The sequence below is a fragment of the Cohnella cholangitidis genome, assembly GCF_014107495.1.
GTDB lineage: Bacteria > Bacillota > Bacilli > Paenibacillales > Paenibacillaceae > Cohnella > Cohnella cholangitidis.
Window position 1 is genome coordinate 1323659 of sequence record NZ_CP041969.1, and the last position, 56227, is coordinate 1379885.

Below are 56227 nucleotides of genomic sequence, written 5' to 3' on the forward strand. Positions count from 1 at the left end.
ATACTAAGACAAACAGACGCAAAAGGAGCCTATTGTATGAGTAAGATCGTAGTATTAGGCGGCGGCTATGGAGGACTTACCGTCGTTCAGGAGCTGCTGGAGCATTTGCCAAGCGATGCCCGAATTTATCTAGTGGATCGCATGCCTTATCAAGGGCTAAAAACGGAATACTACGCGTTAGCCGCGGGAACGGTATCCGATTTGGAAATCCGCGTTAACTTCCCCGTGCATCCCCAATTGCAGATGGTTTACGGCGACGTAACCGACGTCGATCTGGACAATAAGATCGTTCATATTACCGAGCAAGAGCCTCTCTCTTACGATTCGTTGGTCATCGCGCTTGGGTGCACGGACAATTACCACGGAATCGTAGGCGCTCCCGAATTTTCCTGCAGCATTCAATCGCTTTCGTCGACTCGACGCACCTTCCAACAAATTAACGACATCCGCCCGTACGGCCAATTAACGATTGTCGGCGGAGGCCTTAGCGGAGTGGAAGTCGCGGCGGAATTGCGAGAAAGCCGCGCCGACATTAACATTCGCATCCTCGATCGCGGCAACAGCGTCATGTCGGCGTTTCCGGGTAAATTGCAAACCTACGTCGCGGATTGGTTCCGTCAGCATGACGTGGAGATGCGCTCGCACATTAGCATAACGTCCTTAGAGCAAGGAGTCCTTCACAACGGGGACGAACCCATTCTTACCGATGTTACCGTATGGACGGCGGGAATTCAGCCCGTAGAGCTCGTTCAGCGCATGTCGCTTCCCAAAGATCCGCAAGGTCGCCTAATCGTCAATGAATGGCATGAGCTTCCCGATGCTCCGCACGTATACGTCATCGGCGATTGTTCCAGCCAACCTTTCTCCCCAAGCGCGCAGCTTGCCGGAGCGCAAGGCAAACAAGTCGCGGAAATCATTCGCGCCCGATTGGACAACAAAGAACCGAAGCTATCCTCCATCAAGCTTAAGGGAGTGCTTGGTTCTCTAGGAAAAAAAGCCGGCTTCGGTTTAATGGGGGCTACCCCTCTTCTCGGCCGTATTCCGCGCATGCTCAAGAGCGGAGTGCTCTGGAAAAGCAAACGCCATTTCGGTTAGAGGGAGTTCGATAGCCTCATCCGCTTAAAGATCGTCCAGCAGCTTATCCATTGCCGCCCGTTCCGTCTCTTGCTTCTCAATGGCGTCCAATATGAGATCGTAAAGCTGCTCGGCCGTTTCGGCAACGACGCTTTCGCCGTTAACGAGCGCATACGGAGACAAATAACATTCCCCGCAATTGCCGAGGCAGCCGTATTCGATCACTTCGATATCCGGAAGGCTTTCTAATTTTTTCAATACGCGGTCGGTTCCGTGGTGCATGTTACTTACGCAGAACTCCACGATATGCATAGGTTCCTTTTCCTTTCCTTACGCGAAATGCTAACAAGCGTCTGTTTGAAAACCCGGCTTTTTGTACTATAATAGAATTTGAAAGGAGTGGATGATCATGAGTACAAATGCTCCAAGCACGCAGTACGATGAAGTCATCGACGTTCTCGATAAATTACGTCCGTTCTTGCAACGCGACGGTGGGGATGTTGAGCTCGTCGACATCGAGGACGGCGTCGTCAAATTGCGTCTTATGGGCGCTTGCGGAAGCTGTCCGAGCTCCACAATCACGCTCAAAGCAGGTATCGAGCGCGCATTGCTGGAAGAAGTCGAAGGCATTCAGGAAGTCGTTCAAGTGTTCTGATTTTCCTTCTTAAGCGGAAGTGGTGAAGGTCCTGTCCTTGCGGCAGGGCCTTTTGTCATCTCTTCAGGTGCGTGCGAATCGGATCAAGCCCGCCGGACACGTCAATCGTATTGCCCGTAATGAAATCCGACTCCGGCAAACAGAGAAAAGAGATCATTCTGGCTACGTCCTCGCCCGTTCCCGGACGGCCTCGCGGCGACTCGTCGTCGAGGATGCCCGCAACGTCGACGATGCTTTTTTCTTTGTTCCCGCCTCGGATATCCCCGGGACAAATCATGTTTACGGTAATTCCGCTCGCCGCTTCTTCGACCGCTAACGTCTTCGTGAACGATACGAGGCCGACTTTCGCCGCCGCGTACACGGCGCGATGGGGCCAAGATCGGGCCTCCGACGCATGCCCGAAGCCGAAATGAATGATTCTCCCCCATTGCCTGCTCCTCATGCCCGGCAATACCCGATGATCCATCAACATCGTGCCGACGAGATTGCCGTTCATCAAATAATGGATGTCTTCCGTTTTATAGTCGGCGAATAGACGTCGTTCGCGAATGAACGGCCCTGCATTGTTGATCAGGATATCGACTCCGCCAAGCTTGCTCTCGACTTCGGAGACGAGTCTTTCGGCATCGTCGGCTTTGGCGATGTCCGCTTGAATCGCGCATGCCTTTCGCCCCATCGCCTCGATTTCGGTCACAAGCACCTCCGCTTCGTCGCGGCTCGTCACGTAATTAATCGCGACGTCGCAACCTTGCGCGGCCAACTCAAGAGCCGTCCGTCTGCCCAATCCTTTGGCGCTGCCCGTAATTAACGCCGTTTTTCCCCCTAACTTCACGCCGCATCCCCCATTTCCGTCACTGGCTTAATCCATTTTCCGCAACCATTTGCACGCATACCGAAAGAAATGATTAAGAGATCCGTGAACCATATCCCAGCCTTGATCCAAATCTTCCATATTGGAACCCAGATTCTCGATCGTCCTTCGTCCCCCGTGCTGGGCAAGGCTTTGATTAAGATCGTCCTTCAGCTCCGCGTTCATCTGATGAATCTCCAAATTCCTTCGGCCGCGCAACCGGCTCATCGCGCCCTGATGGCGTTCCTTCAGTTCGTTAAGAGGTTTCATGAGTTCAACGTGCAAATGGTTCTCTCTCATATTCCTGAGCACCGTAAAATAAGAAAAATGCGCTTTCATTCGCTCGGTGCGGAGAGTAAGCAATTGATTAAGCAACGTCCCAAGCTTATCAAGCAAGGCGAACACCCTGATATAGGCGTTTTTATCGAAATAAACGTGTTGATAATAATGGAATCGTTCTTCCGGCGACAGCTCGTTCACGAAATTGGAATGAACAAGTCTTGAATATCGCTTGGCCGCATAACAACTCTGTTCAAGCTCATCCATTGAACGAAGCAGCCCTTGCGCCCTATTTCGTACGTACGGAATTTCGAGGATTGCTCAGGCAATCGTTCCGCGAGCTTAGAGGACAGCGCAGCGAACTGTTCGATCGCCCGTACCGTCTCGAGCGACGTTCCTTCCCACTCTCTGGGTTGTTCCCCGAACAACACTCTCAGCAACGGCCGTTCCTCCTACCTGCATCTATACGAGCGTATAAATTGATTATTCCATTGTATCGCAAAAGAGACGGGTGGCTCAACCAATTACGGTTGCGCGTCGCCGTCTCCAATCGTTTTATCCGTTTTCCAGCCGGTCGAACGCTAACCGCGAGAGGATTGCCGCGTTCGAATAGCCAACAATACGAGCATGCTGAACAGCGCCGAAATGATGATCGTATGCAGGAGTCCCGTGAAAATATATACATCTTCGTTACTTAAGGTAAAGGAGAGCAGACCTCCGCTCAGCACTTGCAAGCATACAAGCACGAGAGCTTTATTGCCGATGGACGTCAGCTCGGAATCTTTGCCTGCGACTCTGCGGACATAGATCGCCAGAATCGCTACCAGAATAAGCAGTACCAGCGCCGCTATCCTATGGGCGAAAGCGACTCCAACCGAGCCGGACAACTCGGGCACGATTGCTCCGTTGCATAATGGCCAGCCTTCGCATGCTCCTCCGGAGCTCGTATGCCTGATGTACGCCCCCAAGTAGACGACGACATAGCAGTAGACGAGAATCGCGACCATGCTGCGGAACAACGCCTTCGGCAAGTTAGCCGGGGCTGTTACCTTCGTAGAAGCACGGGCAGCGGTTTGTCCCGAATCAAGCGTTGTCTCCCGTTTCACCCGCGAGTATAACAACCATGTACACGTGAAGGCGAACAAGGAAATCCCGAAATGGAGCGCCAGAACGAGAGAAGACTGCTCCCAGACGACCGCCATCGCTCCCAAAATCGCTTGCATGACGGTGAACAATAACGAGCCGCCCGCATACAGAAGATTTTCCTTGTTCCGAGCCGGCTTCCAGAAGTGGGTAACCAAGTAAGTGGCGCCGACGAGCAGGCCGACCAATCCGCTGATCATCCTGTGGCTGTATTCTACCATGGATTCGACCGTATACGCAGGTACGAACCGACCGTTGCATAATGGCCAATCCGTGCCGCAGCCCCGACCGGAATCCGTATTCGTGACAAGAACGCCTGCGATCAACACCAAAAACATTCCTATGCATGTAAGTAAGGTTAATAAACGATATCTCTGTGAAGTCATGCCCATCCCCGATTTCTTGTGAAAGTTGGCGCAAGGGGCCAGTTCCCATTATACCCAACCCCAACTTTCAAAGCCATGTTCATTATGTGAACATTGGATAGCGCCAGGGATTAGCCATATTATTGCCTAATTTTCCGCGACGGCTTCATTGAAAAACCTCTTCGCCCGAACTCGGGTGAAGAGGTCTGGAAACCATCTTTTCGTTTATGTCACTTGCCCGCGAGAGCACCCGATACTTCGACGGCCCGATCCAAGAACTGCTCGATTTCCTCGCGCGTTTTGCGCAGCTTGCTTACGAAACGCACGAGCTCTTGGCCTTTGCGAAACGCGATGAAGCTCGGTATGCCAAGAATATTCAACTCGCTGCACAGATCGGCCAGATCGTCCCGATCGAGCTCGATCATCGTTAAACGATCTGCGTATGCGGCTTCCACGTCGGCGATAAAAGGCTCGATAAAATGGCAATCCTTACACCAAGTGGTCTTGAAAATGGCAACCGTCAGCCGGTCCTGCGCGATCGTCTCGCGAAATACGGCTTCGTCCGTAATCTTTTTCATTCGTTGCTCCCACCCCTCGTCGTCTCTTGGATGTTATTATAACCTCTTGGAGGATGGAGTTCAAAACGCCGCAACCCTGACGACGATGCTCAATCAAGATTACAAATCCCTCGTAACCTCCAAAATGCTTTCTCCGTTATCCAATTCCGTCACTTTATATTCGGCGCGAAGGAGACCGAACAAATCTTCCGCGGACGCGTACGCGATCGGTCCGTCCGTTACGATCTTATGCTTCAGCGTGATCGCTTCGCCGTTCACGGCTGCTTTAGCCGAGCCTCTCCGGAGTAAAAAGCTTTGCTCCGTCGCTTGATCGTAGAAGCGGATTTCTCCTTTGGCGGACGGTACGTTCAACCGAACCCCGAACTCATCCATCGTTGCCCTGATCGGAACGTAAGCGACTCCTTCCGAATCGACGAAGAAAGGAATGCCCCACTCGTCGCTTAATTCGAAAGATTGATCGTCGATTTTGAAATCGTTCTTGAGAATGCCGTAGAGTACCGAATCCTCTTCGAACACCCGTACGAACTGGAACGCCTGCATATCGTTCAATCCGTCCAGCTTCAGCGCGTTAATCGGAACTTGAACCGCCGGTACGTCGACGTCTCCGTTTACGTTCCACATTTCGCCGGAGCTGAGGATCTTAATATTCTTAATCGGGATTTCTTCATCCGCGAAAATCTCGGGCGCGATATTGAGCTCCGCCTGGAATTTGCGCAGATGCAAGGAATCGTCCACGAACAGATCCGCCTTTGCGTTAATTCCTTTATTGAACGCTTTTTTCCAATCCTCTTCGTTGCGGATATCCGCCAGTTCCTTTTGGGCTTCCTCCAAAATAGGGAATAACTCGTTCACGCCTTCTTCGACGATGGCGTCGATATCGACATCCTCTTCGAACAACTCGGATCCGCCGAACAGACGCTTCATCTCGGGAGGCAATTCCATAACCCATTGCACCATGCCGCGCAGTGCGCCTCGGAAACCTTCCTTGTCCTTGACCAAGTTATCCAAATAGACCGGAATCAATTCTCCAAGCTGTTCGCCATCGATTTCGGCATGAACCTTCGTCAATTTCGTCGAAACGCCGTTAACGGGCGAAGACACTTGATCGACTGTGATGACCGGAGGATTCGGCAGCCCGTTCACGAAATAAGAAGCGACGTTCTTGATCAACTGGCGTACCGATTCCATGATCTGTTGCTGCGGATCGCCTTCCGATCCCATCGAACCGAACAACATCGAGCCCATGTCGGGAAGCTCCACGACAAACGGCCTTTTGGCGCCTTCGACGTCGAATCGGATCGCTTTGCCGTCCGAGTGCAACGTGAAAGGGATATCCCCTTTACTCAACTTAAGGACCCCTGTCACCCATTGATTGCCCTTATCGTCGACTTTGGAATGGGTAATGTTCAACGAGAGCTTCTGTATCGCTTTCAACAGCGAAGTGATCTCCGGGTCTTCCTTGGCCAATAGCTCGTCGTTGAATTCAAGCTCCAACTCGAACGATTGGGACTGCTCCTGCTCATTCACGTCCAATTGCTTAATGAGCATATCGTTCAGATTAAGCCCGCCGATCGATTGGCATCCGACAACAACGGCCAACAACAATACGAATAATAATACCCCTGCTTTTCTAAAAGAACGGCCTCTCACGTTATCTCTCTCCTTTATCCTTAGACAACTTATTAATTAAAGCTTCTAGACTGGTTGAATTTCGACGTCCATATTGAAAATCCTTCCAAAGGGGAAAGATTAACAATAAAAAACAGCGGCATATCCGCATTCACGGATATTGCCGCCGTCGTTCCGAACTATGAAGATGACGCGCTTCGCGATCTGAGCTTCATAAAAGGCGCTAGCAATCGTTTGACCGGGCGAGGGTAATTCGAGATCTCTTCCGCCGTAACGACCCGCAAATAAACGAGCAACGCCGGATAGAGTACCGCGAGCACTCCTCCCATTACCGCGCAGGATAAGAAATACGCCACCTTGTCCGGAAGTCCTTCGCCGATCTCTAACACTGCCCACTCTACTAAGGCAAGCGCGGCCGCGACGATTCCGGAAGCGAGGAGAAAACCGATCCAGCGGCTTCCGAGCAGCTTGAACTTGGAACGCTTGCGCAAGCTGAGGATGTTGAAGGACAAGGACCAAATAAAACAGACGGTCGTTGCCGCGATGATTCCGTATACCCCGAACGCCGGGGCAAGCGCGAAGCTGAGAATCACCTTGATCAATACGCCGGTAATCGCGTGCATCGTCGCTTTTTTCGGTTCTCCGATCCCGAGCAGGATCGAATTCGTTACCATCATGCCGATCTGGAACAGCGTCCCCAAGGTCAGCATCGCGACGATCGCGCTGCCGGTCGCGTTCTCGAACAATAGTCCGTTTACGCTGTATGCGCCTATACCGAGCAACAGAACGACGGGCATGCCGCTGTATAACGCGATCCTGACCGCTAGGGAAGCTTGGCTCCCTACTCGCTCGTTATCCCGTATCGCGTGCGCGGACGAAATATGCGGGATAATCGACTGGGAAAGCGCCACCGCCAGAATGATCGGGATCCCCGCGATCGATTGGGCGTTCATCCCGTATACCGCTGCCCAGTGGTTAATCGTCTCCGCTTCGAAATGGCCGACGGTTAACGACTTGATCATGAAGTTGTCCAACGTATATAACAACTGCACGGTAATCGCGGTCATGACGATCGGAATGGATAAGCTGAACAGTTCGCGGTAAATCCCGCTCAGGCGAAGTCGCTGCGAAGAATCTTTCTGAAGCTGAGGCTCGTTGCGGTCGCTCGCTTTCAGCTTGCGGGAGTAATACAGCATAACCGCGAAGGCGCCGATACTGCCGAATACGCTGCCTAACGAAGCGCCGGAAGCGATGCCTTGCTGATCCGTTTTATCTATCGCATACAAGGCATAAGCGATAGCTACCGCGGCGAATACCCTAAGGATTTGCTCGATGATTTGCGAAATTCCGCCCGCGGTCATGAACTGGCGCCCCTGGAAATACCCTCTCATCATCGCGATCATAGGGAACAAGAGCAGGGAGGGCGCGATCGCCCGAATCGCCGAAGCGGCCTCAGGCTCGTTCAGAATCGACTTAGCGATAAAAGGGGCGACTAACCATAATCCGATAGTAATGATGACGCCCGCAGCCGCGCCGAACAACATTGCTGCGCGATAAACCTGTTGCGCTTCCATGACGCGTCCGATGGCATAACGTCCGGACACCATCTTGCTGACGGCGCTTGGAATGCCCGCAGTAGCCACGATAAGCAATAACAAATAAATGTTGTTCGCGACGTTGTAATAGATATTCCCTAGATCGTTCAGAAGATAATCGAGCGGTACCCGCTGGAAAATGCCGAGCGCCCGGGCGACAAGGGCGCGGCCGCGAGGATTAGCGTGCTTTTGAGTAAAGTGTCTTTTTTCAAAATAAACCTCTTTGGGTAAGATTAGTTGATGGGTTCAAGCGGCTCATGGTTGCCCCGCACGGGACGCGCGGCGCCCGAAGGAGCGGCCCATTTCGCGCCGTTGGCGATAACGCGCCGAACCAATGGATGATAGTACGTCGGATACGTTTCGTGCCCCGGGCGAAAATAAAAGATTTTTCCTTGGCCGCGACGGAACGTGCATCCGCTTCGGAACACTTCTCCGCCTTCGAACCAGCTTACGAAAATAAGCTCGTCCGGCGCGGGAATATCGAAATGCTCTCCGTACATTTCTTCCGGTTTCAGTTCGAAATATTCCGGAATGCCTTCCGCGATGGGGTGCGAGGGGTCAACGGTCCAGATGCGTTCCTTCTCGTTCGCTTCTCGCCATTTCAGGTCGCAGCCGGTCCCCATTAGCTTCTTGAATATTTTCGAGAAATGTCCGGAATGCAGCACGATTAATCCCATGCCGTTCATCACGCGTTCGTGAACCCTGCTTACGATCCCGTCGTCCACTTCGTCGTGCGCCATATGGCCCCACCAGATCAGCACGTCCGTATGATCCAGCACATCTTGCGTCAATCCGTGTTCCGGCTCGGGCTGGGTTGCGGTACGGACGACGAAGCCCTGATTGGCAGCTTCCAAACCTTCCGCGATAACCGCATGGATTCCGTTCGGATAAACGGTTCGAACCTTGTCATGAATTTGTTCATGTTTGTACTCGTTCCATACGGTTACACGAACCATTCCCATCGCTCCTTCTAATGGACGATAAGCCAGATCACGAACAATACGATCATGGCGCCCTGCAATAAAATTTTAACGATCGTGCTAGTAAATAAGCCTACCAAGGATCCCCATCCGACCTTGATCGACCGGTTCATATCGGAGCCGTGGATCAATTCCCCTATTACGGCACCGGCAAAAGGTCCAATAATTAGACCGAATGCCGGAATGACGAACGGCCCGATGAGGATTCCGATCGTACTGCCGACGACGGAAGCCCGAGAACCTCCGAACTTCTTGACTCCCCAAGCGTTGACCATATAATCGGCTACGAAGAGGATAATGACGATGATCGTTTGAATGCTCCAGAACCAGAAGCCGAACGGCTCAAACGAGAAAAACCAACCGTACACGAAGAAAGCCGCGTAGATGGCCAAAGCGCCGGGCAAAATCGGATAAACCGCACCGGCCATTCCCACTACGAATAAGGCCGAAATCAATACCCAGCCCAAAATATCCACTCAAGCTCACGTCCTCAGCACATAGTTTTGTATGACCTGAGCAACGCCGTTCTCTTGATTGCTTCCCGTCACGGCATTAGCCGCGAGCTTTACTTCATCCTGAGCGTTGCCCATCGCGACGCCGAGACCCGACGCCCGAATAGCCGCGATATCGTTCAAGCTGTCTCCGACGGACACGACTTCCGACATGTCGTAACCCTTCATCTTGCACACTTCCATGAGCGCCGTCGCTTTGGAGATGCCCAGCGGATTGATTTCTATATTAAATGGCGACGAATTGCTAATCTCGAGGCCTTCCCAAGATTGGACTTCCTTCAAAATTTCTCCCAGGATCGTCACGTCCTCGTAATAATACCCGAATTTCAGCCAATGGCTCGCTTCCGTATCTCCCGCCCAGCGTTCCTTGTTATAAATATCCTCCGTCGTATAGGCCCAATACCATACGTCCGGGTACTTCTCCGCCAAAGCATGAAGCTTCATGACCTTGCTCGTATCAAGCAATGTACGTCGATGGATAGAATGCGGCTTCGTCCATATCTCACCGCCGTTAACCGTTATCATCGGGGTATCCAAGCCCAATTGCTCGACGATCGGAAGCGCGCTCTTGAACCCGCGTCCCGTCGATACGCATACCGTTACGCCCGCTTCGACGGCATGTCTCACCCACTCCGCGTTCGTATCGCTGATTTCGCTGCGATCGTTAAGTAAAGTACCGTCTAGATCCAAAGCCAACAGTTTATATTTTCCTCTTTCGTAAGCCAACTGTTCCTTCCACTCCCCTGCTGCCGTATCCAAGTGCAATTCAACGTCATTCTATCACATTTGGACACGTAATTCGAAATTTAAAAAACGGCCGGACAGATGACCTCTCTGTCCAGCCGTTAAGTTGCTAATAGACTTCTCGTGCCATGGATGCCCTTTGTCTCAGCTTGCGGGTTACGAGCCCCTGTGTAGGCGAGAATAAGAATGCCAGCAGGAACAGTACGCCCGCGACGCATACCATGCAGCCGGCGATCGAAGCGTCAAGCACCGCTGCGATATAATACCCTGCCACCGAGCTGATTACGCCGATAACGAGGCTTAACCCGATCATCGTCCCCAACCGGTCCGTCAGCAGATAAGCCGTCGACGGGGGAACGATGAGCAGCCCTACCACGAGAATAGCGCCTACGCTCTCGAAAGAGCTCACCGTTGCCATCGAGACTAAACCCATAAGCACGTAATGGAATATGGCAACCGGTATTCCGATGGCGGCCGCCAAGGCCGGATCGAACGCGCATAGCTTGAATTGTTTGTAAAATAGCGAGATGACTGCCACGATGAGGAACAAGGTAATCCCGAGCAGCCATACGGCTTTCGGTCCGATCTCGATGCCCCCGACCATCAACTGATTCCATTGGACATAGGCGATCTCGCCGTACAGCACGCAGTCCAAGTCCAGATCGACCTGTTGAGCGTTGAGGCTGACCAAGAGAACCCCTACGGCGAACAGGGAAGTAAATACGACTCCGATGGAAGCATCGCTCTGCACGCCGCTCTGTTGAAACATCTGAATGAGGAACACCGTAATGAAACCGATCATCGCAGCTCCGAACAGCATGAAAAAAGAATCGCGCGATCCGCTGATCAAGAAGGCGATGACGATGCCCGGAAGAACGGAATGGCTGATCGCGTCTCCCACTAGCGCCATTCGGCGCAAAATCAGAAAACAACCGAGTATGCCGCAGCAAGCGGCGACGAGCGCTCCCGTCAGCATGATCCAAAATCCGCTCATAACGACACCCCCCGTCCGTTCGAGGAAGAGCCTGCGGCAGACTGCTTCTCCTTCTCCTCCGCCCATTCCCGTTTGGCGGCATATCGCCGGACGAGCTTGGCGACGACTCCCCTGCGCGGGCCGAACATGACGGAGAACGTAAACAATGCGGTTGCGGTCAGCACGCTTAACGGCCCCGTAGGCAACTGCTCCGTCCCCGAGCTGATCCAAGTTCCGATCGCGCCGCTTACAGCGCCGAACACGCCCGACAGTATCGTCATGACGCCCAGACGATCCGTCCAATAACGCGCCGATACGGCGGGCGTAATGAGCAAGGCCGCGACGAGTACGACGCCGACCGCTTGTATACCTACGACTACGGCAATCGTGACGAGCCATAACAGCAATTGTTCCAATGTCGCCACGGAGAAACCAAGCCCCCGGGCATAACCGGAATCGAAGCTGATCAGCTTGAACTCTTTGAATAGCGCCGCGCAGGCTAGGATCAGGACGACGGCGACCCCCGTCATCGTATAGACGTCGCCGGCCGTCATAGACGCGGCCTGACCGAACAGAAATTTATCCAGCCCGCTTTGATTGCCGTAAGAGCTATGCTGAATTTGCGTAAGGAGCACGATACCTACCCCGAAAAATACGGACAGCACGATCCCCATCGCCGCATCGGGCTTAATTCGCGAATAGCGGGTAATCCAGCTGATCCCTACCGTCGCGATCATCCCGGCAACGATCGCCCCTATCATGAAGAAGGCCACCGATTTGACGCCCGTCAGCATAAAAGCAATGCAAATACCCGGCAAAGCCGCGTGCGCCAAGGTGTCCCCGATCAAGCTTTGCTTCCGCAAGTAAGCGAACGTGCCGATGACTCCCGTACTTAACCCAAGCAGCATGCTGCCGAGCAATATCCATTGAAGATTCGGATCGGTGAACAGATTCAACATCGCGATCACCGTCCCGTTCCGGCTAGAATGGCCGGTTCTTCGGAAGCGCTGCTCTTAAGAAAAGTCAATCTGCCGCCATATGCTTCCTGCAGCCGTTGCTCGGTGAAAGTCGTAGCCGTCGGACCGAATGCCACGAGCTCTCCGTTCAGAAGCATGACCGAATCGAAATATTGCTCCACGGTGGCCAGGTCGTGGTGTACGACAAGAACCGTTTTCCCCTGCCGTTTCAATTCGCCCAGCAACGTAATAATCGCTTTTTCCGTTGCGGCATCGACGCCCGCGAACGGTTCATCCATGAAGTATAGCGTGGCGTCTTGGGCCAACGCCCGTGCTAGAAATACTCTCTGTTGCTGCCCTCCGGAGAGCTGGCTGATCTGTCTTCCGGCAAAATCCGCCATCCCTACCTTGGCTAAGCATTCCATTCCGATCGCTTTCTCTTTGGCTCCCGGACGCCTTAGCAAGCCGAGATGCCCATACCTTCCCATCATAACGACATCCAAAGCGTTCGTAGGAAAATCCCAATCGACCGATTCCCGCTGGGGCACGTATCCGACAAGTTTCCTTTGCGCGGGATAAGGTTTGCCGTACACTAACGTTTGGCCGCTAAGAGTCGGTTGAAGACCGAGAATCGCTTTGATAAGCGTCGATTTCCCCGCGCCGTTCGGTCCGATAATGCCGATAAGCTCTCCCTCGGCAACTTCGAACGAAACGTTCCGAATAACCGGTTTTTTCTGATAAGCGACCGTTAAATCCGTTACGGACAACGGGGAGGTCAACCTTTGGCGTGAAAACATATTTATCCGCTCCTTCCTATTTCAAAGCTCCAACGATCGTATCCACGTTGTGCTTAACCATACCGATATAGGTACCTTCTTCCGTTCCCTCTTTCCCCATCGCGTCGGAGAACAATTCGCCTCCGATTTTCACTTCATGACCTTTCTTCTTGGCTCCTTCGATGACGGCTTCGATGGATTTTTTCGGTACGCTCGACTCGACGAATACGGCTTTGATGCTCCGCTCGACCAACATATCCCGCAATCCGGTCACGTCCTTGGAGCCGTACTCGGCCGCGGTGCTGATTCCTTGCAAACCTACGACTTCGATGTCGTAAGCATCCCCGAAGTAACCGAACGCATCGTGCGCCGTGACCATAACCCTTCCTTGCTTCGGTATCGTCGCGATTTGCTCCTTCGCATAACGGTCAAGCTCTTCAAGCTTAGCGAGATACGCTTCCGCTCTGGACTGATAGCCGGCTTTATGATCCGGGTCCCGTTCGATCAGCGTATCCCGTATCGTCTCGGTCGCGCTCATCCACAGCCTGACGTTAAACCATACGTGCGGGTCGTGCGTCCCTTCCGCAACCGACCGCAATTGCTGTTCGGGGATGTTCTTCGTAACGGCGACTACCGTTTTTTTCTTGCTCATTTTCTCGAATATTTCCGTCATTTTTCCTTCCAAATGCAATCCACCGTAGAAAATGACTTCCGCGTCCTCCAACTTGCCGATGTCTCCTTGCGAAGCCTTGTACAAGTGGGGATCCACGCCCGGACCCATTAATCCGATGACTTCCACGCGATCGCCGCCGACCTCCCTGACGACATCGGAGATCATCCCGATCGTTGCGGTCACATGCAGCTTCCCCTCATCCTTGAACGTCTTTTGCCCGCTTCCGCAGCCTGAGAGGACGAACATCGCCGCGGTTAAAAAGGCGATAACCCAAAATAAGCGTTTAATCGATGATGGCAAAGCTCTAGCCGTACTGGTTCTTGTCATGCTGAAATTCTCCTCTCTCCAACTCTCTCTATTAATTGCCTATTAACAAATATTTTGCGATAGGGACTAATACTTTCCTCAAGCCTTCTTTTTTTATAATATACAAAAAAGTTTACTCGATGCAACATATTTTTAAAAGAAAAATGCCGTCTTTCTCAAGACGACATCTTAGGCTTGCTATTCTTATTGTTCTTCCGCATTCGTTTGCTGCCCGTTCGCCGCCGCTCCGACCGCAGCGTCGGCTCCGTCCGGCGTCCCGTTGACCGAAGTAGCGGGAACGGTTGGTTTGCGGGGAGTTCCGTACAATCCGATCTCCGCATCGTAAGCGTCGAAAATTTTGCGCGCGATCGGCGCGGCTCCCCAACCGCCATACCCTCCGTCCGGGACGACGACTGCGACTGCCAGCTTCGGCTTATCCGCGGGAGCATAGGCGATAAACACGGCGTTCTCTACGCGTTGGCGATTGCCGACGTCCTGCTGGGAAGTACCGGTTTTACGAAGAAACGTGTAGTTGACCCCTTCGAATCCCGATACTTTAACCTCCGCCATTCCGTCTTCGATCGCCTTCCAGTAAGCCTTCGGAAAATCGACCGTATTTAACACTTCGGCTTGGAACGGTTGAGTTACGTTGCCGTTAACGTCTTGAATCTCCTTGACGAACTGCGGCTTCATTCTTTTGCCGTGATTGGCCAGCATTGCGGCGTATTGCGCCAGCTGAAGCGTCGTATACCGGCCCTGCTGTCCCCATGAAGCCCGGATAAGAGCCGATTGAACGCTCGCCTTCTCGGCTTCGTGGTAATAGTCGATTACGCCGGCCGACTCGCTCGGCAAGCCGCTTCCCGTCGTCACGCCGAGGCCGAACTTCTTCATGTAATCATCCCAAATATCAAGGCCTTCGGCACCCTTGTACTGCATGTAAAGCTTATTGCCGACCATTCCCGACATAAAGGCATTGGACGACTTAGCTATCGCCTTAGTCGCCGTTAAAGGCCCGTTGACCGCATTGCTGGCATTCCGGACTTTGACCTCGTGCCCTTCTCTGCCGAATTCGAAGTAACCGATATCGTTAAAAACCGTCGACGTCGTAAACAGCTTCTCGTTCAAGCCGACAAGCACGGACAACGGCTTTTGCGTAGAACCTAGATATACGAGCGAGGAAGGATGATTTTTACGTTCCTCATACTTCTCGTAGGGCGGTTGGACGTCCTTGATCGTGCCGTTATATTGGAAAAATTGGATCGCGTCCAAGTCCTTCTTGCTGATCCCGCCTTGCCATACGCTCGGATCGTAATCCGGCATGCTCGCCATCGCCACGATCTGGCCGGTGTCCACTTCCATCGCTACCGCGTACCCCGTCGTCGGGTGAGCATTCTCGTACTGCTTGCCGCTGGCCGTTTGAACGAACTTGATTTGGTCCATGATCGCCTGCTGGGTCTGCAATTGTATGCTGCGGTTGATCGTCAGGAACAGGTTCTCGCCTTTGACGGGCTTCGTGAGCTTCATCGGCCCGATAATCTCGCCCTGATTGTTGACCGGATATTCCTTGACGCCGTTGCGTCCTCTCAGTTCGTCTTGATACATCAATTCGAGACCGTCGTATCCGACTTCTTCGGAAGAAATATACTTAAGCGTTTCGTCCGTTTGATCCTTGTTGATATCCTTGTATCTGTCTAGATTCAACGCTCCGCTTAATTTTTTCATATAGCCGACTAACTGCACCGAAACCTGATCCTGGCTATATTGCCGGATGCTTTCCTCGACGACGTCGATTCCTTTGTATTCCTGGCGATGCTCGGAGAAGTACGCGATCTCCTCTTTCGTAAGTCCCGTCTTAATGCGGCGCGGTTGATAAGAGTAATGGACGCTGCCCTTCAAGTCCATGTCTTCAAATACATCTTGAACGGTAAGAGGCTTAGCCTTCTTATCTCCCAGCTTGTTGAAAACTTCCACCAGGCTTGCGGCAAGCGCCATGCCTTCATCGCTTTTCATTTTCAAGTCCAAAGTATAATACAACGATTGCGTGGAAACCGAGTAAGCGATCGGATTGCCCGCGGAGTCGTAAATATTGCCCCGAATCGGCGGCACGGGGACCTTCTTGGAGCCGATCTCGTGCTCCCTGGCGCGAAGATTGTCACCCTCCACGAATTGTAAATAAGCCAGCCTCACGATCAAGATCGAAAAGACGAAAAACGTAATGAAGAAAAAGACGTTAAGCCGGAAGCTGAAATGCCTTCGGTTTCTGATCTCCCGTTTCTGCGCTTCTTCCGTCAGATTGTTGCTCACGCGGTTAAGCCTCCTTTCCGGATATGCGTATCGGTAAAGCCGGGAGAATCGAACCAATTCCCCGTCTTAGCCCAAGTAGAATCCAATGATACCCAACGGTCCTGCTCCGATAAATAAACTTCGTTCCATGCATGCGCTCCGTAACCTCCGCGGCCGTCGTATCCGAGTCCGGTTACGACGCGCGCGTCTAAACCAACGGCTCTTGCCATCGCGGCATACAGCCGGGAATAGTCAATGCAAACGCCTTTACGGGTAAGGAAGGTTTGTTCGGGTCCTTGTTCCCGCCAATCTCCTTCTTCCACGTACGCTTTCACTTTGTCATCGTCATAAGCGATTCTGCTGCCGACCCAGTCGTACAAGGCGCGGGCTTTCGCCTCGTCTCCGGTTTTCCCTTCCGTTACGGAGACGGCGGTTTGCCCGATCTCATCCGGCAACTCGGCATCGATGATATCGTATCGCTTTAGCCATAACTGATCGAGTTCGCCCGACATCTCCTGCGCGAACACCGGAAGCCTTTCGTCGATGAGATTTCCCGTCGCCGGACGAATCACTTGCGCGGCAATTTCCCGGTACATGCCCGATTGTTGGATGTAATCCGTCATCGGACCTTGTGGAAATAAAGCGCAGTACGCGAATAGAACGGCCGTAAATAACAAAGCCCTGCCCGTTCCCAGAGCCGCGCCCACCATTCCGCCGACCGACCGGTTCACGGCTCCGCCGCTCGGCACGATGGCGAACGGGAACGAGATAATCGTCCCTAACAATCGAGTCGCTACGCCGGTTAGAAGCCTAATGACGGTATGAAAAACAAGAAACAATGCCGCAAAGCGGAATAACGGCAAATCGCGTAATCCCGACAGCGCCGTATAGCCGAATTGAGCGAGATAGGAAGCATCCGGTTGGGGACGGTCCATTTGCCGCTCCGACAACCAAATCTGGAGATGCGGAGAAACGGCGGAAGCCGCCAGCGCCGAAGCGACAATCGCCGCGACGGCGATAATCGCGCCAATAAGAAAGTACAGGAGCTGCTTAACGGAACCCGAAGCTCCCCGCCGGATGCCCTGATAGAAGGAAAACGCCACGACCGCCAATATCGTCCAAGTAACGAGATTGGCATCAAAGACGGTCCATTCGCCGTTCATCCGGTTTACTTAGCCGAAGCTCGCGCCTGCACGACAAAATCGCGTACCGCGTCTTCCATTTTCAACGTGCCCAGAGATTGTCCGTGAAACTTCACCGTGACTTCGCCCGAATTCGGAATGCCCGTCAACTCTATGCTCGTAGACTTGATCGAGTACGAACCGTCTTCATTATCCACGTAAGTCGCCTCGCTGGCTTCTCCGGCCATCGCCTTGAACGCCTGCTCCTTAAGCTCCTCCGTTACCTTGCTTCCGATTGCGCCCAGCTCATCCGACACTTTGGAGCCGACTTCTTTAATCTCGTCGACGCTTATTCCCCCGTAGGTTACGATGCCGATAACGATCGCCGCGGCCAAAATCCATTTCAGCACGGTTTTTACCAACTTCATAACGATAAAAATCGCAACGATGGCTACCGCCACGATCACCCAGTTGTCTTGTATAAATTGCAGCCAAGCATCCGTATCGAAACTCATGAACTCTCCCCCATCAACAATAGAACTCGATTATCGCAATGACCCTATTATACCGTAATGCAAATCCCCCCGTAAACGACCGTCATATCCCAGACAATTGGCACGTACAAGTAGGATAAGCCGCGGATGCGGACGAGGGGTACCGACTACCCCAATACGAGGAGGTAGCGGACTATGAAAACCGCCGTCTGGCTTTATTTGTTTTTGTTCGTCGCATTTTTCGATTTGCATGCCCAATACCCTATGCTGACCCCGTTCGCCGTATCCCTCGGCGCCGCCCCTTCCTTCATCGGGCTCGTCATGGGGATGTATTCCTTGACCCATCTTCCCGGCAACCTGATCGCCGGCGTCGCGGTCGACCGGTTCGGCAGCCGCTTGTTCATCTCCGCAAGCTTGATCGGCGCCGGTATCCTCTTGCTCTTCCAGGCTCGGGTTACGGATCCTTGGCAGCTTCTATACATTCGCTCCATTAGCGGATTCGTTCTCGCCTTCCTCTCTCCGGCTTGCATGTCGCTTCTCGCGAGGTTGGCCAAAGATCACATTCACCAAGGCAAGCTCATGGCCGGCAATGGACTTGTCCATACGATCGCGTCCGTCGTTTCTCCGGCGGCCGGTGCTTATTTAGCCGCGACGATCGGTTTCAGCCAATCGTTCGCCATGCTAGGCTTAATCCTCTTCTTAACCGGAGTATTCTCTCTCTGGTTCGTGAAGGATGCCGCCCGGACGCCTCGGGAAATCGAAGCGGACAAGAAAACGCAGATCGGCCCTCAGACTACTCATAACGAACAAACAAGCTCTCAAGAAGGGACTCCCGCGCGTCTTCCATGGACAATCTTCTCGTTGCCTGTCGGCCTCGCCTGCGCTCAGGGGATATTGGCCTTCGAGTTGCCTCTTCGCGGAACGGACAGCGCGACCATAATGAGTACGGGCATTTTGTTCTCGATTGTAAGCCTCGGCGCTCTTGTCACGCTAGGCTTGTTGTTCCTGAACCGCTATTTGCCCTACTTGAGAACGTTGTTCGGCGTCCTTATGCTTGCCATCTGCTACTATGGCTTAGCTTCCGGTTGGTCCGTTCCGTTGTTGGTGCTGTTATTCGCTATCGGGATGGCAAAAGGAGTAATTTTTCCGGCGATGACATCCTTCCTCCTGCAGCTAAGCGGACCGACCCGATATGGAAGAACGTTCTCGTTGTTGTCGATATCCTTATCGATAGGTTCGTTCATCGGTCCAGTCGCCGCCGGAGCGGTAAGAGAGCATTTTTCCCCCTACTTTCTTTCCTTTCTCGCCCTGATGCTCTCGCTGGCGTTGTTGTTCCCTCGCCCTACGTTCCGGGACAATTGGAATCCTAGGGCTCCGCTTCCTTTGCATCACGAGAATTAACGCCAATGAACGTCTACCGCCTCATCTGGGTATTCGCACACGTCAATCCCTCGTTATAGGCATATGATGCATGGTAGTAGCCTACGCCCTCAACCCGGTGCGGATCCGAAAAAGGGCTCAATCTCGAGGCTGCTAAAGCGGGGTGGCGAATATGTCCCAAAGCGGAGCTGGCGGATATAATATAACAACGACTATCATGCTCGTTTTGTTCATTTTGCTCGTAATCGCATGGCGTGCCTGTTAAGTCGGCTCCCTTGCATGCGGCTCGGAAGGGCCGCTTTGTTGTTTATTTGAGCTTGCTTCCGATTGTTGCTCGCTGAGACTAGAGACAAGCCCACTGCCGATACGGATGTTCATTCCGCTAAAAAACGACATGATCGTGGTACAATAAGGAGCAGAGGTGTAGAAAATTCAATCGGGGTGATTCTCTATGGACATAGCCATCATCGTTGAAGGCAAAAACGACAAAAGCCGTCTCTCTCGCGTTCTCTCTCCCGAAATCCCCATCCACTGCACTTTCGGGACGCTGAACACGAACCGGATCGAAGCGCTCCGCAAAGCTGTCGGCGATCGGCACGTCTACCTGTTCACCGATCCCGACTCATCGGGACGCCGGATTAGAGGAATGTTGCGGGAGGTATTCCCCGACGCCGAACATATCTATACGCGAAGAGGCTATAGCGGGGTGGAAGGCACTCCCGAAGAGTATCTCATCCAACAATTGGAGAAGGTAGGCCTTGAACAGTATATTTTATATCCCGACCAGACTATCGGATGGCCTTAATGTCCACAAGGTGGAAATAGCACAAGATCAGGGTTGTCCGCATGACGGCCCTGATCTTGTGCGTATTAAGGGTATCCGCTAAGCCGCCGTCCCCTCATGCGAGGCTTGCGCACCTCGACGAAGGCACTTTTTTGGCCTTCGCAAGAATTCTCATTCTCGTTACAATCCAATCCCGTCCCGCGCGTCAAAAAAACCGCTTCATCCCTCCGCGGGCGGGAGAATGAGCGGCTTTTGCTTAATAATCGAATAATTACAGCAAGCTCTTGATCTTCTTAGCCATATCGCTAGGGCTTAGATTGTCTCCGCCCTCTTCGATATAGTCGTTGGCGGAAATCCAGTCGCGAATTTGCCCGTCCTTGTCGAGCAGCACGATCAGGTTCATGTGACCGAAATTGCCTTGAGCGTCTTTCGTAACCAGAATCTGATACTTACGCGCCAATTCTGCCGTTTCTTTCTCGTCTCCCCGCAGGAACTTCCAGCCCTTAGGATCCGCATCGAAGCGTTCCGCATAGTCCTTCAGCGCTTCCGTCGTATCGTTATTCGGGTCGATCGTCACCGAGAGAAACTGAACCTCGTCTCCGAAAACTCCGTCTTCCTTCAGTTCATCTTGTACTTGGGACATCAAGAACGTGGTCGGCGGACATACGTCAGGACAATTCGCGAAGAAGAAGTACAACAGCCTAGCTTTGCCGTTCGTGTTGGCCAGCGTCACGTTCTCGCCGTTCGTATCCGTATAAGAAAACTCAGCCCCTTGGCCCTGCAGAGGCAACTCGCCCTCTTTGTTCTGCTGCGCGAGTATAAAATATCCTAAAACCAAACATAGCGCGAGCACAATCAAAGAAAAACCATACCGTTGTATCCACGGCTTCTGCGGTCTTGCCGCCGCGCTCGCGAGCTCCGCACTCTGATTGACGGATACGTTGACTTCAACTTGCGATTGTTCATCCTTTTGCTGATCCATCCGACTTTACACCCCTTGCGTATTCAAAATCATCGTTAAAAACATAACCATCAAGTAGTTAATCGAAATCATGAAGTCCGCTTTCGCCCACTTCTCGTCATCTTTGGCACGTAAGCCCGAAACCGCATGAATAAACCATACTACCGCAATCCCGACGGACAAGATAAGAAAATAAATCCCCACATAATCGTAGTAATACATCAAAACGGATGCCGGTATTAGCAGCAAAATATACGGAAGCATCTGCCATTTCGTGCGAGTGACTCCCTTGACGACCGGAAGTAAAGGAAACCCGGCTGCCCTGTACTCTTCCTTGCGTCTGATGGCCAGCGACCAGAAATGGGCCGGCTGCCACAAGAACAAAAGGCAAACAAAATCCAAGCTCCTTCGTCGACCGTGTTCGTTACCGCGCAATACCCGATGACCGGCGGCATGGCGCCGGATACTCCTCCGATCGAAGTACTCCAAGTGGAGCTGCGCTTAAGCCACATCGTGTAGATCACGACGTAGACGAACATGCCGAGCAAGCCCAGCCATCCCGAAAGCACGTTGACCAAAGCGAATAACACGATTAATCCTATTGCGCCCAGCACGATCCCGTACATAAGCACGAACCGAGGCGTCATCCTGTTCTGGGGAAGGGCGCGATCGCGCGTTCTTTCCATTTTCATATCGAGTTCGCGATCTAAATAATTATTGAAAACGCACGCGGAAGCCATCGTTAACGCGGATCCGACGAGCATCCACAGCAGGGTCCAACTAAAAATCGTATCCCATTCCCACTTGGACGCGACCCAGAAACCGCCGAAAGCCGCGATTAAATTCAACCGGATAATACGTGGCTTCGTTAAAGCCACAAGATCTTTAAGCACGGAGTTCCTCCTTTATGCAAACACAGCGGCATAACCTGACGTATGATCCATGATACCGCAAATCTTCAAGCATTGACAATGTTCGCCTCCCCGAGTTCATCAAATCGCCACCACCTGTGAACAAGGTGCGAACTCCCCCTAAATTCCCCATCATTACCCAGTCACACAATTCGGGCTGCCTAAATACACTGTATTGCGACAATCGCCTAATGCCAAAACGAACGACATGGGCGACTTGTTAATGGAAGGTGGCATGGGATTTGGCCGTTATTAAGGCAACTAGCGGGCAAGTCAAAATGTTGGCCCCTTATGCGGTGCAAAAAACCTTATTCCAAAGCGCCCGAGACCAAGATATCCGGTTTTGCCCCGTCCGCCGCAGATTGTCCATCCGTTTATTAATTTAAGGGAGGATTTACAAAATGTTAAACAACAACAAAATGGCTTGGCCTTCTTATCCGCAAAATCAAGTCCAAAGCTCGATGATGCCGATGTCCATGCCAATGCCAATGCCAATGCCAATGCCGATGGGCGCACCTGCCGCAAACGCAATGCCCAATATGACGATGATGCAAGGGACGGTTCCGCCGCCCGTCACGGGCGGCATTCCGGTCGCGCCCGGGGCAACGACGCTGCCGGCGCCGGTCGTCGAAGAATCGTATGTAGAAAACATTCTTCGCATGAATTTAGGAAAAGTCGCGACCTTATATATGACTTATGAGAACAATTCCGAGTGGAACGCCAAAATATTCAAGGGCGTGCTGGAAGCGGCCGGCCGCGACCACATCATCATAAGCGATCCGGTAACCGGCAAACGTTACTTACTGCTCACGTTGAATTTGGATTACATCACGTTCGACGAGCCGATCAATTATAATCTTCCGTTCGGTTCGATGCCTACCCGTTAATCCTTATCGGACGGAAGGTCCAAATTCTAAGCCCTTCCTTCCCTCCTTTTACCCATTGCTCCATCTCTATCCAGGAACGTCCTTCGCGACGTTCCTTTTCGCATTTTACGGCTTCTTCCTCGGTGCCGACGCGTTGAATTTCCACGAATACTCCGGGCTGCGCCGTATTTTCGGCGATTTGGACTTCCAGCCATCGCTCTGGTTCGGCGTGAACCCATGACATGTAGGCTTCCCGATGCCGTTCCGGTATGACGTATTCACAAAAGACGATCATGGCTTAATGCCTCTTTCCTTCATATTTTGTCGGCAAGACGTCCATACTGAAACAAAAAGGGGGCTGAGCAAATGGACACCGGCACGCATTTCGTGTTCGGCCTTGGATTGGGCGGACTTGCGATGGTCGATCCCGTCATCACTTCGCACGCGTATGGCCCCGTCGCCATCCTTATCGGCACGATCGCAGGATCGAACGCACCGGATCTCGATGGCTTGTTAAGGTTCAAGAGCAATGCCGATTATATCAAAAATCACCGCGGATTGTCCCATTCTTTCCCGGCCATTATCGGTTGGGCCGCATTGATAACGGCTGCCGTTTCGCTTTTGTTCCGGAATATCCCTTGGTGGCACATCGGATTCTGGGTACTGCTCGCCGTTGTCGTTCACGTTTTTTCCGATTTGTTCAATTCTTACGGAACGCAGGCTTACAGGCCGGTCAGCAAACAGTGGTCGCCTGGAATATTATTCATATATTCGACCCTTTTATTTTCTCAACCCATTTGCTTGCTATCCTGCTGTGGATATCGGGAATCGTTCCGCCGCAGGTCGTCTTTCCGGTACTCTACGTTCTGCTCGGCGTCTACTACGGTTGGAGAACGCTCGTTCATCGGAGATTATCGCGCAAAATCGCAAAGCTGGATCCCGAAGGTCAAGCAGGCGATCGTTATACGTTGCTTCCGACCGTATCGTTGTACCGATGGAATTTGGTAAGAACATCCCCGGACTGCACGTATAGCGTCGGAGAATGGGATCACGGCCGGCTCAAATGGGTCGACGCCATGATGAAGTGCGACGAACACCCCGCCATCGAAGCGTCCAAGCAACACCAGGACGTGCAAGCTTTCCTAAGCGTCACACCGTTTCCCTGCGGGCACGTAAAGCCGCAAACTTGGGGGTACGAGGTGAGATGGGTGGACGTTCGTTACCGTTACCGCAGACAATACCCGTTCGTAGCCGTCGTGCTAATGGATTTGAACTACGCTCCGTTACAATCTTACGTAGGATGGCTAAGCGATGAACGGTTGGAAAAAAGGCTTCGCATGAATACTTACTAAGTTCAAGCGGGATCGCCTCATGCGGCTTCCCGCTTGACGCTTGACGTTTGGCCTCCGCAAGCGCACAATATGAAAAGCCCGAGGGCAAGCCCCGGGCTTTCGGTGCTGGACGCAATGTCCTTAGCGACCGGATAGTTGTTGCTCGGCGATTTGGACGAGTTTCTTGGTGATATAACCACCGAGGGAACCAGCATCGCGGGACGTTACGTTACCGTAATATCCGTCCGCTGGAATCTGTACGCCTAGAGATTGAGCGGCTTCCATCTTCATGCTTTGCAGTGCTGCTCTTGCTTGAGGTACGACTAGCTGGTTACGGCTACCACTTGAGTTCGACGCCATGAGTAAATTCTCCCTTCGTCTAGATGATTGGTTTGCAAGCTTGCCAACTTAGTATGCTAGATACGAAGGAAAATATGCGAGGTGAAATCATGAGTAAAACTTTGTCGCTTTTTTTTGCGCTTTGTTCGGTTGCTTTAATGCTCGCGACCGCTTTTTCTCTCAGCCACAACGGCTGGCTCGCGCTATTGTTCGGTATACTTACGCTTGTCGTGACGGGCATAGGGTTCGTCGTCAAAGCAAAGATAAGAAAAAAAGCTTCGAGCTCTTAGCGCTTACCGGAACCGCGGCAAGAAGCCCATGGCGTCCTTCGCCGCTTTCAGCGTAGCCTCCGCCACTGCGGATGCGCGTTCCGATCCTTCGCGCAGGATTTGATGGATTTCGCCGGAAGAACGAATGTCCGCGTATTTCGTTTGCAGAGGCTCGAGCGCCTGAACGACGACCTCCGCCAAATCTTTCTTGAACGCGCCGTAGCCCTGACCGTCGTAAGCGGCTTGAACCTGCTCGAGCGTCTGGCCGGAGCATTGCGCGAAGATGGTCATCAAATTGCTGACTTCCGGTTTATTCTGCACGTCGTAAACGATTTCCCGGCCCAGATCCGTCTTGGCGCGGGATATTTTTTTGCGAATATCGTCCGGTGTGTCCAAAAGTGAAATATAGCTTCCTACGTTCGGATTGCTCTTGCTCATTTTTTTCGAAGCATCGTCCAAAGACATAATTCTTGCCCCGACTTTCGGAATGAACGGCTCGGGAATGACGAACGTCTCTCCGTATCTATGATTGAAGCGCCCCCCCAAATCGCGGGTAAGCTCCAAATGCTGCTTTTGGTCTTCTCCGACGGGTACCAGGTTCGCGTTGTACACCAGAATGTCCGCGGCCATCAGCGACGGATAGACGAATAAACCGGCGCCGACCGCCTCCTTGCCTTCCGATTTATCCTTGAATTGAGTCATGCGTTCCAATTCGCCCATATAAGTCATCGTCGTCAACAACCAGCTGAGCTCGGCATGCGCCGTAACGTGGGATTGCATGAATATAGCCGCTTTGGCCGGATCCAACCCGGCCGCGATGAACAGGGCGGATACGGCTTCGCTTTGCTCGCGAAGGGCCGCGGGCTCCTGCTGCACCGTTATCGCATGCAGGTCGGCGATCATGTAGAAACATTCATGCTCGTGCTGGAGCGCTACGTAATTTTTCATCGCGCCAATGTAATTTCCGAGAGTCAGTTTACCGCTTGGCTGAATGCCCGATAGAACGCGTTGTTGCTTGGACATGGTCTCGAACCCCTTTTTATCGTAGTTTTAGAAAACAAAAAAAGCCTTCTCCGCAAGGGACGAGAAAGCCGTGGTACCACCCTTATTCGTACCGCGACAAAGCCGTCTCGCGATACCTTAAGCTCCTGTAACGGGGAACAGTCGGAGAGCATAGGACGTGCTGGGACTGAGGGGAAAATCCTCACCTGGGGCGCGTCGTTTCGCTCCCGGCTCCAAGATCCATTCCGCAAGGCAAGCGTACCGGCTTCCAGCAATCACCGGCTCTCTGGGAGCGCTCCATCCAAGCGTACTTGTTCTCTTCAACGCCGAATATACTTGATTTGTTAACCATTATACCCCTCGCGTTAGCTTTGTCAACCATTCGAAATGCGAAAAATCAGCATCATTTGGTAGTTCTGATAGACCGTTGGTCAAGCATACGATATTATAATCGTAACAATTACTATTGGGAGCAAGGAAGTGAAAACGTGCCTAATGTACTCATGCGATTAGCGACGGGAGCGGCTACTGTCGGCTGCGCTGCTCTTTTGGCCCTCATTTTTTTCGGCAGGGATATTTCGCAATGGAACTTCGATTCGGCGAAGCTGCAAAATTTTAAAATCATATTTTTAAGCATTCTTCTCGAAGCGCTGCCTTTTCTTCTGATCGGGGTGTTTATCTCCGCGCTTCTGCAATCGTTCGTATCGGACAAACTCATTCAGAAGCTGACTCCGCGCAACCCCGTTGCCGGCGTGCTGTTCGGAAGCTTGCTCGGCATCCTGCTCCCCCTGTGCGAATGCGGGATGATTCCTATCGTGCGCCGGCTCATCCGTAAAGGACTTCCGGCATACATAGGCATTATTTATATTATTGCCGGCCCCATCATTAACCCCGTCGTATTCGGCGCGACATTCGCGGCATTCCGGACGAATAAGGATCTCGCTTACTCGCGTTTTTATTTGGCGTTCGCGGTATCGGTCGCGATAGGCATGATTCTGTATTATTTTTTGAAAAAGGACCCTTTGAAGCCCGATCGGCACACTACTCATGAACATCATCACCATCATCATCATGACCATCATCATCTCGGACATGAACAGCAAAGAAGCGCGGTCAAGAAGCTTGCCGATATTCCTGCGCACGCGGCGGAGGAATTTTTCGATATGGGCAAATATTTGATTCTCGGATCGCTGATCACGGCGCTGCTGCAAACGCTCATTACACGAGCTTCCTTCGCCTCCGTCGCGGATCACGAGCTGTTATCCCATCTTTTCATGATGGGCTTTGCCTATGCGTTATCGCTGTGCTCGACTTCGGACGCTTTCGTGGCAGCATCGTTCAACGGCATGTTTCCGCCCGCCGCGCTGCTCTCTTTCCTCGTTTTCGGACCGATGATCGATTTGAAAAACACGTTGATGATGCTGGCGGTGTTTCGCAAAAAGTTCGTGTTGAAATTCAGCTTGCTGATCGCGTCGCTCGTGCTGCTCGGTTCTATCCTATTCGAGCGGCTGGGAATCGTATAGAAGGAGGTCTCCCTTATGAACAACCATAACCATGACCATAACAATCATCATAACCACAGTCACGACCACAACTCCGTCTCAACGTCCGTCCACTATTTGGCGAGAGCGCTGCTTCTTGCCGGATTTGCTTTTTTTATCGTCTATCTTGTCCGCACCGGGCATTTGGATCTCTACATCGCCAAGCGCATGCAATTCATCGTGAAACTATCCGCTTTGGGATTATATGCGGTCGCCGCCCAACAATTGTACGCGGCAATCCGAGGCTGGTTCGAGAAAAAAGCCGACATGCCGAGCTGCGATTGCAACCATGAGATGCCTTCGACTTGGGGCAAAAGCTTGCTGTTATACGGATGGTTCGCGTTCCCGCTGCTTATCGGATTCACCTTGCCCGACGGCATGCTCGGCAGCAGCATGGCCGCCGTCAAAGGCGTTCAGTTCGCGCCGCAATCGATCGCTAGTTCTTCGTATAAACCCGCCCCCGCCAGCCCAGCGGTGCCTACTAACGAACCTGTTGCAACCGATGAGGCACTTTCGAAGGTTCCCGAAAAGATACCGGCTCTGGATGAGCCGCGTCCGATGCTACGGAGGAGACTATGGAGGAACCCGCGATCGAAGCTACGGATGAATTCATGGAAAGCTACGCTAAATTCGGTAAAAAACTCGTCCGGCAAAACGTCGTAAAAGTAACGGACAAGCAATTCATCGAAACGTTAACGACGATCGATTTATTTCGAACCGCTTTCGTCGGCAAAACAATCGAGCTAAGCGGGTTCGTCTATCGAGAGGAATCGATGGGCGATACCCAATTCGGCGTCAGCCGGTTCGCGATCAACTGTTGTTCCGCCGATGCTTCTCCTTACGGCATGATGGTCAACTACGATAAAGCGAACACCCTCGAGACGGATGAATGGGTGACCGTGTCCGGGAAACTCGGCACAACCGCGTACAATGGCATCGAGATCATCCAACTCCAAGTAGACAAAGTCGTCAAAATCGCCCCGCCTGAGGATCCCTACGTTAGCGCGGACCTCGATTTCGGATTGGAGTAAGCCCGATATTTTATTAATGGAAACGTTTCCGTTCAATGCATAGCCCATCCAAATTCGACCATACTAGCTTCAAAAGGAGGTGAGCGATAGTGGCATCGCGTTCACGCAGCAGTTCCCTCGTCGTTCCGCAAGCCGCTCAGGCGCTGGAACAGTTGAAATTCGAAGTCGCCCAAGAGCTTGGTATCGTGCTTTCTCAGGACGGTTACTACGGCAATCTGCTAACTAAGGAAGCCGGCTCCATCGGAGGACAAATTACCCGCAGGCTCGTACAGATGGCAGAGCAGCAACTCGCCGGACGCCTGGGTCGGTAACGATAATAAGTTTACTAACAATTCAAAAAATCCGGCGCCCCTCCGAGGAGAATGCCGGATTTTTATTATGTATGAACTTTATTCGTTGGAAGCTCCCTTTCGGTCGCGCTTCTTCGGAGAATAACGGAACATCAGGTTTGCCATGTTGTAATTCGACTCGAATTGAACGCTGACGAACACTTTGCTTTGTTTCAACACGAAATCGTATGAAATTTCTCCATGCGTCCAGCTGCTCTTATGCTTAAGCGCTTCAACAGCCAATTTCCTTAGCGTAAGTACCTGATCGGAAGATAAACCGGAAGAGCCGCGCTCTTGATCGATGCAATCAACGGGTAAATGACGAATTCCGAATCTCCCGACCGAATCGTCTCTTATTTGCAACACGATCGTGCCCGCGGTCATTCCTTTCAATTCCGCTCCCAATTTTTCCAAAGCTACATCCACTTGACGAGCTAAAGAAATACCCTCCAAAGTCATCATTTTCCTCCTTTTTGCTTATCAAATCTGGTTACTAGGCATAAGTAATTGCGACTTCGGACTCATTATAATTGAATATTTTGAAAATTTCAATGTTTTTGTATAATTATGGTTTATTTTGCAATCCTTTGTGCCCTTTCGTCATCTCGATATCGGCACGCGGTGCCGTTATTTGTGCCTCAGCCCGGCGTGTTCGCCATTATTGCTATTGCGGCACGCGGTGCCGTTATTTCCTCCTTCCGCCGGGCTTTCGCCCATATGGCGGCACACCGTGCCATTATTTCCTCCTTCCGCCGGGCTTTCTCTCATATAGCGGCACGCGGTGCCGTTATTTCCTCCTTCCGCCGGGCTTTCGCTCATATAGCGGCACGCCGTGCCGTTATTTCCTCCTTCCGCCGGGCTTTCGCTCATATAGCGGCACGCCGTGCCGTTATTTCCTCCTTCCGCCGGGCTTTCGCTCATATAGCGGCACGCCGTGCCGTTATTTCCTCCTTCCGCCGGGCTTTCGCCATATAGCGGCACGTGGTGCCGTTATTCCCTCCTTCCGCCGGACTTTCGCTCATATAGCGGCACGCCGTGCCGTTATTTCCTCCTTCCGCCGGGCTTTCGCCCATATAGAGGCACGCGGTGCCGTTATTTCCTCCTTCCGCCGGGCTTTCGCCACTATGGCGAAAAGCAGAAACCTTCAGCCCCGCTTAGGGACTGAAGGTCTCTCGTTCTTAATCCTTTAATCGCATAGTTCCACGAACGCTTCAACGTCGGAGACGACTTTGGCGACAGCCTCTTGCCAAAATTGCGGCTGTTCCAAATCAACGCCTAAATGACGCGCCCCCAGCTGCTCCACGGTCATAATACCGGTATCCCTTAGCAAGTCGTCGTATCGTTTGCTGAACGAAGCGCCTTCCCGTTCGGCGACGGCAACTAATCCCGTACTGAATAAATAACCGAACGTGTACGGGAAGTTGTAGAACGGAACATCGGTTAAATAAAAGTGAAGCTTAGAAGCCCAGAAGTGCGGATGCCAGCTTCCCAAAGCTTCCCCGAACGCTTCCTTCTGCGCCTCTACCATCAGTTCGCTCAGATCGGAAGCTTCCAGCATGCCGGCCGCGCGACGCTCGTAGAACCGCGTCTCGAACAAAAATCTAGCGCGTATGTTCATGCAGAAAGCAACGGCTCTCTGCAACCGATCGTCGAGAAGCGCCAGCTTCTCTTCCTTGCTTTCCGCTCTGCGGAGCAGCGCATCGCCCACGAGCGCTTCCGCGAAGGTCGACGCGGTCTCGGCGACGTTCATCGCGTAGTCTTGGGCGAACGACGGCAATTCCTCGACCAGCGCACCGTGATACGCGTGCCCAAGCTCATGCGCCAAAGTGGATACGTTACCCGGGGTACCGGAGTAAGTCATGAATATGCGGCTCTGGCGACTGAGCGGCAAGCTCGTGCAGAAGCCTCCCGGCCTTTTCCCCGAACGATCCTCCGCCTCGATCCATTGATCTGCGAAAGCAGTCCGGGCGAGCTTCGCCATATCCGGAGAAAATTGTTCGAAAGCGTCGGTTATGATTTGCGCGGCTTCCCCATATGGGATTTTGGCTTGACTGGTTGCGATCGGGGCATCCACATCATGCCAAGCCAGCTTCTCCTTGCCGAATCGGCGAGCCTTCAGGGCCAAGTAACGTTTCAGCGGTTCCAAGCCGCCTTCAACGGCCGACCACATCGCATCCAGAGTTGCGCGGCTCATTCGGTTCATTCTAAGCGGTTCCCGAAGCGGGTCGTTCCAGCCTCTCATCCCATACAGCTTAAGCCGGAAACCGGCTATCCGATTTAACGTATCCGCGCCCAGATCCGCATGGCCTGCCCAAGCTTCTTCCCACTTAGCGGCCATGGCATCCCTAACCGCCGGGTTCGGGTCGTCTAGCTTGTTGGCGGCTTGGCCTACGGATAATCGCAAAGTTTCGTTATTTTCCTCCCAGGGGATCGAAATTCGCCCGACTACGGTATTATAATGCTCTCCCCATCCGTGGTACCCGTCCACCGCCAGCTCGCTTGCAACGGCTTCCAGAGCCGGAGGAAGCTTCTCCTTCGCGGAATCCCGCCGTTCATTCAGCGGGAACGAGATGGCCGATCTTGCGGAGTGACCGCTCCACTCCCGCCATAACGCGTCCGGCACTTCCGCGAGCTTGGCATCGTACAGATCCGCGGCTTGCTTAAATCGGGCGGACAGCGTCTGAATCCGTTCCGTCCAAGCTACCGCGCGTTTGTCTCCCATATCCTGCGAAGTCAAACAGGAGACGAAAGAGTCCGCTTCCCTTAAGCGAGAAAGCGCGATCTGAAGCTTCTCCGTCCACTCCGTCAACTGTTCGACGTCCGGGGAACTTGCTCCGCTATCCCGCAATTCCTTCAGCAATTCCGCACACAGCGTCTCCGTATCCCCAACGAATTCCGAATATTTCGACGACGAGGAGCCGCCCGGGAAAAGCGTCTCCAGGTTCCATTTCAAAGATAAGTCCTTGTTCATTTTGTCACCTCTTCGTTTATTGCACAGGGCAATCCCCCTGTTGTATGTTTATATACGTGAAAGGGGACTTGTCCATGATACCTTTAAACAATAGTTTGCCCTACGATATCGTCAGGAATGACGTCTTCGCCCAAGAATGCCCTTACTGCCGCAGCGCTAACGTGCTTCTTCCGTTAAAGCCAGAAGACGTTAAGAGGCTCTACGGAGGAATCCGCAAGCTTACGCTCGTCTTTCCTTGTTGCCACGGCACCCTCCGGATCATCGACGCGGATCAGGACTATTTGTTGGCCAACCGCCAAATTCGCGGATAATAAACCTTAATGCGCTTTTATGTACCGCTTTGCTGCATTTCCTCCGGCAGCTCGAGACCTTGTCCGGTCATAATCTCGCGAATATGCTGCCACTGTTCGCGGGATGCGCGAATCATGGCGGCATCCACGATTTTTTTGTCTTGGATGACCCTTCCGAACCATCTCACCGCTTCCTTGAAATTGTCTAACCGCTTGTTAAGCTCCCCGATCAAGTACATTAAGCGGGCGTTGCTGATCGAATCCCTCTCCGACTCGTAAACCCGCACATAAGCATCCAACGCGAATTGAATGAATCGGTCCTCTTGCTCCTTTTTCCCTTCATAACGGTAAAGCCAAGCAATATGGTGCAGCAGCGCGGCGATAACCCGATCCTTCTCTCCGATCGCTTGAGCCGTGATCAAACTCAGCTTGTAACACTCCATCGCCACGGATGCAGTCCGTTCCATGCCATAATCCTTATACTTCCATTGACTGCCCAGCTTCTCATAATAAGCCGATCTTTGCTTGTCGTTGATTCGTTCCGCGAAATGCTCCGTCGTTGCGAACCCGCAGAAGGGGCAGACCCTTACGACATAGAAGTCGGGGTTCACGGTTTTGAAGTACGAGCAAAAATCGGTATCCGTCTTCACGGCTTTCTTCAAGCTGGGCCGGACCCGCGACGTTTGAAAGCTTTCATCGCAGCAGATGCACTTCACTTTAATTTGAAAAAGCGGCTCCATGTGACGGCCTCCTTAATCGGCTGTAGAATCTGATTCGGTATTGACGAAATGGTTAGCCGGACCCGACAATCTTTCGATCGTCAGCTTCCGAAGCGGCTCCGGAACGGACGTCTCGGCAAGCGCCGCGGACATGCACTCCAGCCATGCCGCCGCTCTTTCGGGCGTAATCGCGAAGGGCATATGGCGCGCTCGCATCATCGGATGCCCGTATTGGTCGGAATAGAGAGACGGTCCGCCTAGAAACTGGGTTAAAAATAAATATTGCTTCTCCATGACCGGAAGAATGTCTTCGGGAAACAGCGGAGCTAACAAAGGATGGGCTTGTACTTTGGGATAAAACCTGGCGACCAAATCGCGAATCGCTTCGGCGCCTCCAAGCGCATCGTAAAGAGTGGCGTAATTAGACAAGATGTACCTCCTATGATGAGAACACGTCGGCAGCGATATGTGCCCGTGGCTTCTTCTCGGTTTGGGCATAAAGCCCTATGCAGAAACTTCTCCAAAACATGTCTATTATACCACAATCACAACCGCAGACTTGCTCTTAAACACAAAAATCGCCCGTGACGGGCGATCTAAATCGGCAACCTGCCGATAGGGGATATAAGAACTTACATCTCTTCCTCCGGGCTAACCAAAGACTCTCGAATGACATATACGAAAGCGCATACAATTAATCCTGCAACGATTCCCGCCATTCTCATCACTCCAACCTCGATGAATTTGACTTTCGCTGTTTCTTCTTTATTGCTAGTTCTATTGTAGCACAGTCGCACGCAAACTTCACGAACTTTTTGCAAGCGGTTACATGTAAACATTTGTCTTTTTATGTCGTGCGGAAAGATTGTCCGAGCCCTCACATATATTGGCATTAGGAAAGTAGTGAATGGAGGAGACGAAATTGGAAAGGTTGCGGAATACGGATGAGAAACCGTCCCGCCGATTGACGCTGATTAGCGTGTTCGCAATCGGGGGGACTTCTTTGTTAATAGGTTGTTTAGCCATAACGGATACCCAGGCCGCATTGAACGCCTCATTGAGGGGAGTATCCGTGTGGTGGGAAGTGTTGTTTCCCGCTTTGTTTCCTTTCTTCGTCCTGTCCGAATTGTTGCTCGGATTCGGAATCGTTCATCTGGCGGGCACGTTGCTGGACCCCTTCATGCGCCCGTTGTTCAGGTTGCCGGGAGTTGGGGGATTCATCGTCGCCATGGGTTTCGTATCCGGTTACCCCGTCGGCTCTCGGCTTACCTCGCGCATGATGGAACAGAAGCTGATCACGCGGTCGCAAGGCGAGCGTTTGGTCGCGATGACGACGACCTCGGATCCGATTTTCCTTATCGGAGCCGTATGCATCGGCTTTTTCGGCAGCCTCCAAGCCGCCCCCGTTCTCGCCGTCGCCCATTACAGCAGCGCCTTGCTGTTAGGAATAGGTTCGCGCTTTCAATGGAATAAGACCGAGCCCGAAGCGGAAGCGGGAGTCGTTGAACCCTACCCCGGAAATCGATTTAGGGCTGCCCTATCCGCTATGCATAGGGCGCGCATGGCGGATGGCCGGCCTTTCGGCGTTTTACTTCAACAATCGCTTCAATCCTCCCTCTCCCTCATGATGATCGTCGGCGGGTTGGTCGTTTTTTTCTCGGCTACTTTGGATCTATTGGTTAATAGCGGGCTTTTATCCTTGTTTCGCGATTCGATATCCATGCTGCTTCAGGGAGTCGGACTCTCTCCGAACTTATCGCCCGCGTTTATGAACGGAATGTTCGAAGTCACCCTCGGGGCGAAAGCCGCTGCGGCTGACCGAACAATCCCTCTCGTCGATCGCATCGCCGTAGCCGCCTTCGTCCTCTCTTGGGGAGGATTGTCCGTGCATGCGCAGGTTGCCGGGTTGATGAGCCGCACCGCTTGGCGCTATCTTCCCTTCGCGCGGGCCCGGTTGATGCACGGGCTCCTCGCCATGCTGATCGTCTACCTCATATGGCCATGGTTTCACGTGGAGGAGAATTCCGAATCAACCCTTTTCGCATGGTCGTCCGGCACTTTATGGACGAATAGCGGGGCAAAGTTCGACGGCGCCTTCATCCCGCTTCTATCCGGTATCCCTATCTTATTGTTGCTGATACTCGGTTCGATCGTCATCGCGGGCACGATCGCGATCGGTATAGGCAAAATCCGGATGAAGGCGCGCAAGGATTGAATTCGCTATCGTTATTGTTTATGATCAAGTCATGTTCTTCGTACATAAAGTGAAGGTTCGAACAGGGATATAGTCGGAAGGAGCGGCCAACTTTGAACTATGCATTGCTTGACCGGGGAGACCGATTATCCCGGGCACTCTCGGAGGAGTTTCACGCTTTGGCGAAAGCCAAAGGATTCACGATCAATGAAGACTCGCCGGAAATCGTCGTATCGATAGGCGGGGACGGTACCCTTCTGCAAGCTTTCCATCGATTTAAGAACCAGCTTGAACAGGTATCTTTTATCGGTATACATACCGGTCATCTCGGGTTTTACGCGGATTGGAAGAAGGACGAGCTGTCCGAACTATTGGACTTGATGGTGTCATCGGAGCCCCGTAAAATTCAATATCCGCTGTTGCACGTCGAGATTGCCAGCACTGCCGGAAAAACGGAATTTCTTGCGCTGAACGAATTTACGCTAAAAAGCGTCGACGGCACTTTGGTATCCGCCGTTCATATTAACGACGAGCCATTCGAGATGTTCCGCGGGGACGGAATCGTCATTTCGACCCCTTCGGGAAGCACCGGTTATAACAAAAGTCTCGGAGGCGCGGTCATCCACCCTTCGCTAGAAGCGTTGCAAATCGCGGAAATCGCGTCCATCAACAATCGCGTATACCGGACGCTAGGCTCTTCGGTGATTTTGCCTAAGCACCATCATTGCGACATCGTGCCGGACCCGGAAGAGGAGCTGTTCATCGGCATCGATCACCTCGTCATGCAAATGTCCGGCGTAAGCTCCATCACGTGCAAGGTGGCGGACAGCAAAATCACTTTCGCTAGGCATCGCCCTTTCCCTTTCTGGAATCGCGTTAGAGAAGCTTTTATCGGCTCCGTATAACCGTTCCGTCCAACAATAAACGGCCATCCGCATAATTGCGGGTGGCCGTTTGCACGTCATATTGTTTATTCTCCGGATCTGGGCGAACCGGCTTCCGGGCGAGGAGCCGCTCCGTTAGGCCGGTTATTCGGCTTGCCGCCGAAGCTCTTGCGGCGACGGTTTTTCCCTTGCCAGCGATTGTCGTTACGAGCGCCTTCATTGCGGGAGCCTTCGCCGCGGGAACCTTCGTTACGGAAGCTCGGGTTGCCGGACTCCGAAGTCCGGTTGTCGTTCACCGCTCGGTTAGCCTGTTCTCCGCCTTGCGTCCGCGGTCCTCTTGGCGGGTACGACGGCTTGTTCGAAGCCTGTCCACCGCCTTGTCCTTGCTGCTGAGGACGGCGATCCCCGTAAGAGGAGCCGTTCGCGGACCGGCCCTGTTTATTCGGGTTCGAACTATCGTTCCCTTGCCTGGATGGTCCCCCGCGGGATGACGAGGACGAGCCGGAGGCATTGGCATTCGCGTTAGCGCTCGCATTGCGGCGTTCGGCGTCCGCGGCCGCTCTCGCAACGGCCGATACGGTAATATTCGGAACGCGAACCGGGCCTCCCGCCCGTTCCTTAAGCGGCCAACGCATAATCGGTCCGCTTAGCGCAGCGGCAGTCTCGGCGGCCTGTTCGCCCGTTTCGTTCCGGGCTACGATCGCTTCCGGCGACTCCTCTTTGGAGATTTCCACGCCCGGAGGCAGAGCGTTGCTGTCCAATTTGGACAGCACGAAATGAGCGCAGCCGAAATTGCAATATTCGTTAATGTAATCGACAAAGCTGGAGATGGCGCTTTCCTTAGTCGCTCTAGGATGCCCGTCCCGATAAAACCCCCGAAGACGTAACTGGTTGTAGCCCCAATCTCCGACGATATAATCGAATCGTTCCAATACTTCGCTGTATCTCTCGCGAAAAGCTTCCGGATTCCATCCGCTTTTATATTCGTGCACAAGCGAAAACGCGTTGCCTCCTGCCATGAAGATCATGATAGGCTCTCCTCCCGAACACTGTTCGTTCTTGCTTCAGCCGATTTAACCTGCTCGTGCGCGTGATAGGAGCTGCGTACGAAAGGAGCTGATTCCACGTGGGAAAACCCGCGTTTCAATCCTTCCTCTTTCAATGCAGCGAACTCGTCCGGATGTACGTAACGAGCGACGTTCAAATGCGATGACGAAGGCTGCAAATACTGACCCAAAGTCAAAATATTGCAATCCACCGCCCTCAGGTCATCCATCGCCTGAAGGATCTCCTCGTACGTTTCCCCTACCCCCAGCATAATACTCGACTTCGTCGGGATGTTCGGCTTCATTTCTTTGGCGCGCTTGATTAACTCAAGCGAACGAGGATACTTGGCCTTAGCCCGAACACGGTCCGATAGGCGGGCTACCGTCTCGATATTGTGGTTGAGAATATCCGGATTGGCGTCCATCACGATCTGCAACGAATCGCGATCGCCCAGAAAATCAGGGATAAGAACTTCTACGCTGCAAAAAGGAAGCCGCTTGCGAATCGCCTTTACGGTAGCCGCGAAAATCGAAGCTCCTCCGTCCTTCAAGTCGTCCCTGGCAACGGAAGTGACGACGCAATGCTTCAACCCCATTTGCTCGGCGGCTTCCGCCACTCTTTCCGGCTCTTGCAGATCGAGCTCAGTCGGCAATCCCGTTTTGACCGCGCAAAACCGGCACGCTCGCGTACAAAGATCGCCCAGTATCATAAACGTCGCCGTGCGATTAGCCCAGCATTCATATATATTAGGACAACGCGCTTCCTCGCAAACCGTATGAAGCGTCTTGCTCCGCATCACTTGTTTAAGCTCCTGGTATGGCTCGCCCGTGGTCAGCTTTATCTTCAGCCAATCGGGCTTGCGCGGTTTCGCGCTAGTCGTCATCGTAATTCCCCTCTTTCTGTCCTTCTTATTATAGCATGATTCGGATAAAAACCAATGATCTGTAAACCCTACATCTACATGTCGACAACGAGGGAGGAGTTACGTTGCTTACCTTATGGCGGAGATGCCTTGGCTTAATGAGATTCGGTTCGCGAATTTCGCTTGGGGCAATCCTTATTGCGCTTGTCGCAATCGGATTCGACCCGGCGGCACACGGTTCGGACAAGGCGGAACCGTCCGAGGCGGACAAAATCAAACAGCGGCTTAAGCTCTACGAGTCCATTAGCTTCAAAACCGGTTTGGAGTGGCAGTTGGTCGCGGCGATCGATCAATATGAACGTACGATTTCCCGGGCTCATCCGAAAACGAGACCTCTCCGGGAAGACGCGGTAACGGGAGTATTCGTCTCGGATACCAATTGGAGCGGGTACATGAATCCGGAGAAAGAGGACACTCACCCCGAGTCGATTCGTTTTTTTCACGGGGTCGGCAAAGACGGTTCGGGCGACGGAATCGCCGATCGCGGTAAAGACGAAGACCTGCTGTACTCCGTAGCCGCGCAAGTACTTGCGCATGGCAGCGCGGACGACGACGTCGGTATCGGGCTCTGGGAATATTACCACAATACCCGCGCCGTACAGAGGATTTTGCAGTTCGCCAAGCTGTACAGGCAATTCGATCGTTTGGATTTGTCCGAACATGCTTTTCCCCTGCCTCTAAAAAGCGTCTATTCCTTCAGAAGCACATGGGGGAACAGCCGCGGCTGGGGCGGAAAAAGAATACATGAGGGAACGGACATCTTCGCCAATCATGGAGTTCCGGTCCGAAGTACTTGTTACGGGGTTATCGAGATAAAAGGGTGGAATGCTTACGGAGGCTGGCGGATCGGGATAAGAGATTTAAACAATTTGTACCATTATTACGCCCATCTGTCCGGCTTCGAGAAAAATTTAAAGGCCGGAGACATTGTCCGGCCGGGTCAAACGATTGGATGGGTGGGCAGCTCCGGATACGGTCGCCCCGGGACGCAAGGGAAATTTCCGCCCCATCTGCACTATGGCATCTATCGGGACAGAGGACTTGTGGAATGGGCGTTCGACCCTTATCCTCTATTGCACAAATGGGAACGCGAAGAACGCAGAGCGATTCGCGTTCTCAAATAGCTTCGGCGGTCGATCGCCGTTAGCGGTTCATCCATCCGCCATCTACGCATAAGACGTGTCCGTTCATGTAGTCGGATGCCGCCGAAGCGAGGAAAACCGCCGGACCGATCAAATCCTCATCGGTTCCCCATCGACCGGCTGGAATTCGATCGAGAATTTGGCGGCTCCGGTTAGGATCGTTGCGAAGCGCCTCCGTATTGTCGGTTGCCATGTAGCCCGGAGCGATCGCGTTTACCTGAACGCCTTTGGATGCCCATTCGTTCGCTAACGCTTTCGTCAATCCCGCTACCGCATGCTTGCTCGCCGTATAGCCCGAAACGTTAATGCCTCCTTGAAAAGAAAGCATGGACGCGATGTTGATGATTTTGCCGCGACCTTGCTCGATCATCAGTTCGCCAGCCAGCTGGCAAAGAACGAATACCGAGTTCAAGTTGACGTCCAGCACTTCCTGCCAATCGGAATAAGCGTGCTCAACGGCAGGAGTACGACGGATTATGCCGGCATTGTTGACGAGTATATCGAGACCTCCGAACGTTTCGATCGCCGCGTCCAGAATGGCGGGAAGCTTGCTGCGGTCGGCCACGTCGACTTGTACGATGCGGGCTTTGCTGCCGTATGCTTCGACTTTGGCTTTCGTCTCTTCCGCCGAGGTGCGATTCGTGACGAGCACGAGATTCGCGCCGGCCTCGGCAAGCCCGACAGCGATCGCTTGTCCTAATCCGCGTCCCGCTCCGGTAACGATGGCGGTTTTGCCAGAGAGATCAAACAAATTCCGTTGTTGCTCTTTCAATTTTCACCGAACCTCCTTCGTAACGACGGAGCGTCTCGTCATCTAGCCCGTCATCCGTAATAAGAACATGCAAATCTTGCAAGGCAGCGAAAGTCTGGAGCGCCGCGCGGTCGAATTTGGTATGGTCGGCCACGCCGTAAATTTCCTTCGCTCCGGACAAGTACGCTTTCTTAAGATCGAGCAGCTCGCCCGTAAACACGGACAAGCCGAATTTGTCATGAACGCCCGTCGCCGACAGGAACAGTTTCTGAACGTTAAGCCGGGTGAGCCATTCCAGGGCGTCGTTACCGATCAACACGTTCCGATGGCGATATCCCCCCGGCACGACCAGACGAATCTGCTCCTTCGCCATCAGCTCGCGAATAATGAGCAGATCGTTCGTTAGTACCGTAAGCGGGATATTGGGAAGCCGTTTGGCGATTTCTAAGGTCGTGCTCCCCGCGTCAAGGGCAATAACGTCGTCTTGCCGGATGTATTTAAGAGCGTGTACGGCGATCGCTTCTTTTTCCTTGGATCGTTTCGTGTTCGGAATCTGCAGAGGAAGCATCGGTTCGGCTTGATCGGACCGGCTAACCGCTCCTCCGTGAATTCTTCTCAGCAGTCCTTTTTCCTCAAGCTTCTCCAAATCTTCGCGAATCGTCTTGGGCGTAACGGACAGAAGCTCGCTTAGTTCGGACACCTGCACGGTTCCTTGCGTTTGCAGAAGATCTAATATCGATTGATGGCGCGTTATGGCAAGCATGATAAGGGGTTCCTCCCGAAGTCAGTTGCTTTTACTTTAACGCATCCATCGGGACGACATCCATATCTTTAAACGTATAATTTTCTCCGGCCATCGCCCAGATGAACGCATAGCTGCTCGTGCCGGCTCCGGAATGAATCGACCAAGCCGGAGAAATGATCGCTTGTTCGTTAGCGACGACCAAATGGCGCGTCTCGTTCGGTTCGCCCATGAAATGGAACACTCTCGCGTCCGCGTTCATGTCGAAATACAAGTACGCTTCCATGCGGCGATCGTGAATGTGCGCCGGCATCGTATTCCATACGCTGCCCGGTTTAAACAAAGTAACTCCAAGCATGAGCTGGCAGCTCTGAACGCCGTTCTCGTGGATGATCTGATGGATCGTGCGCTCGTTGGACGATTCAAGGGAACCGAGGTTCAACGTGTTCGCCTCTTGCACGGATACTTTGCGAGTCGAATAAGTCGCATGGGCAAGCGCGGACGTGAAATAAATTTTGGCCGGCTCCGACGAGTTGCCGCTGGACAGCTTCAAATCGCGCGCCCCTTTGCCTACGTACAACGTATCGAGCTTGCCTAACGTGTACCGTTCTCCGTCCACTTCGATGACGGCTTCTCCGCCGATATTAATAAAGCCGACTTCTCTGCGCTCCAGAAAATATTCCGTTTTGAGCACGTCCGCCGCTTCGATCGTTAACGTTTCCTTCACCGGCAATGCGCCGCCGATGATCAAACGGTCGTCATGCGCGTACACCATTTTCACTTGATCGGCTTGAAATAGGCTTTCGATTAAATATTGCTGGCGGAGCCTCGCCGTGTCGTAATGCTTGGCATCTGCCGGATTCGTCGAATGTCTGATTTCCATTGGAACATCCCCCTAGTTCGTTTTCGTTCGAATTTATTATAACACACCTTTTCGAACATTTGTGAACAAAAAAACAAAATCCATTCGCCAGCCAAGGCACTTTTTTGGCCTTCATTTGCCGGGCCTTCGTTCGGTCATTTCGCAAACTTGAACACAGAATTCGCGGTCAGGGATTTCAAAGACGGTTGGCGTTTCTTAGACTTTGCGTTTATTACGGAAGGCTATAAAATCTGCATCGAGATCGACAGCTACGGAACGCATTGGAGGGATTTGGACCGTTATCAATTCGCCGATCATTTAATTCTGCAAAATCATCTCGTGGTCGACGGTTGGATCGTAATGAGATTTTCTTACGACGATAAGATAAACCGCGTCGCTGCCAGCAAATCCTCCAACAATTATTCGGCAGATTAAGCGGCATGAATCCGATTGGGCTTACGCCTTCCGAGAGCCATATATGAACTGGCCTGCGCGAACGATTCGCCAATTACGCCTTCGTTAACGGCTTCAAAGCTTGGCATACATAGAAAAACGGCCGCAAGGCACCTGCACGCTCTTAAAGAAAAAGGATTATTATCTTCTCTCGCCAAGGAAAGGAAAGCAACCGAATCGTTCGGTATCAAGTGACGTCATCGGATTTCCGCGCCATTAACTTAAAGGAACGATAATGGGCCCTATTTGGGAGCGGTCGGTTCGGTATTGCAGAAGACAAACAAGACCGCCGTATAGTCGGCAGTCTTGTTCGATCTTCGCAAACCGGCAGAAGCATTGATATGTGCGCCGGTAAAACCTCATCGAATGGAATTCCCCTTCAGTGGTCAGCTTGAGAGGCCGGCTTCTCGGGCGCATTATTCGGCGTAGGAAGAGCTATCGACGGAGCTTGCGCCGCGCCGTTGCCGACGGGGTTTCCGTTATAGTCGTAATAATACGTCGGGACGTCCCCGACCACTAACGCGTAAGAAAGAGGGATTTTCGTTTCCAGCGTTTCCGGTTCCTTATCGAACGGGATTACGACGGAAATTTCCGTACGGATTCGCACGAATACTTCCACGAGCAGCATATTGATGCCCGCTTCGCTGGATTCCGTCTCGACGTCTACCTTAACGACGCTGGCGGGATGAAATTTTACGGCCACGCTTGGCCCGATCGAGGAGATGAACGGACTATTCAAAGCGTGCCCGACCGGAATATGCTCCGGAACCTCCTCGCTCTCCTTAAGCACGCGGTTAACGACGTCGATCGTCTTGGCCGTAATCGCCATCTGCTGCTTGTAGTCGATCTCGAATCCGGTAATTTTTCCTCCCTCGCCGGACTTCCAGCGGATCAGCTTATCCGAATCGGCCGTTTGCGCGATTTCTTCCTTAATCGCCGCGTTAATCGCTTCCGTCGCCAATTGGTGAACTCGGATTTTGGCCAGGAACATGAGCGGCTGCCGCAGCTCCCGATCCAGGAAGATCGTCCCTTGGATAATCAGGAACGCGATCGCCAAAGCCATGATCAGCCAAAAATGTTTGCGCCTCATCTTGCGTCTAGGCCGTCTGGGCGTCCACCGCTTCGCCGGCGTATAACCGGAACCGGAGCTCGGGCCGCTTCCCGGAACGGTGAATCGCCTGCGCGTCCCCCACTTGCGCGGAGTCTGTCGCGATGGCGAACCGTTGCGAAAGAAAACGCCCCCCCTCCCCCATTTGCGGGGAAGCAGCTTCGGAAGCGAACCGTTTCGCAAAAACGACAAATCGAGTCCCCTGCCCCATTTCCTGCGCATCGCTTATCCCTCCCAGCTCTAAGCCCCCGGCGGGGTCGTCCTCGGGATTCCATGGTTCAAGCTTATGCGCGGCCAGGAAGAAAAAGATCAACCACTTCCCAATAATCGCAAACTACCAAATTAGAAAATGCTGTCCTCTTAATCTAAGCACTGCTTCGATAAAGAAATAATCGCCGTAAATGATAGGTACCGCAAAATCTCCGTTTCTTCCATGATAAGAGCCCGTTCCGTTCGCTACGATCGAATCTTCATCGATATTCCAATTATTGAATCGACGATCCGTCGCCCGCAAAATGTTGATCGCCGCGTTCAAGTAAAGAGGCTTTTCCAATTCCCCCACTGCATCGGCGATTTCCAACAAGCCGCAAGCGGCGCAAACGCCGGCCGTCGTATCCCAGAGGACAGGTTCCGCAGGCGCGCGGAAATCGACCAACGGCACGAAATCGGTCATCGCCACGTTAGCAATGAAATAATGGGCGATCTGTTTCGCCGCGGCCAAGTACCGATCTTCTTTCGTATGCGCATAACTTAGCGCATATCCGTACAATGCCCAAGACTGGCCTCGCGACCATGATGAACCCGATTCGTAGCCTTGTCCGCCAGGAGCTTCCACGAAATCGCCGTTTTCCGGATTCATAATCACGATGTGATTGCAAGAACCGTCCGGGCGTACGGTTTGAACCAAAGTCGTGTCCGCATGGTCCTTCGCGATATAAGCGAATCTCGGATCCCGGGTCTGCTCGCTGGCCCAATAGAGCAGCGGGATGTTCATCATGCAATCCACGATCGTCCAGCCGGTGCAATCGTCATTCCATGCGCGAATAAACTTGCCTCTCGGATTATATCTTCCGGCCAGCAGATTCGCGGCATGCATGCCGCGCGTTCTAGATTTCTCGTTGCCAGTCAGCCTGTAATTGGCAACCGCGCTATGAAGCCACATGAAACCCACGTCGTGATGCAGCCCCTCATACCCGTCGAAAGCCTCATCCAGACGCAATTCTACGCCTTCGGCGGCTGTTTTATATTTCTCTTCCCGGGTCGCATGATACATCTGCCAGAGCATGCCCGGCCAGAACCCGTTCGTCCACCAGTAAATATCGGTTTCGCCCTTGTCTTCCCGATACTTTCCGTCTACCGGAATGTAAGGAATCCGGTCTCCTACCCGATCGACTTCGGCGGACATCTTCGCTTGCAGCTTGTTCCAAACCTCGTCCAACCACGCTTTGTTTTCATCGTTTAACGAATATGTCATTTTCATATCCCCTTATCCCTTAATCGCTCCGGCGGCGACGCCTTTCACGAAATACTTTTGCAGCAGCAGGAACACGATTAGAATCGGCACGACCGACATCGCGGTTCCGGCGAAAATCATATCCCAACGAGAGGAGAACTCGCCGATATAATAGAAAATTTCGACGACCATCGTCTTCGGTTTGCCTGACGGAAGTACAAGCATCGGCATCAGAAAGTCGTTCCAGATGCCGAGTCCTTGCAGAACGACCATGGAAGCCGTACACGGTCCAAGCAGCGGAAACACGATTCGCCAGAAAATTCCGACTTTCGTGCAACCGTCGATTTCCGCCGATTCTTCGATCTCGCGGGGGATTCCTTTCAGGAAACTGGTGTACAGCAGCACTCCGAAACCGACCGAACCCGCAATGTAAATCAATATCGGACCCGATAAGCTGCCGTACATCCCGAACATCTTCAGTTCCTTGAATAACGGAATCATGTAAGCTTGGAACGGAATCATCATCCCTGCCAGGTAATACACGAAAATCATATAGGTCCACTTCTTATTCGTTCTTTCGATGGCGTATGCCGCCATGGGAATGAGCAGAATCATGAAGAGGATCGATCCGGCCGTTAGAATAAAGCTATTGCCGATGGCCGCGGGAAAGTCCGTCTTGAACAACAGATGCTTGAACGATTCCACGTACAGCCCTTTAGGGAAAGCAATCGCGTCTCTCAAAATCTCTCCGTTGCTTTTGAAGGCGGACATCAGATTGAAGAAAATAGGAAAAAAGAAAATCACGGCGAGCAACAGCGTAACAGCGAATATAAGGACGTCATTCCATTTTTTCCGCTTCTGCATTATAGCTGCACCTCTCTTCTGCGAAGCACTTTAATCTGGATGATCGAAACGATCAGAATCAGCAAGAAGAGAACGAGAGCCATCGCCGTGCCGAACCCTTGCCTTAATTCCCCGAAACCGACTTTGTAGACGATATAGGTCAACGTTTCCGTAGCGAAGCCTGGACCGCCATCGGTCATGACGGCTATTTGGTCGAATATTTTAAGCGATCCAATCATGGAAAGCATCATGCACACGGTTACCGCGCCCGCCAGCAACGGGAAGGTGATATGACGGAATTGTTGCCATTTATTCGCGCCGTCAATGCTTGCCGCTTCGTTTAATTCGGGAGGAACGCCCTGCAAAGCAGCCAAATAAATGATCATGTAATATCCCGCGGACTTCCATACGGTGGACAGGATAATGGACACGAGAGCGTAATCCGGATTGCCGAGCCAGTCTGTCTTCAGAGAATCCAGGCCTACTAACTCCAATAACCGATTCAGAACGCCGAAGTTATAATTCAAAATGATCGTCCATACGAACCCCATGACAAGCCCGCTTAACAATACCGGGAAATAGAAAATGCTGCGGAATAAATTTTTGAACCAGCGTACTTGATCGACGAGCATGGCCAAAGCCAATGCCAGGATGTTTTCCAATATCACCAATGCGATCGTAAGAAGGATCGTATTTTTCAATGCGTTGTGAACCCGTTCGCTGTTCCAAATTTCCTCGAAATTCGCCATTCCGATATATCGGACTTCGGAGCTGACGCCATCCCACGAGGTAAAGCTTAAATAAAGGCTGCTGATCGTCGGAGCGATTACGAAAAAAGTATAAATAAGCAACGAGGGCAGAATGAATAAAACCGAGTAGGATACCCACTTTTTCTTTTTCTTCTTGGGCGCTAATGCCGTTGTCATGCTCTCACTCCCTCGATAGAGGCTGTATAAAAGGACAACCTCCGCCATTCGGCGGAGGTCGCTCCTTTTGTTCCGCGGTGCCGGCGTGATGCCTTATGGATTACTGTTGGTTTGCCTTGACTTCAACGTCGTATTCTTCGTCCGCTTTTTTCATGAACTCGGCCACGTCGCCGTTTTTAACTACCAAATCTTGCATTAGCTTATAGTACCAATTGCGGAATTGCGGAGGAATTTGGTTCTCGCCCCACCAGTTATTGATGGCAAGGGATTTGGTGATGCCTGGATCGGCCATGATGTCGAGCACCGTTTGCATTTGTTCCGTAGCCTTGTAGCTGACCGGCTCCTTGGTCGAAGGAATGCCGTTGGACACCTCAAGAAATTTGGAATATTGCTCTGGAGCAAAGAAGAAACGAATGAACGCGTTAAAGGCTTCTACCTTATCCGCATCTTTGGCTGCATCAGTGGACAGCGACCATCCGGCAGGGGACGGCAAACCGATGACGCTTACTTTACCTTGACGATCCGGCAATGCATAGTAGCCGAATTCGAAGCTAGGATCCGCTTCTTTGATTTGCGTGAACATCCAAGGTCCGGAGAAGAGCTGCGCCGCTTTGCCGGAAACCAGAATGGATGCGGTTTGGTTGTCCGCCGTGCTGAGCCAGCCCTTGTCCACGTATTTCGTGAACAGCTCTTTGTAATCCGTCATCGCGGCAACGACGTTGGCATCCGTGAAGCTGACGGTTTTCGCCGTGCGTTTGGAGTTCCAATCCGGATCGGCCGCATACACTTGATCGATTAGGAACTTATTAAGCCAGAAACCCATATGGAAAATATCTTTGCCGCCAACGACGATCGGGGTAACGCCGGAGGCTTTCAATTTTTCCTGAATCGCCAGGAACTCGTCGTACGTTTTAGGAAGTTCCGCGACTCCGGCATCCGCATAAGCTTTCTTGCTGTATATGATCCCTTGAGGAGCGTTAAGCGTAATCGGAGCGTTGTATTTTTTGCCGTCGACTTCCGGAAGAGTGCTGAAGAGCTCCGTCAAACCCGCCGGAAGTTCGGCGATTTTACCCGCATCGGCGAAAACTTTCGTATCTCTCATCTCGACGATATCCGGGAACTCGCCTACCGCGTCTTTCGTTTTCAACCAATCAAGATAAGAAGATGACGTCCCCTCGCTCGTGTCGACGATTTTAATGTTCGGGTTCGCCGCGGTGAATGCCGCGATCGTATCGCTGATCGCTTTCTTGCCCGCAGGATCTCCCGTGGCATATCCGATCGTCAGCTTGACTTCTTTGTTCGCATCGGAAGGGGAAGCGCTTTCGGTTCCCGCCGGTTGAGAACCCGATGCGGAAGGAGATGCGTTGTTATTGTTTCCGCCGCAAGCGGACAAAACGAGAGATAGTACGAGCATTATAGAAAGCAGTTGAAACACCGATTTCTTAGCCATGTAAGATGAACCTCCCTTTGTATGTTCGAGCCTATCGGAATTGCCGAATGACGTGCGCATCATCATCGGTTTCGCATTTCCTTGGTTCTAACTTTATCATCGATGCCAATTCCGATGAATGAAGTTTTTTAAGCCCCGTATGATAGTAATTTAAGGTGTGTCGATCCGGGCCCGAGAATACGGCACCGGAACGCAAAAGACCGGTTTCCCGGTCTTTTGGCTATTTTCTAAGAGCCTGTTTGTACTCCATCGGCAACTTGCCGTAATGCTTCTTGAACATGTCGCTGAAGTGCCTCGCGTTGTTGTAGCCTACTTTTTCCGCGATTTCATACACCATCAGATCGGTTTGGTTAAGCAAGGATACGGCTTGCTTCATCCGAATCTCCGTCACGTATTGCTTGAAATTTTGCCGGGTGTGCTTCTTGAAGAAGCTGCTGAAGTAGTAAGGATTCATAAAGGCGATAGCCGATACCGATTCCAAAGAAATTTCTTCGCTGTAATGCTCCTCGATATACTGCTTGATCTTGGTCAGAACCAGCTTCTCCTTGTTGCCGCCCTTATCGTCGATCCGTTGATAAAGCTCCTCGACGATATGGTATACCCCTCTCTCCATTTCGTCGAAAGTTTCATATTCTTCCAGCAAGCGCTGCAAGCCGTGAAGGTCAAAGCCCCAGTCAGGCAATTGCACGCCTGATTTCTTGATTTCCTGGACGATAAACAGAATCGAGGAAAAGCAAGTCGATACCGCTAAAGAGGCATTGCCGATCGTCGCCGATCGAATGGCCCGCAGCAGCGGAGCAAGTCCCGACTTCACTTCATCCCACGCCTGGTTCGTCAATCCGCGAATGATCTCCAGCTGCAGGGCGTAAAGCTCGCTTTCGATCGAAGCTTTCGGAGTATGCGATTCGGAGACGATCACCCGGTTTAATCCGATGAAGTACTTCGATTGCAGTGCCCGTTCGGCTTGCGCGAATGCTTGGGCTAGTTCCGCTCCGGTCGCGACCGGTTTGCTCAGTCCAACGGATACGTTAAGCTTAAGGAACGAACCGATCTTCTGTTTCGCTTCATGAGCGATCTGCATGGGTTCGTCGGGCGTCCCATGTTCGAAGAGGACAACGTGCAAATGATTTTTCATGAATACCCGTCCCCTGCCCGTGCCCGCAACGATTTCGTTCAGAATATTCTCGACGGCAAAGGCAATCAACTTTTGCTGTTGCCCGGACCATCTGTCCGATTCCGCCACAATACGGTCCAGCTCAACGAGGCCGATCGTAAATAACGGACCTTGAAGCTGGGCAATCAATTGCCTATACGCATCGGTGCTTGTCGGCAAAGATCCGTCTATTAGCCTAATGAAACGATCCTTCGTTTCCTCGGTTTGCTTAGCTTTCTCGAAGCGTTGCAGATCGATTTTGCTTCTCGATTTCTCGCTCTCTTCCTTAATCAAGGAAGCCGCTTTACGCAAGACGTCCTCCAGCTGCTGCTTGACGACAGGCTTGACCAAATAATCGACGGCTCCGTAAGCGACCGCGTCCCTTGCATAAGAAAACTCCTGGTAAGCGCTAATGAAAATAACTTTGACCGCCAGATTCCGGCTATTGATTTCCTTGATAATATCGATGCCGGATAAGAAAGGCATGCTAATATCGCTAATGACGATATCGGGCGAATGCGAGCCGATGACCTCTAACAATTCTTGGCCGTCATACGCATGCGCAACGATTTCCATCCCCAGGGCTTCCCAATGAATGAGCTTGCGAAGCCCTTTGATAATAAGCGGCTCGTCATCCGCCAGAATGACCCGAATCGTCATGTTCTTCTTCTCCTTTCCGGATCGGGATCAGCAAGCGCACCGAGGTTCCGACATGCTCCCGACTGCTGACGTTCAGCCCGTAGGGCTCGCCGCACACTGCCCTGATCCGTTCATGCACGTTCTTCATCCCCACGTTCTTGGAAGGCGCCTTCGGGTCTTGAAGCATGGCATGGAGTCGTTCCAACGTATCCGAATCAATGCCGACACCGTCGTCGTACACCGTTATTCCCAACATATCCTCGACGGTCTCGATCGTCACCCACACGGTTCCTTTGCCGCCCTTCGGACGTATCCCGTGTTGAATGGCATTTTCGACGATGGGCTGCAAGCTCAGCTTCAGCATGGACCAGTCCAAATCGACGTGATCGGCCACATCGCAGCGCAGCTCGATCCGGCTCTCGAAACGGACTTTAATAATATAAAAATAATCTTTAAGGTGCTCCAGCTCCCGACGAATCGTGACCCATTCCTCGCCGTAGTCGATGACGTATTTCAGTTGGTTCGACAAAGAAAGAATCATGTCGGCAACTTCATTATCGTCGTTATGAACGGCATTCATCCGTATAACCTCTAAGGTGTTATAGAGATAATGCGGTCTGATCTGGCTCTTCAGAGCGTTCAGCTCGGCCTGCTTCTGCTTGATTTCGGCCACGTAAGCATCATTAATAAAGCTCTTTAATCGTTCCACCATCCGATTAAACCCGTGGGCCAATCGTCCGATCTCATCTTGAGTCTTAACGACGAGTCCCGATTCCAGATTGCCCGACTCGACTCTGATCATCTGTTTAATGACGCTCATGATCGGCGAGGACAATCGGCGCGAGAACCAAATCCCCATCACGACGAGCGCCAAAGCGCAAATTACGATGGCCATATATACGGTTGATCTTATCGAAGTCAATTGCTCGTATAGATCGCCTTTGGACACCCGAACGACAACCTGCCCTTTTAAGAAAGGAACCTCTTCGCTTAGGACGAGCGATTTACGGTCGGACGTTTCCGGCAAAAATACTTTATCCTTTTTGATCTCCTTGTTCGAGTAATAGACCGAATTGTCCGCATCGAGTACGAATAATTCGTCTTTATCGCCGAGTCGCAATTCCCGGAACAGATTCTCGAACACGGCAACGTCCACGTCGAAATACAAGGTGCCTACGATTTTCGGAGTTGCCGTAATAAGGCCTGAAGTATCGATCAAATTCCTTCCTACCGTCATCACGCGGATTTTGGAATTTTTATAATACGTCTCCTCGTGAACCGGGAAAACGGCTAATTGTTTGGGCTGTTCCTTCAGCGGGATCGTCCAATCCGCAAGCGGAAGCGCCTCGGGGAGGAACGACTTGTTATCCTTCGTTTGAGAGTACAGCTTGTTATCCATGCTTCTCACGAAATAAGCGTTGCGAATAAACGTATCGCTGTAAAGAACCGTCGTTAGAAAATCGTTGATCGACATTTCATTGATCCGTTCTTCCACGTTCACGCTAATGGTTCGGTTGGAGGAAGCGCCTTGGGTTTCCAGATTGGTGCTTCCGTAGTACATCAACTTGGAAACTTTGTCGTAATCCGAAAATAGATTGTCGAGGTTGTACCCCATGAAGAGGACCATCTGCTCCAAATTGTTATTCGTATTTCGCTCTACGTGATCCGTGAAAGTCCGAAGCGAGAAGAGACTTAGCGCAAACAAGGGGATCAGCCCCACAACGATGAACGCGGCGGAAAATTTCGCGAAGACGCTTCTCCAGACACGTTGCCAGCCGCTCATTCGCATGACCTCCAATTCGATGCTCTTTGAACGAAAGAAGAAGCCTTCTTGCTCGTGGAGGCTTCTTCTTAACTATAGGGGATCAAATCTTTCATATTGGATGACTCCCTAACGCCTGTTTAAGCCAATCGAAAGAATATCTCCCGCTTACTTCATGCTTCCCGGGAAATAAGTCCGATCCGATAAGGCGCTCGGCATTCTCTAGTCCGTAGATTCGCTTCACCTCTTGAACCGCCTTATGGAATCCGTGAGCCGGAAAAATCGGATCTGCATCGCCCGATTCCAAGAACAACGGACGTGGAGAGATCAAGCCCATCAGCTCGGGAAGCTCCGCCTGCGTCAGGATCCCCGGCGTATAGTTGCACAGGCAATGATGGACGGCCATAATGCTGTCTTGAAACGTGTTCGGAAAACCGATCAACAGTGCCGCTCGAATTCGTTCATCGAGAGCCGCGGCAACGTACGAGATCAGCGATCCGCCCGAGAATCCCGCAATGCCGATTCTATTCGAATCGACTTCCGGACGCCGCGCGAAATAGTCGAGCGCGCCGAGCATTTCGGCAACCCGCAGCCCTGTCAGCGTCTTCCCGAGCATCAGCAGATGCGTGGATAACGTATAGCAGGAGCTCCGCGCATTCGGATCTACCGCCAGATCGGACTTCAGCCTGCGCTCTCCGAAGCCGATCACATCCGGCGCAATGACGACGAAGCCCTTCTTGACGAGTTGGATGGCAAAATGGTTATAAATGTCCGGCTCCCCGGCGTCCGCCGTTCCGTCTTCCCGCATGCCGCAAATTTGCCTGCTGCCGTAGCCGTGTCCGTGAACGGCGATGACGCCGGGCAACTTGCCCGAAGAATTGGCCGGAATAAGCACATAGGCGCCGAATGATAATCCTGCGACCGCGGACAATTCCACCCGTTCCCTGATGTAGCCGTCGCATTCAACCCGTTCAAGAGTAATCGGACAATCGGCTTCCGTACGCTCGAAATCGCCAAGGGAATCCCTAAGCGATTGTTTAAGCCTGATCTTTTTCCGTTCCGCGGACTCCGCTTGAGCGCGTTGATCCCTAATTTTACGCGCTTGCTCTACCAATGTACCTACGAATGCATCCCCGTGCCACATACCGAAGCTCCCCCTGTTCGATGTAAGCGCTGAATCATGCACGATTTCATTCTAGTCTACCATGATAACCCCAACGACGCGTTATTCGATGCCACTATAGCGGAAAAAATCGAAATCGGCGGTCGCCCGCGCGCCGTCCAAGTCCTGCGCGCACATCCCGATCAGCGTTCCGGCGAATCCAAGCTTGCCTTCATAGTCGTCGGACAACTGTCCCATATCGAGCTCCGGCCCGACGTCCATCCAATCTTTGCCGTCGGGGGAACATTGGAAACGCAAGCTATCGTAATCGAAGATCGCTTTCAAATAGCATCGTTTCCAGCCTTCCGAGACGATTACCGGCCCATCCGGTTCGCCGTATTTGCCCGAATGGCTTATCACTACCCGTACATGTTTGCCGAGTCGTTCGTCATGGCCGATTCGAACGTAGAAGTGGTCCGATTCGTCGCTGAAGCAGACGAGCCCCGCCGTCTGGTTAAAGCTCTCGGGTTCGAATTCCACGCATGTTTCCGCTTCCGCGCGAAAATGCTGCAGCCTTCTGCCCACCATGCTTTGACGGTTCCACGAAAACAAGGATTCCTGACCCCGGAGCCTTAGGTAACCGGGCCGTTCCGCGAGGCTAAGCCAGTTCTCTTCTGCCGGAATTCGCAGCGTCTGATAGCGAATGTCTAGCCGTTCGTCGTTAAATTCATCCGTATCCGGGTTTTCCGGCCATGGATGGAGCAGCATTATCGGAGCCGGCACGTCGACATGCGGCAGAATTCCTCCCCCCGCAAGACGAAGCCAACCGTCATCCGTCCACTCTACCCTCTGAATAGCCGTTTCCCGGCCAAGAGGACTCAATCTGCGGCCAGGCAGAGGGCGAGCGCAAATATGCGCCATGTACCACTCTCCGTTCGGGGTTTCCACAAGCGAGCCATGGCCGGCTTTCTGCAGCGGATGCTCGGGGTTGTTTACCGTCGTTAGCATCGGATAATCCGGATCGATTTCGTAAGGCCCGCTAATCTCGAGCGAGCGCGCCATCGTGGCGGCATGGCTATACCCTGTTCCGCCTTCCGCGAGCAGCAGATAGTAGTACCCATTGCGCTTGAGTAGCTGCGGACCTTCCGTTACTCCGAGAGAGCTCCCGCCGCTAATGAGCTCGACGCGGCCGATCAGTTTCCCTTTTTCGGACGAATACTCCTGCAGCTCGATGCCGCCGAAGCTGCTCTTCCCTTCCCGATAATCCCAGCGCATGTTCAACACCCATTTTCGACCGTCGTCATCATGGAACAGAAACGGATCGAAACCTCTGCTATGCAGATAGATCGGTTCCGACCAAGGACCTTCGATATCCTTCGCGGTAACCATGTAATTATGCAGATCCTTGAAAGCTCCCCGACGGCCTTTCACGTCCGTGTACAGCAAATAAAATAGTCCATTATGATAAGATAGCGCGGGTGCCCAAATCCCTCCGGAGCTAGGGTTGCCTCTAAGATCGAGTTGCGAAACCCTGGTTAACGGATAGCCTAGTACCCTCCAATTCACTAAATCTCTGGAATGATGGATCTGAACGCCCGGAAACCACTCGAAAGTGGAAGTGGCGATATAGTAATCGTCGCCCACCCGGATCATGGAAGGATCGGGATTGAAGCCACGAAGAACCGGATTTCGAATCATGCAAAATACTCCTCTCGCGGTTGCAAATGAATAGGTTTCCCAAAGTCTATCACATGCCTCCTAGACTCCGCGTGCGCCTTTTTTTAGACCGGGGTGCGGTTTTTTAATCAAAAAAAAGACTGTCGATATCCTCGACAGCCTTAAAGATTAGCCGAACATCACCTTGGAAATGATCATGCCGTAACTCCCGGAGGGAGAATCGACCTCTACTCGGTCGCCTTGGCGCGCTAGAAGAAGCTTGCTCCCCAGCGGAGACATGAAGGAAATATGCCCAAGATCCGCGTCGATCCGCTGCGGCAATACGATTTTGTAGGTTTCCTCGAATCCTTCTATTTCATCTACGACGGTCACGTCCGAACCTATCCAAACCAGAGTATCCGTTTCCCCTTGCAACGAGCCTTCCAGAACCAACCGTATATGATCCATGTACCTGTCAAGGAGCTTCTGCAGCTCGTCTCTTTTTCCAGTGTCCGGGTACAACTTTCGCAATAACTCCGAGGTTTCTTGCTCGAAATAGTTCTCTTGCGCGATCAACTCTTCTTGAAATTTGGCGTTGTCACTATGGCTCATACAGAGATTCCCCCTCTTTTCCGGTGGATACATACTCCGTAATCAACTTGAACAACGTTTTCATAGTCCAATTCCTCCTCATAGAAAAATAGGCCCTTCGAGAGGGCCTTAGACGTATCATAGCAGATATATCCCATTTGTCTATCGTTAGATCAGGGCAATGGCAAGCAGAGTGAATAGGGATAATGCCAAAATATCGAATCCGGCGCCATATCCGTATCCGCCGTATCCGCCATACCCGAGCCATGCCGACGTTTTCGCTTTGCCCGACAAGCGTAGGCCGTCCGAAGTCCGCAAATACACGTTCTCCTGATCCACGTTAACGATCACTCCCTCGTAGCATCCGCAACGAGTATGAATGCGCACCCGGCGATTCATATGGCTTTTGCACAAATGATACATTTCCTCCATGCGATTTCCCCTCCCCTCTTGATCGCACTTCCTAGCCTTTGTATCCTATGAACGGCATTCGTACAGAGACTGGACTATACGCGGAATGTGCTATTGTTCCGCCTCGCGTCTCCCCCGACCAAAGTCTAGCCAGGCACAAGTCTACCGGCCGTATCTCCACGGATTTCCAATATCGTATAATAACAACAACGATCAACGGGGCAAGCACTATCCCGCCCCTTACTCAAAGGAGAAACGCAAAGATGAAAAAGAATCACAAATTCACGTTTATCATGACGCTCGTCGCCTCGTTAGGCCTGCTGGCCGGCTGCGCCGAGCTTTCCGAAAAGAAAATCGAAGAAGGCGTAAACAAAAAAGTGGAAGAAGCCGTGAACGGCGGCGTTGAAAAAGTCAACGACGCCTTGGCGAAAACCGCGGAATACGCCACGATAGACTGGTTCGACGAGACGAAAAAAGACGGTGCCGAAAGAACCCTATTCCTCACGCAAGAGATAGGTTCGGCCAAGAGCGTCCGGCTCCATAACGAGGTCGGCAACATCGAGGTAAAGGCGGCTTCGGGCGATCAAATCACCGTGAGCACGGCAATCTGGGTAAGCAAATCATCCTCTCATAAGGACGACATCCAATCGATTTTGGATAGCGCGACGACCGAGGTCATCGCCGACGGTGACCAATTGCGGATCGTCACCCATCCGAAGGATGATCCGGAGCGAAATCTATGGGACTGGGCCCATAAAAAATACGGATATTCGGAATTCATCATTGAATATACCGTCGAGCTTCCCGCCAGCGTCAGCCGCTACGAGATTTCGAGCAGCGTCGGAAACATTAGTCTCAGCGGTTTGAACGGAACTTATGACGTCCACAGCGACGTGGGCACCATTCAACTCGAGGGAGCGCGTATCGTTGGCGAATCCCGAGTAAAGTCCGAGACGGGCAGCCTTAAACTCGGAATCGATCAAATGGACGGCGGGAGCAGCCTGAAAGCCGCAACGGAAGTCGGCAGCATCAACGCGACTCTTGCCGACTCGCTGGAATGCGATCTGGAAACGAACACGGAGCTAGGTCGGGTATCCGGAGCCTCGCCAGGCATAAACAAAATTAACGGCGGCGGTCCGCAATTGTCCTTAAACACTTCGGTCGGCGCGATTACGGTTGAATAAAAGAAGCAAAAAAACAGGCTGTCCTCTAGCATCACTTAGGGGACTGCCTGTTTTTTAGGTTGTCATTTCGAATAACGGCACCGCGTGCCGCTATCATTGAAGAATTGCCGCGATATTACCGAATAACGGCACCGCGTGCCGCAATCATTGAAAAATTACCGCGATGTTACCTAATAACGGCACCGCGTGCCGCTATCATAGAAGAATTGCCGCGATGTTACCTAATAACGGCACCGCGTGCC

60 protein-coding genes and 2 pseudogenes are annotated in these 56227 nt (G+C 52.3%); 18 read left to right on the forward strand and 44 right to left on the reverse strand.

Annotation, left to right across the window (positions count from 1 at the left end; genetic code table 11):
• The first annotated feature begins 36 nt into the window (after positions 1 to 36).
• Entirely contained in the window at positions 37 to 1095 is a 1059-nt protein-coding gene (locus tag FPL14_RS06515; protein ID WP_182302250.1) for an NAD(P)/FAD-dependent oxidoreductase, read from the forward strand.
• Between the two features lie 24 nt (positions 1096 to 1119).
• Here the strand turns inward: FPL14_RS06515 and FPL14_RS06520 are convergent, their stop codons facing one another.
• The gene (locus tag FPL14_RS06520; protein ID WP_182302251.1) at positions 1120 to 1386 is read right to left on the reverse strand and encodes a YuzB family protein; all 267 of its coding nucleotides are present in this window, start codon (positions 1384 to 1386) and stop codon (positions 1120 to 1122) included.
• A 97-nt stretch (positions 1387 to 1483) separates the two neighbouring features.
• Here FPL14_RS06520 and FPL14_RS06525 point away from each other — a divergent pair, with 97 nt between their 5' ends.
• The gene (locus FPL14_RS06525) at positions 1484 to 1729 is read left to right on the forward strand and encodes a NifU family protein (protein WP_182302252.1); all 246 of its coding nucleotides are present in this window, start codon (positions 1484 to 1486) and stop codon (positions 1727 to 1729) included.
• Positions 1730 to 1784: 55 nt separating this feature from the next.
• Here FPL14_RS06525 and FPL14_RS06530 read toward each other — a convergent pair whose 3' ends face one another.
• The 17 genes from FPL14_RS06530 to FPL14_RS06610 form a co-directional block, all read right to left on the reverse strand.
• Positions 1785 to 2561, reverse strand: coding sequence for an SDR family oxidoreductase (locus FPL14_RS06530; protein ID WP_182302253.1), 777 nt, complete (start codon positions 2559 to 2561; stop codon positions 1785 to 1787).
• Between the two features lie 27 nt (positions 2562 to 2588).
• A complete protein-coding gene (locus FPL14_RS06535; protein WP_182302254.1) occupies positions 2589 to 3125 on the reverse strand; it encodes a Cthe_2314 family HEPN domain-containing protein in 537 nt (178 codons plus the stop codon).
• The gene (locus FPL14_RS06540; protein ID WP_182302255.1) at positions 3056 to 3298 is read right to left on the reverse strand and encodes a hypothetical protein; all 243 of its coding nucleotides are present in this window, start codon (positions 3296 to 3298) and stop codon (positions 3056 to 3058) included. Before FPL14_RS06540 ends, FPL14_RS06535 begins: the two co-directional genes overlap by 70 nt.
• A 141-nt stretch (positions 3299 to 3439) precedes the next feature.
• Positions 3440 to 4393 (reverse strand): COX15/CtaA family protein, encoded by a 954-nt coding sequence (locus tag FPL14_RS06545; protein ID WP_324617877.1) that lies wholly within the window; start codon positions 4391 to 4393, stop codon positions 3440 to 3442.
• A gap of 203 nt (positions 4394 to 4596) precedes the next feature.
• Complete coding sequence (locus FPL14_RS06550) at positions 4597 to 4944, reverse strand: thioredoxin family protein (RefSeq protein ID WP_182302257.1); 348 nt, start codon at positions 4942 to 4944, stop codon at positions 4597 to 4599.
• A 99-nt stretch (positions 4945 to 5043) separates the two neighbouring features.
• Positions 5044 to 6594, reverse strand: a complete 1551-nt coding sequence (locus FPL14_RS06555) for a hypothetical protein (protein WP_182302258.1) — start codon at positions 6592 to 6594, stop codon at positions 5044 to 5046.
• Positions 6595 to 6752: 158 nt separating this feature from the next.
• Positions 6753 to 8402 carry a putative polysaccharide biosynthesis protein gene (locus FPL14_RS06560; RefSeq protein ID WP_324617924.1) on the reverse strand — a complete coding sequence of 550 codons (1650 nt, stop codon included), beginning with the start codon at positions 8400 to 8402 and terminating at the stop codon, positions 6753 to 6755.
• Positions 8402 to 9124: a ThuA domain-containing protein gene (locus tag FPL14_RS06565; protein ID WP_182302259.1), complete on the reverse strand. Its 723-nt coding sequence runs from the start codon at positions 9122 to 9124 to the stop codon at positions 8402 to 8404. Before FPL14_RS06565 ends, FPL14_RS06560 begins: the two co-directional genes overlap by 1 nt.
• 14 nt (positions 9125 to 9138) lie before the next feature.
• Complete coding sequence (locus FPL14_RS06570) at positions 9139 to 9624, reverse strand: DUF456 domain-containing protein (protein ID WP_182302260.1); 486 nt, start codon at positions 9622 to 9624, stop codon at positions 9139 to 9141.
• A 6-nt stretch (positions 9625 to 9630) separates the two neighbouring features.
• Positions 9631 to 10425: a Cof-type HAD-IIB family hydrolase gene (locus tag FPL14_RS06575; protein WP_229263808.1), complete on the reverse strand. Its 795-nt coding sequence runs from the start codon at positions 10423 to 10425 to the stop codon at positions 9631 to 9633.
• 88 nt (positions 10426 to 10513) lie between these two features.
• Positions 10514 to 11398 (reverse strand): metal ABC transporter permease, encoded by an 885-nt coding sequence (locus tag FPL14_RS06580; protein ID WP_182302261.1) that lies wholly within the window; start codon positions 11396 to 11398, stop codon positions 10514 to 10516.
• Complete coding sequence (locus tag FPL14_RS06585) at positions 11395 to 12336, reverse strand: metal ABC transporter permease (protein WP_182302262.1); 942 nt, start codon at positions 12334 to 12336, stop codon at positions 11395 to 11397. Before FPL14_RS06585 ends, FPL14_RS06580 begins: the two co-directional genes overlap by 4 nt.
• Before the next feature lie 5 nt (positions 12337 to 12341).
• Positions 12342 to 13130, reverse strand: coding sequence for a metal ABC transporter ATP-binding protein (locus FPL14_RS06590; RefSeq protein ID WP_182302263.1), 789 nt, complete (start codon positions 13128 to 13130; stop codon positions 12342 to 12344).
• 16 nt (positions 13131 to 13146) lie between these two features.
• Positions 13147 to 14109, reverse strand: coding sequence for a metal ABC transporter solute-binding protein, Zn/Mn family (locus FPL14_RS06595; RefSeq protein ID WP_182302264.1), 963 nt, complete (start codon positions 14107 to 14109; stop codon positions 13147 to 13149).
• Positions 14110 to 14292: 183 nt separating this feature from the next.
• Positions 14293 to 16392, reverse strand: coding sequence for a peptidoglycan D,D-transpeptidase FtsI family protein (locus FPL14_RS06600; RefSeq protein WP_182302265.1), 2100 nt, complete (start codon positions 16390 to 16392; stop codon positions 14293 to 14295).
• The gene (locus FPL14_RS06605; RefSeq protein ID WP_182302266.1) at positions 16389 to 17534 is read right to left on the reverse strand and encodes a transglutaminase domain-containing protein; all 1146 of its coding nucleotides are present in this window, start codon (positions 17532 to 17534) and stop codon (positions 16389 to 16391) included. Before FPL14_RS06605 ends, FPL14_RS06600 begins: the two co-directional genes overlap by 4 nt.
• Before the next feature lie 5 nt (positions 17535 to 17539).
• Positions 17540 to 18007 (reverse strand): hypothetical protein, encoded by a 468-nt coding sequence (locus tag FPL14_RS06610; protein WP_182302267.1) that lies wholly within the window; start codon positions 18005 to 18007, stop codon positions 17540 to 17542.
• A gap of 174 nt (positions 18008 to 18181) precedes the next feature.
• Here FPL14_RS06610 and FPL14_RS06615 point away from each other — a divergent pair, with 174 nt between their 5' ends.
• Positions 18182 to 19387, forward strand: a complete 1206-nt coding sequence (locus FPL14_RS06615; protein WP_182302268.1) for an MFS transporter — start codon at positions 18182 to 18184, stop codon at positions 19385 to 19387.
• Positions 19388 to 19817: 430 nt separating this feature from the next.
• Positions 19818 to 20171, forward strand: a complete 354-nt coding sequence (locus tag FPL14_RS06620) for a ribonuclease M5 (RefSeq protein ID WP_182302269.1) — start codon at positions 19818 to 19820, stop codon at positions 20169 to 20171.
• Positions 20172 to 20421: 250 nt separating this feature from the next.
• On the opposite strand, the gene FPL14_RS06625 is transcribed toward FPL14_RS06620, so the two are convergent.
• Positions 20422 to 21132: an SCO family protein gene (locus FPL14_RS06625; protein WP_182302270.1), complete on the reverse strand. Its 711-nt coding sequence runs from the start codon at positions 21130 to 21132 to the stop codon at positions 20422 to 20424.
• A 6-nt stretch (positions 21133 to 21138) separates the two neighbouring features.
• A pseudogene (gene cyoE, locus FPL14_RS06630) lies at positions 21139 to 22004 on the reverse strand (heme o synthase).
• A gap of 419 nt (positions 22005 to 22423) precedes the next feature.
• Between cyoE and gerQ the strand changes: the two are divergent.
• A complete protein-coding gene (gene gerQ / locus FPL14_RS06635; RefSeq protein WP_407644646.1) occupies positions 22424 to 22909 on the forward strand; it encodes a spore coat protein GerQ in 486 nt (161 codons plus the stop codon).
• On the opposite strand, the gene FPL14_RS06640 is transcribed toward gerQ, so the two are convergent.
• The gene (locus FPL14_RS06640; protein WP_182302271.1) at positions 22899 to 23183 is read right to left on the reverse strand and encodes a hypothetical protein; all 285 of its coding nucleotides are present in this window, start codon (positions 23181 to 23183) and stop codon (positions 22899 to 22901) included. The two genes, gerQ and FPL14_RS06640, sit on opposite strands and share 11 nt — an antisense overlap.
• 71 nt (positions 23184 to 23254) lie before the next feature.
• Between FPL14_RS06640 and FPL14_RS06645 the strand changes: the two genes are divergently transcribed.
• Positions 23255 to 23896: a metal-dependent hydrolase gene (locus FPL14_RS06645; protein WP_182302272.1), complete on the forward strand. Its 642-nt coding sequence runs from the start codon at positions 23255 to 23257 to the stop codon at positions 23894 to 23896.
• The gene (locus FPL14_RS06650; RefSeq protein WP_182302273.1) at positions 23857 to 24240 is read left to right on the forward strand and encodes a hypothetical protein; all 384 of its coding nucleotides are present in this window, start codon (positions 23857 to 23859) and stop codon (positions 24238 to 24240) included. Before FPL14_RS06645 ends, FPL14_RS06650 begins: the two co-directional genes overlap by 40 nt.
• A 120-nt stretch (positions 24241 to 24360) precedes the next feature.
• On the opposite strand, the gene FPL14_RS06655 is transcribed toward FPL14_RS06650, so the two are convergent.
• Positions 24361 to 24579: an alpha/beta-type small acid-soluble spore protein gene (locus FPL14_RS06655; RefSeq protein ID WP_182302274.1), complete on the reverse strand. Its 219-nt coding sequence runs from the start codon at positions 24577 to 24579 to the stop codon at positions 24361 to 24363.
• Positions 24580 to 24668: 89 nt separating this feature from the next.
• Between FPL14_RS06655 and FPL14_RS06660 the strand changes: the two genes are divergently transcribed.
• The gene (locus FPL14_RS06660) at positions 24669 to 24848 is read left to right on the forward strand and encodes a DUF5325 family protein (RefSeq protein ID WP_182302275.1); all 180 of its coding nucleotides are present in this window, start codon (positions 24669 to 24671) and stop codon (positions 24846 to 24848) included.
• Positions 24849 to 24851: 3 nt separating this feature from the next.
• Here FPL14_RS06660 and trpS read toward each other — a convergent pair whose 3' ends face one another.
• Positions 24852 to 25850: a tryptophan--tRNA ligase gene (gene trpS / locus FPL14_RS06665; RefSeq protein WP_182302276.1), complete on the reverse strand. Its 999-nt coding sequence runs from the start codon at positions 25848 to 25850 to the stop codon at positions 24852 to 24854.
• Between the two features lie 467 nt (positions 25851 to 26317).
• Between trpS and FPL14_RS06670 the strand changes: the two genes are divergently transcribed.
• The 4 genes from FPL14_RS06670 to FPL14_RS06685 all read left to right on the forward strand — a co-directional run bounded on the left by FPL14_RS06670 (position 26318) and on the right by FPL14_RS06685 (position 28712).
• Positions 26318 to 27352, forward strand: coding sequence for a permease (locus FPL14_RS06670; RefSeq protein WP_229263809.1), 1035 nt, complete (start codon positions 26318 to 26320; stop codon positions 27350 to 27352).
• A gap of 15 nt (positions 27353 to 27367) precedes the next feature.
• On the forward strand, positions 27368 to 28033 hold the full coding sequence (locus tag FPL14_RS06675) for a DUF1980 domain-containing protein (RefSeq protein ID WP_182302277.1): 666 nt from the start codon (positions 27368 to 27370) through the stop codon (positions 28031 to 28033).
• Positions 27982 to 28401, forward strand: coding sequence for a TIGR03943 family putative permease subunit (locus FPL14_RS06680; protein ID WP_182302278.1), 420 nt, complete (start codon positions 27982 to 27984; stop codon positions 28399 to 28401). The genes FPL14_RS06675 and FPL14_RS06680 overlap by 52 nt, the downstream gene beginning before the upstream one ends.
• An 86-nt stretch (positions 28402 to 28487) precedes the next feature.
• Positions 28488 to 28712, forward strand: a complete 225-nt coding sequence (locus FPL14_RS06685; protein WP_324617925.1) for an alpha/beta-type small acid-soluble spore protein — start codon at positions 28488 to 28490, stop codon at positions 28710 to 28712.
• 78 nt (positions 28713 to 28790) lie between these two features.
• On the opposite strand, the gene FPL14_RS06690 is transcribed toward FPL14_RS06685, so the two are convergent.
• The 3 genes from FPL14_RS06690 to FPL14_RS06700 form a co-directional block, all read right to left on the reverse strand.
• Positions 28791 to 29192 (reverse strand): O-methyltransferase, encoded by a 402-nt coding sequence (locus FPL14_RS06690; RefSeq protein WP_182302280.1) that lies wholly within the window; start codon positions 29190 to 29192, stop codon positions 28791 to 28793.
• Between the two features lie 165 nt (positions 29193 to 29357).
• Positions 29358 to 29711, reverse strand: a complete 354-nt coding sequence (locus FPL14_RS06695) for a hypothetical protein (protein ID WP_182302281.1) — start codon at positions 29709 to 29711, stop codon at positions 29358 to 29360.
• Between the two features lie 205 nt (positions 29712 to 29916).
• A complete protein-coding gene (locus FPL14_RS06700) occupies positions 29917 to 31701 on the reverse strand; it encodes a M3 family oligoendopeptidase (protein ID WP_182302282.1) in 1785 nt (594 codons plus the stop codon).
• Positions 31702 to 31775: 74 nt separating this feature from the next.
• Here FPL14_RS06700 and FPL14_RS06705 point away from each other — a divergent pair, with 74 nt between their 5' ends.
• Positions 31776 to 32012, forward strand: a complete 237-nt coding sequence (locus FPL14_RS06705; RefSeq protein WP_182302283.1) for a hypothetical protein — start codon at positions 31776 to 31778, stop codon at positions 32010 to 32012.
• A 17-nt stretch (positions 32013 to 32029) separates the two neighbouring features.
• On the opposite strand, the gene FPL14_RS06710 is transcribed toward FPL14_RS06705, so the two are convergent.
• The gene (locus FPL14_RS06710; RefSeq protein WP_182302284.1) at positions 32030 to 32731 is read right to left on the reverse strand and encodes a DUF2225 domain-containing protein; all 702 of its coding nucleotides are present in this window, start codon (positions 32729 to 32731) and stop codon (positions 32030 to 32032) included.
• Between the two features lie 12 nt (positions 32732 to 32743).
• The gene (locus tag FPL14_RS06715; protein WP_229263810.1) at positions 32744 to 33139 is read right to left on the reverse strand and encodes a globin domain-containing protein; all 396 of its coding nucleotides are present in this window, start codon (positions 33137 to 33139) and stop codon (positions 32744 to 32746) included.
• 478 nt (positions 33140 to 33617) lie between these two features.
• On the opposite strand from FPL14_RS06715, the gene FPL14_RS06720 reads away from it, so the two are divergent.
• Together FPL14_RS06720 and FPL14_RS06725 are read left to right on the forward strand one after the other, a co-directional pair.
• On the forward strand, positions 33618 to 34925 hold the full coding sequence (locus FPL14_RS06720) for a nucleoside recognition domain-containing protein (protein WP_182302286.1): 1308 nt from the start codon (positions 33618 to 33620) through the stop codon (positions 34923 to 34925).
• Positions 34926 to 35017: 92 nt separating this feature from the next.
• Positions 35018 to 35809: an NAD kinase gene (locus FPL14_RS06725; RefSeq protein ID WP_182302287.1), complete on the forward strand. Its 792-nt coding sequence runs from the start codon at positions 35018 to 35020 to the stop codon at positions 35807 to 35809.
• Between the two features lie 65 nt (positions 35810 to 35874).
• Here the strand turns inward: FPL14_RS06725 and FPL14_RS06730 are convergent, their stop codons facing one another.
• On the reverse strand, positions 35875 to 36816 hold the full coding sequence (locus FPL14_RS06730) for a YutD-like domain-containing protein (protein ID WP_182302288.1): 942 nt from the start codon (positions 36814 to 36816) through the stop codon (positions 35875 to 35877).
• Positions 36813 to 37766 (reverse strand): annotated as a pseudogene (gene lipA, locus FPL14_RS06735) (lipoyl synthase); the annotation flags it as partial. The pseudogene lipA and the gene FPL14_RS06730, both read right to left, overlap by 4 nt.
• 89 nt (positions 37767 to 37855) lie before the next feature.
• Between lipA and FPL14_RS06740 the strand changes: the two are divergent.
• Positions 37856 to 38881, forward strand: a complete 1026-nt coding sequence (locus FPL14_RS06740; protein WP_182303882.1) for a M23 family metallopeptidase — start codon at positions 37856 to 37858, stop codon at positions 38879 to 38881.
• A 19-nt stretch (positions 38882 to 38900) separates the two neighbouring features.
• On the opposite strand, the gene kduD is transcribed toward FPL14_RS06740, so the two are convergent.
• The 3 genes from kduD to kduI are packed head-to-tail and all read right to left on the reverse strand — an operon-like array spanning position 38901 to position 41275.
• Entirely contained in the window at positions 38901 to 39671 is a 771-nt protein-coding gene (kduD, locus tag FPL14_RS06745; RefSeq protein WP_182302290.1) for a 2-dehydro-3-deoxy-D-gluconate 5-dehydrogenase KduD, read from the reverse strand.
• Positions 39643 to 40413, reverse strand: coding sequence for a DeoR/GlpR family DNA-binding transcription regulator (locus tag FPL14_RS06750; protein ID WP_182302291.1), 771 nt, complete (start codon positions 40411 to 40413; stop codon positions 39643 to 39645). The genes kduD and FPL14_RS06750 overlap by 29 nt, the downstream gene beginning before the upstream one ends.
• Positions 40414 to 40444: 31 nt before the next feature.
• Complete coding sequence (gene kduI, locus FPL14_RS06755) at positions 40445 to 41275, reverse strand: 5-dehydro-4-deoxy-D-glucuronate isomerase (protein ID WP_182302292.1); 831 nt, start codon at positions 41273 to 41275, stop codon at positions 40445 to 40447.
• Positions 41276 to 41422: 147 nt separating this feature from the next.
• Between kduI and FPL14_RS06760 the strand changes: the two genes are divergently transcribed.
• Positions 41423 to 41689 (forward strand): hypothetical protein, encoded by a 267-nt coding sequence (locus tag FPL14_RS06760; RefSeq protein ID WP_182302293.1) that lies wholly within the window; start codon positions 41423 to 41425, stop codon positions 41687 to 41689.
• A gap of 397 nt (positions 41690 to 42086) precedes the next feature.
• On the opposite strand, the gene yunB is transcribed toward FPL14_RS06760, so the two are convergent.
• The 11 genes from yunB to FPL14_RS06815 form a co-directional block, all read right to left on the reverse strand.
• On the reverse strand, positions 42087 to 43037 hold the full coding sequence (yunB, locus tag FPL14_RS06765) for a sporulation protein YunB (protein WP_182302294.1): 951 nt from the start codon (positions 43035 to 43037) through the stop codon (positions 42087 to 42089).
• Between the two features lie 112 nt (positions 43038 to 43149).
• Complete coding sequence (locus tag FPL14_RS06770) at positions 43150 to 44289, reverse strand: glycoside hydrolase family 88 protein (protein WP_182302295.1); 1140 nt, start codon at positions 44287 to 44289, stop codon at positions 43150 to 43152.
• A gap of 12 nt (positions 44290 to 44301) precedes the next feature.
• Positions 44302 to 45132, reverse strand: coding sequence for a carbohydrate ABC transporter permease (locus FPL14_RS06775; RefSeq protein ID WP_182302296.1), 831 nt, complete (start codon positions 45130 to 45132; stop codon positions 44302 to 44304).
• Entirely contained in the window at positions 45132 to 46037 is a 906-nt protein-coding gene (locus tag FPL14_RS06780; protein WP_182302297.1) for a carbohydrate ABC transporter permease, read from the reverse strand. The genes FPL14_RS06775 and FPL14_RS06780 overlap by 1 nt, the downstream gene beginning before the upstream one ends.
• A gap of 100 nt (positions 46038 to 46137) precedes the next feature.
• Positions 46138 to 47487 (reverse strand): ABC transporter substrate-binding protein, encoded by a 1350-nt coding sequence (locus FPL14_RS06785; protein ID WP_182302298.1) that lies wholly within the window; start codon positions 47485 to 47487, stop codon positions 46138 to 46140.
• A gap of 220 nt (positions 47488 to 47707) precedes the next feature.
• The gene (locus tag FPL14_RS06790) at positions 47708 to 49300 is read right to left on the reverse strand and encodes a response regulator (RefSeq protein WP_182302299.1); all 1593 of its coding nucleotides are present in this window, start codon (positions 49298 to 49300) and stop codon (positions 47708 to 47710) included.
• The gene (locus tag FPL14_RS06795) at positions 49272 to 51062 is read right to left on the reverse strand and encodes a cache domain-containing sensor histidine kinase (protein ID WP_182302300.1); all 1791 of its coding nucleotides are present in this window, start codon (positions 51060 to 51062) and stop codon (positions 49272 to 49274) included. Before FPL14_RS06795 ends, FPL14_RS06790 begins: the two co-directional genes overlap by 29 nt.
• Before the next feature lie 91 nt (positions 51063 to 51153).
• Positions 51154 to 52227 carry a dienelactone hydrolase family protein gene (locus FPL14_RS06800; RefSeq protein ID WP_407644647.1) on the reverse strand — a complete coding sequence of 358 codons (1074 nt, stop codon included), beginning with the start codon at positions 52225 to 52227 and terminating at the stop codon, positions 51154 to 51156.
• Between the two features lie 39 nt (positions 52228 to 52266).
• Positions 52267 to 53841 carry a glycoside hydrolase family 43 protein gene (locus FPL14_RS06805; protein ID WP_182302302.1) on the reverse strand — a complete coding sequence of 525 codons (1575 nt, stop codon included), beginning with the start codon at positions 53839 to 53841 and terminating at the stop codon, positions 52267 to 52269.
• A 147-nt stretch (positions 53842 to 53988) separates the two neighbouring features.
• Positions 53989 to 54411 (reverse strand): GreA/GreB family elongation factor, encoded by a 423-nt coding sequence (locus FPL14_RS06810; protein WP_182302303.1) that lies wholly within the window; start codon positions 54409 to 54411, stop codon positions 53989 to 53991.
• A 147-nt stretch (positions 54412 to 54558) separates the two neighbouring features.
• The gene (locus tag FPL14_RS06815) at positions 54559 to 54822 is read right to left on the reverse strand and encodes a hypothetical protein (RefSeq protein WP_182302304.1); all 264 of its coding nucleotides are present in this window, start codon (positions 54820 to 54822) and stop codon (positions 54559 to 54561) included.
• Positions 54823 to 55064: 242 nt separating this feature from the next.
• Between FPL14_RS06815 and FPL14_RS06820 the strand changes: the two genes are divergently transcribed.
• Positions 55065 to 55985, forward strand: a complete 921-nt coding sequence (locus tag FPL14_RS06820; RefSeq protein WP_182302305.1) for a hypothetical protein — start codon at positions 55065 to 55067, stop codon at positions 55983 to 55985.
• The last annotated feature ends 242 nt before the right edge of the window (positions 55986 to 56227 follow it).

What these genes read in the sequence shown, in the direction of transcription:
- FPL14_RS06645 (WP_182302272.1), top strand. Translation starts at nt 23,255, where the DNA reads ATGGACACCGGCACGCATTTCGTGTTCGGCCTTGGATTGGGCGGACTT.
- FPL14_RS06710 (WP_182302284.1), bottom strand. Translation starts at nt 32,731, where the DNA reads ATGGAGCCGCTTTTTCAAATTAAAGTGAAGTGCATCTGCTGCGATGAA.
- FPL14_RS06565 (WP_182302259.1), bottom strand. Translation starts at nt 9,124, where the DNA reads ATGGTTCGTGTAACCGTATGGAACGAGTACAAACATGAACAAATTCAT.
- FPL14_RS06775 (WP_182302296.1), bottom strand. Translation starts at nt 45,132, where the DNA reads ATGCAGAAGCGGAAAAAATGGAATGACGTCCTTATATTCGCTGTTACG.
- FPL14_RS06585 (WP_182302262.1), bottom strand. Translation starts at nt 12,336, where the DNA reads ATGTTGAATCTGTTCACCGATCCGAATCTTCAATGGATATTGCTCGGC.
- FPL14_RS06790 (WP_182302299.1), bottom strand. Translation starts at nt 49,300, where the DNA reads ATGACGATTCGGGTCATTCTGGCGGATGACGAGCCGCTTATTATCAAA.
- kduI (WP_182302292.1), bottom strand. Translation starts at nt 41,275, where the DNA reads ATGGAAATCAGACATTCGACGAATCCGGCAGATGCCAAGCATTACGAC.
- FPL14_RS06515 (WP_182302250.1), top strand. Translation starts at nt 37, where the DNA reads ATGAGTAAGATCGTAGTATTAGGCGGCGGCTATGGAGGACTTACCGTC.
- FPL14_RS06740 (WP_182303882.1), top strand. Translation starts at nt 37,856, where the DNA reads ATGAGATTCGGTTCGCGAATTTCGCTTGGGGCAATCCTTATTGCGCTT.
- FPL14_RS06545 (WP_324617877.1), bottom strand. Translation starts at nt 4,393, where the DNA reads ATGGGCATGACTTCACAGAGATATCGTTTATTAACCTTACTTACATGC.
- FPL14_RS06820 (WP_182302305.1), top strand. Translation starts at nt 55,065, where the DNA reads ATGAAAAAGAATCACAAATTCACGTTTATCATGACGCTCGTCGCCTCG.
- FPL14_RS06795 (WP_182302300.1), bottom strand. Translation starts at nt 51,062, where the DNA reads ATGAGCGGCTGGCAACGTGTCTGGAGAAGCGTCTTCGCGAAATTTTCC.
- FPL14_RS06780 (WP_182302297.1), bottom strand. Translation starts at nt 46,037, where the DNA reads ATGACAACGGCATTAGCGCCCAAGAAGAAAAAGAAAAAGTGGGTATCC.
- FPL14_RS06590 (WP_182302263.1), bottom strand. Translation starts at nt 13,130, where the DNA reads ATGTTTTCACGCCAAAGGTTGACCTCCCCGTTGTCCGTAACGGATTTA.
- FPL14_RS06675 (WP_182302277.1), top strand. Translation starts at nt 27,368, where the DNA reads ATGAACAACCATAACCATGACCATAACAATCATCATAACCACAGTCAC.
- FPL14_RS06655 (WP_182302274.1), bottom strand. Translation starts at nt 24,579, where the DNA reads ATGGCGTCGAACTCAAGTGGTAGCCGTAACCAGCTAGTCGTACCTCAA.
- FPL14_RS06525 (WP_182302252.1), top strand. Translation starts at nt 1,484, where the DNA reads ATGAGTACAAATGCTCCAAGCACGCAGTACGATGAAGTCATCGACGTT.
- FPL14_RS06595 (WP_182302264.1), bottom strand. Translation starts at nt 14,109, where the DNA reads ATGACAAGAACCAGTACGGCTAGAGCTTTGCCATCATCGATTAAACGC.
- FPL14_RS06690 (WP_182302280.1), bottom strand. Translation starts at nt 29,192, where the DNA reads ATGATGACTTTGGAGGGTATTTCTTTAGCTCGTCAAGTGGATGTAGCT.
- FPL14_RS06615 (WP_182302268.1), top strand. Translation starts at nt 18,182, where the DNA reads ATGAAAACCGCCGTCTGGCTTTATTTGTTTTTGTTCGTCGCATTTTTC.
- gerQ (WP_407644646.1), top strand. Translation starts at nt 22,424, where the DNA reads ATGTTAAACAACAACAAAATGGCTTGGCCTTCTTATCCGCAAAATCAA.
- FPL14_RS06605 (WP_182302266.1), bottom strand. Translation starts at nt 17,534, where the DNA reads ATGAACGGCGAATGGACCGTCTTTGATGCCAATCTCGTTACTTGGACG.
- FPL14_RS06520 (WP_182302251.1), bottom strand. Translation starts at nt 1,386, where the DNA reads ATGCATATCGTGGAGTTCTGCGTAAGTAACATGCACCACGGAACCGAC.
- FPL14_RS06535 (WP_182302254.1), bottom strand. Translation starts at nt 3,125, where the DNA reads ATGGATGAGCTTGAACAGAGTTGTTATGCGGCCAAGCGATATTCAAGA.
- FPL14_RS06750 (WP_182302291.1), bottom strand. Translation starts at nt 40,413, where the DNA reads ATGCTTGCCATAACGCGCCATCAATCGATATTAGATCTTCTGCAAACG.
- FPL14_RS06625 (WP_182302270.1), bottom strand. Translation starts at nt 21,132, where the DNA reads ATGGATCAGCAAAAGGATGAACAATCGCAAGTTGAAGTCAACGTATCC.
- FPL14_RS06805 (WP_182302302.1), bottom strand. Translation starts at nt 53,841, where the DNA reads ATGATTCGAAATCCGGTTCTTCGTGGCTTCAATCCCGATCCTTCCATG.
- FPL14_RS06610 (WP_182302267.1), bottom strand. Translation starts at nt 18,007, where the DNA reads ATGAGTTTCGATACGGATGCTTGGCTGCAATTTATACAAGACAACTGG.
- FPL14_RS06680 (WP_182302278.1), top strand. Translation starts at nt 27,982, where the DNA reads ATGGAAAGCTACGCTAAATTCGGTAAAAAACTCGTCCGGCAAAACGTC.
- FPL14_RS06580 (WP_182302261.1), bottom strand. Translation starts at nt 11,398, where the DNA reads ATGAGCGGATTTTGGATCATGCTGACGGGAGCGCTCGTCGCCGCTTGC.
- FPL14_RS06770 (WP_182302295.1), bottom strand. Translation starts at nt 44,289, where the DNA reads ATGACATATTCGTTAAACGATGAAAACAAAGCGTGGTTGGACGAGGTT.
- FPL14_RS06550 (WP_182302257.1), bottom strand. Translation starts at nt 4,944, where the DNA reads ATGAAAAAGATTACGGACGAAGCCGTATTTCGCGAGACGATCGCGCAG.
- FPL14_RS06660 (WP_182302275.1), top strand. Translation starts at nt 24,669, where the DNA reads ATGAGTAAAACTTTGTCGCTTTTTTTTGCGCTTTGTTCGGTTGCTTTA.
- yunB (WP_182302294.1), bottom strand. Translation starts at nt 43,037, where the DNA reads ATGCGCAGGAAATGGGGCAGGGGACTCGATTTGTCGTTTTTGCGAAAC.
- trpS (WP_182302276.1), bottom strand. Translation starts at nt 25,850, where the DNA reads ATGTCCAAGCAACAACGCGTTCTATCGGGCATTCAGCCAAGCGGTAAA.
- FPL14_RS06620 (WP_182302269.1), top strand. Translation starts at nt 19,818, where the DNA reads ATGGACATAGCCATCATCGTTGAAGGCAAAAACGACAAAAGCCGTCTC.
- FPL14_RS06815 (WP_182302304.1), bottom strand. Translation starts at nt 54,822, where the DNA reads ATGGAGGAAATGTATCATTTGTGCAAAAGCCATATGAATCGCCGGGTG.
- FPL14_RS06810 (WP_182302303.1), bottom strand. Translation starts at nt 54,411, where the DNA reads ATGAGCCATAGTGACAACGCCAAATTTCAAGAAGAGTTGATCGCGCAA.
- FPL14_RS06720 (WP_182302286.1), top strand. Translation starts at nt 33,618, where the DNA reads ATGGAGGAGACGAAATTGGAAAGGTTGCGGAATACGGATGAGAAACCG.
- FPL14_RS06640 (WP_182302271.1), bottom strand. Translation starts at nt 23,183, where the DNA reads ATGATCGTCTTTTGTGAATACGTCATACCGGAACGGCATCGGGAAGCC.
- FPL14_RS06705 (WP_182302283.1), top strand. Translation starts at nt 31,776, where the DNA reads ATGATACCTTTAAACAATAGTTTGCCCTACGATATCGTCAGGAATGAC.
- FPL14_RS06730 (WP_182302288.1), bottom strand. Translation starts at nt 36,816, where the DNA reads ATGATCTTCATGGCAGGAGGCAACGCGTTTTCGCTTGTGCACGAATAT.
- FPL14_RS06785 (WP_182302298.1), bottom strand. Translation starts at nt 47,487, where the DNA reads ATGGCTAAGAAATCGGTGTTTCAACTGCTTTCTATAATGCTCGTACTA.
- FPL14_RS06700 (WP_182302282.1), bottom strand. Translation starts at nt 31,701, where the DNA reads ATGAACAAGGACTTATCTTTGAAATGGAACCTGGAGACGCTTTTCCCG.